The sequence below is a fragment of the Rhizobium giardinii bv. giardinii H152 genome (assembly GCF_000379605.1).
Classification (GTDB): Bacteria; Pseudomonadota; Alphaproteobacteria; order Rhizobiales; family Rhizobiaceae; genus Pararhizobium; species Pararhizobium giardinii.
Genome location: NZ_KB902578.1, coordinates 55,301 through 110,692, shown reverse-complemented (window position 1 = coordinate 110,692; position 55,392 = coordinate 55,301). Strand labels below are relative to the sequence as shown.

Below are 55,392 nucleotides of genomic sequence, written 5' to 3'. Positions count from 1 at the left end.
AGATTGAAAACGTCATTCTCGCCTCGCCGGATATCGACGTCGATGTCTTTGCCCGGCAATGGAGCGAAATGGGCGACAAGCGGCCGAACTTCACCATCTTCGTCTCGCAGGACGACCGGGCGCTCGCGCTGTCCCGCTACATATCCGGCGACGTCCAGCGGCTCGGCCAGATCAATCCGGCGGAGGAACCCTACACGACCAAGCTCGAAGCTGCCGGCATCACCGTCGTCGATCTGACCAAGGTGAAATCCACCGACCGGCTGAATCACGGCAAGTTCGCCGAAAGCCCGCAGATCGTGCAGCTGATCGGCCAGCGGCTGGTCACCGGCCAGACGCTGACGGATTCGGATGTCGGCCTTGGCGACGGCATCACGGCAGTGGTCGCTGGGACCGCCAGCAACATCGGCAAGATCACCGCCTCCACGGTCGCAACTCCGGTCCATCTTCTCTCCGGAAACCTCAGGCCGACCCCGAAAAAGAGGCCCGGCGATCTCGATGCGACGCTGCAAGGCGAAAACGCGCCTCTGAATTGACGGCAAGCGACCATCCATGCTCCCGAGGGAACGCGACGTGCCCTCGGAACCATCGGCCACCAAACTCGTTCTCCTCCCAATCAAGGAGGACCATTATGCCTAAGACAATTCCCCTTCCGCCGGACGAGACATTGCACGACCGGCAACCAGGCGTGCCGCACCCCTCGCAGGACGAGCCTGTGACACCGCCTGTCACCGACAAGGATGATCCGGAAAAGCCCGATCGGGTGCTCGATCCAGCCCTGCTGCCGATCGGCGATCCCGCCGGCATGGCCTGAGGAGTGTCGACCGATGACAGCAACGTGACGCCGGAACAGAAGAAGCCGCGGGACGTGCACAGGTCGCCCGGCCAGCCCTCCCATGCCGACGAGAAATCCAAGGCACCGCCCGCGGTGCAGCCCGCTGGCGCCAAGGACGACAGCGAAAAGCCGGTGGTAAACCCGGTTACCGGCGGCGCACTTTAAGAAAGGACAATCGCGATGCCGGTATCCGAAACACCAAGAAAATCCGTCCGCCGCGAATACCGGCAGCTGATGTTTCGCCAGTTTCTGATGTGGCTGTTTGGCGTCTCGCTGCCGGCCCTTTTGGCGGTTGCCTTTTGGGTCTATTGAACCGGGCGTTGGGTTTAGTGCGGTCGCACCTCCAGCCGGTTCTCCACCAGATGCACGCCGATGACCGAGGCGGCTGCCTCCTCGGCGCAGCCGAGTTCCGTTTCGCAGGAAACATAGCCGCTTAGAACGACGGTCCGGCCGATGGCCATGACCGAAAGGCCGGACGTATCGATCAGCGCGGAATACTGGATATAGCGCAGGACCTTTTCGGCAAGTTCGTCGCCCGTCAAATCCGGGTGATCGTCCTCATGGACGTAAATCTGCTTGTGCATGGCCACCTGCCCTTCCCAAGGGACAACGCAAGCCTTTCCCGAAGGTTCCCTCGTCTGGCGCGGCGGGAGGAAGGCATTCCCCGGATCGCGTGTGTCGCGGACGACGCGGCACTGCGGGAATCGCCGCGTTCGAGGACAGCCTGTTCCTGCCGCCGGGTTGCGGCATCGCGGCGAATGGGTCTATGGCGGAAGCTCAACTCGCCAAGAGGCAGCACCCGATGTCCGATGTCTTCCTGAATGTCGTGCCGATTTTCGTCCTCATCCTCCTCGGATGGCTGATCGTGCGGACGAACTATCTGAAGGCGACCGTCGGGGAAGCGCTTGGCGATTTCGTCTTCCGGGTGGCGGTGCCGGTTCTCTTGTTCCGCACCATTGCCGAGGCCGACTTCAAGGAAGGGTCGCCCTGGCCGCTCTGGGTCGCCTATTTCTCAGGCGTTGCGGTCACATGGACGCTCGGGCATCTCGCAGCCACTGTGTTTTTCAAGAAGGATGCGCGCGTCGGTGTGCTCTCGGGCGTTTCCTCCGCCTTTGCCAATACGGTCTTCATCGGCCTGCCGCTGGTCTCCCGCAACGTCGGCGAGGACGGGGTGGTGGCGCTGTCCATCCTTTTGTCGGTGCATCTGCCCGTCATGATGATTGCCGGCACGATCCTGATGGAGCGGGCCGAGCGCAAGACCAGCGGCAAGCCGGGCCAAAGCCCCTTGCGGCTGTTGAAGGGCATTCTGCGCAATCTGGTGCGCAATCCGCTGGTCATCGGCCTTGTCTGCGGTGCGCTCGTCCATCTCGTCGGCATGCCGCCTGGCGGACCGGTCAAGGTCGTCGTCGATCAGCTCGCCTCGGTCGCCGCCCCTGCGGCGCTCGTCTCGATCGGCATGGCGCTCGACAAATACGGCCTCGTCGGCAATACCGGGCTTGCCTCGATCACCAGTGTCCTGAAGCTGGTCGTTCTGCCGGCAGCCGTCTATGGGGCCTGCCATCTGCTCGGCCTCAACAGCAACTGGACGGCCGCCCTGGTCTTGACCTCATCGGTACCGACCGGCGTCAATGCCTGGCTCATTGCCAATCATTTCAACGTCGGCCACGGGCTCGCCTCCTCGACGATCACCATCACCACCGCACTTGGCGTCATCTCGGTTTCGGCCTGGGCCTATATACTGCTGTAGGGAGAGCGGACTGCAGATTGGCCCGGCAGACGCATTTGATTGCCCATGCGGTCACGAAAAAGCCCGGCACAGGGCCGGGCCTAAGGATGTAACTGGCTGAGAAGCAACGGCTTATTGCGCCGGCGCGGCTTCCGTCGCCGGCTTGGCTGCCTCGGCTTCGGCAGCCGGCTTCACGGCTTCGCCTTCGGCGGCAGGCGTCGCGGCAGCGGAAGCGTCGGGCAGTGCCACCGGCGCATCGGCCTGTTCGCGCAGCCAGGCAATCAGGTTGGCGCGCTCTTCCGGCTTCTTGACACCGGCAAAGCCCATCGCAGTGCCGGGAACGTGCTTCTTCGGCGCTTCGATGAAGAAGCTCAGATGGTCGTAGCTCCAGGTCTTGTTGGCTTCGGCGAAGGTCTTCATGCCGGCCGAATAGCTGAAGCCCTCATGCGAGGCGATCGGACGCTCGACAACGCCCCAGAGATTCGGGCCGACCTTGTTCGCGCCGCCCTTTTCGGTGGTGTGACAGCTCGCGCATTTCTTGAAGACGGTCGCGCCAGCCGCCGGATCGGCGGATGCGAGCAGCGGCTTGATATCGACTTCGGCTTCTGCCGCGCCACCGGCACCGGCTTCCGATCCACCTTCCTCGGCGATGATGGCGAAACCTTCCTTCTCGGGAGCTTCCGAATGGAAAATGCCTTCCGACGCGATCGATACGGACATCAAAACAAAGACCGTACCAAGAAAGGCACCCACGCCCATGTTCACATATGAGTTCATCTGCAAACGCTCCCCTTGCAACCGGCGCAAACAAAACGCCGGCCTATCTTGAAATCGCGCGGAACCTATGTCTTTTGGCTTTGCGTTGCAACAGACATTATAAGCCCCGGACTGAGACCTTTTGACACTTTTCCGGCGCGTTTTGAAGGCCCAGGCATGAACAGCGACAATTTGGACAAAACCCTCATTCTCATTCCTGCCCGCATGGCCTCGACGCGCCTTCCAGGCAAGCCGCTCGCCGACATTTGCGGCCTCCCGATGATTGTGCAGGTCGCCTTGCGGGCAAAGGATGCTCAAGCCGGGCGGATCGTTGTTGCCGTCGATCACCAGGACGTATTCGATGCGGTGACCGCCGCCGGCTTCGAGGCGGTGATGACCCGCGTGGATCACCAGTCCGGTTCCGACCGTATTCATGAGGCGCTTCTGAAGAGCGACCCCGAAGGCAAGGTCGAGATCGTGATCAATGTCCAGGGCGATTTGCCGACGATCGAGCCGGAGACCATCCGCGCAGCCCTCAGGCCACTCGAAAACCCGCAGGTCGACATCGCCACGCTGACGGTGGAAATCGAGGATGAGGAAGAAAAGCGCAATCCGAACGTGGTCAAGGTCGTCGGCGCGCCTCTGTCGGCGACGCGCCTGAAGGCGCTTTATTTTACCCGCGCCACCGCGCCGCATGGCCAAGGGCCGCTCTACCATCATATCGGCCTCTATGCCTATCGGCGGGCGGCGCTGGAGAAATTCGTGTCGCTGCCGCCCTCGACACTGGAAAAGCGCGAATCGCTGGAGCAGTTGCGCGCGCTCGAAGCCGGCATGCGCATCGACGTCGAGATCGTCAGATCCATACCGCTCGGCGTCGATACCCCGGCAGACCTTGAAAAGGCCCGGCGCCTTCTTTCCGCAAAAGCCTGATTGGAACCCCTGATGATCACCAAGACCAACCGCATCTCGTTCCAGGGCGACTACGGCGCCAACTCCGACATGGCCTGCCGCGACATGTTCCCGGACATGGAACCGCTACCCTGTCAGACCTTCGAGGACGCGTTCCTGGCGGTCGAGAACGGCGAGGCCGATCTTGCGATGATCCCGATCGAAAACACGATCGCCGGCCGCGTCGCCGACATTCATCACCTGCTGCCCGAATCACGACTGCATATCGTCGGCGAATATTTCATGCCCATCCGCTTCCAGCTGATGGTGCTGCCGGGCGTGTCGCGCGACGAAATCCGCACCGTGCACAGTCATATCCATGCGCTCGGTCAGTGCCGCATGATCGTCCGCGCCAACGGCTGGAAGCCGGTGGTGGCCGGCGATACCGCGGGCGCTGCCAAGCTGGTGGCGGAACGAGGCGACCGGTCGATGGCAGCCCTTGCGCCGCGGCTCGCCGCCGATCTCTACAAGCTGGAGATCATCGCGGAAAACGTCGAGGACACGGAAAACAACGTCACGCGATTCGTCGTCCTCTCGCGCGATGCAAAGGAGATCAATCGGCAGTCGGAAAAGGACGTCATCGTCACGACCTTCGTCTTCAACGTTCGCAACATTCCCGCTTCGCTCTACAAGGCGCTCGGCGGCTTTGCGACGAATGGCATCAACATGACCAAGCTCGAGAGCTACCAACTCGGCGGCAAGTTCATCGCCACCCAGTTCTACGCCGATATCGAAGGGCATCCGGACGACCCGCACGTGCGCCAGGCCCTGGATGAACTGCGATATTTTTCCGAGAAGGTCCGCATTCTCGGCTCCTATGCCGCCCACCCGATGCGACTCGTCCTTTAGGAACGCTTCGGCCGGATTTAAAGGGCCAAAACTGACGGCTATCCTTTGTGGCCGGAAGATGGTTATTTTGCGGAGGACCCTCAGCGGTTGGTTTGACGCAGAATGCTTGTATTGCTTCGCCGATGCGCCATCATCGTATCCGACACCACTTCATGCGCATGCCGCCCACACGGCATGCGCCACAAAGGTTAGCCTATGACACTCAAACTCCTCCTCCTCGGCTCGGCGGCTGCATTGACGGTCGTGACGGGCGCGCGCGCAGCAGACGCGATCGTTGCTGCAGAACCCGAACCCCTCGAATATGTACGCGTTTGCGATGCTTTCGGTGCTGGATTCTTCTATATCCCCGGCACGGAAACATGCCTGAAGATCAGCGGCTATGTGCGATCCGATTCGAGCTTCGGCGACGACCCGTATAGCGGCGAGGATCTCGGCTGGGACGGCTTTGCGCGCGGCACCATCCGGCTCGATGCCCGCAACGAAACGGAATACGGCACCCTGCGTTCCTTTATCGAGCTGCGTAGCCAGGCGTCCGCCGATGACGAGTCGACCTATATCAACAGCGCCTATATCGAGCTGGCCGGCTTTCGCGCAGGCTATGACGATTCGCGGTTCGACACCTGGCTGAACTCGGCCGGTAACATCATCAACGACGATGTCATCGACTATACCGGCGATCGCACCAACCAGGTGAGCTATGTCTATGAAGCCGGAAACGGCTTTTCCGCCCTGATCGGCCTCGAAGAGGGCTCCGGTGATTACGATACCGGCTTTGCTCCTGTCCCGACCGCTTCGTACAGCGGTGGTGACGCGCCACATATCATCGGCGGCGTGAAATACGAGCAGGAGTGGGGCGGCATCGCCGCCGTCGGTGGCTATGACACCTACGCCGATGCCTTCGGCGGCAAGATCCGCGTCGACGTCGAGTTCAACGATGCGTTCTCGGTCTTCGTCATGGGCGGCTATCAGTCGGATTGGGACAACGACAATGGCCCCGGCGGCAGCCGTCAGCTGAACTATTATGGCCCCTGGTATGGCGACTGGGCGGCCTGGGGCGGCTTCTCCGCGACGCTGAGCGACAAGGCATCCCTGAACGGCCAGCTCGCCTATGAGGAGGATGGAACCCTGGCGGCGGCGTTGAACGTCGAATACGCGGTGGTGCCGGGCCTCATGGTGCAGCCGGAACTCAACTACACCGATTTCGGCGGCGAGCGCGGCAGCGGCGAGGCCTTCGGCGGCATCCTGCGCGTTCAGCGCAACTTCTGAACGGGAAGCGGCCTGGGCGAGAAAACACGTCGGCGTCCGCCACCAGCGGGCGCCGATTGTCGTTATCGCAGCCAGTCCAGCCAGTCGCGCATCAGTTGATGGGCGATGGCGCCCTTCGGCGGCGGGCCGAGTTCGCCGTCAGCCAGCGCCACGCCGGTGTTGCGTGCCAGCATGGCAGCCGTTTCCTCGCGGCTGAACCAGCGGCAATCCTCGAGCTCCTGTTCGTCGCGATGGATATTGCGGGACTGGGCTTCGGCATAGCAGCCGATCATCAGCGTGTGCGGCATCGGCCAGGGCTGCGAGGCATGGTAGCGGACGCGGCCGACGCGGATGCCGGATTCCTCGTGGGTTTCGCGCCGCACCGCATTCTCGATCGTTTCGCCCGGTTCGACGAAGCCCGCCAGACAGGAATACATGCCTTCCGGAAAATGCGGGCTGCGGCCGAGCAGGCAGAGATCGCGCTCGACGTCGATGGTCAGCATGATGACGACCGGATCGGTGCGCGGGAAAGCCATGTGGCCGCAGGCGGTACAGACGCGGCGGTAACCGCCGGCCTTGCTTTCCATCGCCGAGCCGCACTTGCCGCAGAAACGGTTGGCCGCATTCCAGCTGATCAGGCTTGATGCCTGCGCGAACTGGCCGAGCAGCTCGTCGGGCAGCATCTGCTGGCGATAAAGCGTGCGGCCGTCGGCAAGCTTGAAGGGCTCCGGCAGCGTTTCCTCCGTCAGGCCGACCGGAACGGCAAGCCGCGGCTCGCCGTTGGCGAGGAAACCGAGCAGGATCGCGTCGTCGAGTTCGGGCTCGAGCCCCGCCAGTTCATAGGGCGCAAACAGCGGATCCATGATTTTCTCATCGTGCTTGACGACGAGCTTGCCGCCGGAAAAGGCGAAGGCATGCGCCCCCTCCCTGCGGAAGGCGGCCTCGACGCAATCGTCCGGTCGATGTTCGGATTGCCGGTCCAGGTGATTCTCGGCGAAGGCAACGAGCGTGCTCGGCTCGGGGTGCGGGCTGTGCAGTTCGAAGATCGATTTCGTCATGATCAGAGATTTTCCAGTATCCGTGCTGCAAATGCCTTGCGCTCGTCATCGCCCCAGGGTTCGGCCGTGCCGAAACCCCAGACCGGCCCCGGCCAGTTGGCATCGCCCTCGCTGCGGGCAATGACATGGACGTGGAGCTGGCGGACGATATTGCCAAGCGCGCCGACATTGATCTTCGTCGCGCCCGTTGCCTTTTTCAATGCCGAAGCGACCATGTTCGTCTCGAAAGTCAACATCGCCTGGTCAAGCGGCGTCAGGTCGAAGATTTCCGTCACGCCGTCGCGCTGCGGAACGAGCACCATCCAGGGCCACCGGCGGTCGTTGTTGATGCGAAGCTGGCAAAGACCGAGCGTGGCGATCAGCAAGCCGTCGCGTTCAAGGCGTTCATCGATATCGAAGGCAGGCAAGCGGATCTCCCGGATCAGTGATTTTCCTTTGTTTGCACAAAGATAGCAGTTTTTTGAAGGCGTGGCTTGCATTTGGTTTCGATATTGCCGATATGAGAGCCGGGAGGTTGGTGGTGGACGAGCCACTCGCCAACCGGGTCAGGTCCGGAAGGAAGCAGCCCCAACGAGCCACGGCACGGGTCATCGTGCCAGCCTCCCACCCTTTTTCTTCCGTCCTGTCTGGACAGACTTGTAGCCAAGCGGCAGGGGCGATGAGCGAAGATACGTTGATCCCGACATCTGAAAAGCCCGCCGCCTACCGGGTTCTCGCGCGCAAATACCGCCCCAAGGATTTCTCCGACCTGATGGTCGGCCAGGAACCGATGGTGCGCACCCTCACCAACGCCTTCGAGACCGGTCGCATCGCCCAGGCCTACATGCTGACCGGCGTTCGCGGCGTCGGCAAGACGACGACGGCCCGCATCCTGGCCCGCGCGCTGAACTACAAGACGAGCGAAATCGACAAGCCGACCATCGACCTGCGCATCCCCGGCGAACATTGCCAGGCGATCATGGAAGGCCGCCATGTCGACGTGATCGAGATGGACGCCGCCTCCCATACCGGCATCGACGACATCCGCGAGATCATCGAGCAAGTGCGCTACCGGCCGGTTTCGGCGCGCTACAAGGTCTATATCATCGACGAAGTGCACATGCTCTCGACCCAGGCCTTCAACGGCCTGTTGAAGACGCTCGAAGAGCCGCCGGAGCATGTGAAGTTCATTTTCGCCACCACCGAAATCCGCAAGGTGCCGATCACCGTCCTGTCGCGCTGCCAGCGCTTCGACCTGCGCCGCATAGGCGCGTCGGATCTCGTCGGCCTGTTCACCACCATTCTCGGCAAGGAAGGCATCTCGGCCGATCCGGATGCGCTGGCGATGATCGCCCGTGCGGCCGAAGGCTCGGCGCGCGACGGCCTGTCGCTGCTCGACCAGGCGATCGCCCATGGCGGCGGCGTGGTCAAGGTCGAGGCCGTGCGCTCGATGCTCGGGCTTGCCGACCGCGCCCGCATCGTCGACCTGTTCCAGCATATCGTCAAAGGCGATGTCGCGGCCGCGCTCGAGGAGTTCAACGGGCAGTACGAGGCCGGCGCCAGCCCGTCCGTGGTGCTGACCGACCTTGCCGACTTCACCCATCTCGTCACCCGGCTGAAATATGTGCCGGATGCCGCGAACGACCAGTCGCTGAGCGAGATCGAGCGCACCCGCGGCGCCGAATTCTCGTCAGGCATCGCCGTGACGACGCTGTCGCGCATCTGGCAGATGCTCTTGAAGGGCATTCCGGAAACGGAAAGCTCGTCGCGTCCGGCCGGTGCCGCCGAAATGGTGTTGATCCGCCTTGCCCACGCCGCCCACCTGCCTGCCCCGGAAGATGCGGCCCGGCGGCTGCTCGAACTGTCGGGCGGAGAAACCGCCCGCCCGCCCGCAGCGCCGAACGGCGGCAACGGCGGTGGTGCCCAGGCGTCCGCGGCTTCCGCCGTTCAGGTTGGCGGCAGCGACATGGTTCCCGCGCAACGGACGACCGGAAACGGCGCGACCATGCTGCGCGCCGTGCCGACCATCGCAGCGCAGCCGGACATGCCGGTCGGCAAGACGGAAGAGAAACCGGTCGAAGCCCCGGCGGCAAAAGCGGAACCGAAGGTCGCCGTCAAATCGGCGAGCGACATTGCCGATCTCTGCGCCACAAACCGCGACATCAGGCTGAAGACGCTGGTGCGCAATTTCGTCCGTCTGGTCAATCTGGAGCCCGGGCGGCTGGAGATCAACCTGCCGGACGATGCGCCGAAGACGCTGGTTGCCGAGCTGCAGAAAAAGCTGGAGGATTGGACGGGCATCCGCTGGATGGTGATCCTCAGCCGCGAGCCCGGCCAGCCGACGCTTGTGGAGGCCGAAGCGGCCACCAAGGAGCGCCAGTTCAACGACGCCCGGCAGGACCCTGACGTCGCCGCCATCATCGCACGGTTTCCAGGCGCAAAGATCGCCGACGTGCGGATAAAGGGGCCGGAACCGGAGGAAGAGCCGCAGGCCGTGGCCGCAGCCGAATCCGCGGAAGGCGATATCCTTCCCGGCGACGATATCGAGCACTAAGTCTTAACGATCACTGCGAGACAAGAAGAGGACATGGCGATGCGCGACATCATGGGCATGATGGGCAAGGTCAAGGAAATGCAGGCCAAGATGGAAAAGATGCAGGAAGAGATTTCTGCGCTCGAAGTCGACGGCTCCTCCGGCGGCGGTCTGGTCACCGTTCGCATGGACGGCAAGGGCAACCTGAAAGGCATCAAGATCGACCCGTCGTTGTTCAAGGAAGACGATGTCGAGATTCTCGAAGACCTGATCGTCGCCGCCCACAAGGACGGCAAGGACAAGGCCGAGGCGATCACCGCCGAAAAGACCCGCGCGCTCACCGCCGGCCTGCCGATCCCGCCCGGCATGAAACTGCCGTTCTGAGCCGCACGACGACACAGGCGAGTGGCCAGGCAAAAGCCGGTCGTAGGATTGCGGACGCTTATGCGCGGCTAAGCTCGGCACGCAGCTTGTGGTGGATCGGCGCGGCGAGATAGCGGTCGCGGTCCTTGCCGGAGACGGTCCTGCCGAAAGTTTCAAGCAGTTCCGGCATCAGGACTGGCAGCCCGGAATAGGCGCGAAGGGTGACGGCATCGCCGGCCTGAACCACACCATCCTTGAGCACGCGGCAATAGAAGCCCGGTCGCCCTGCAGCGAGAAAGCGCTTCGGGAAGCCCGGATCCTCCATCCGTGCCGCGAGCGTGGCGCAGGGAATGCGCGCCGAAGTGACCTCGAGCTCGATCCTGTCGGTCGAGAACCGGTCGCCGACCGATATCCTGCGGCTGTCTGCACCTTCGATCACCAGATTTTCGCCGAACGTGCCCGGCTCCAGCTTGCGTCCCAGTTCCTTCGACCACCAGTCGAGGTCGATCGAGCCGAGGGCATAGACCGCCTGATCGACACCGCCATGATGCTTGCGATTGCAGATCCGGTCGCCGATCAGCCCCTCGCGATCGACCATCACGCCGGCTTCGACCGGATGTTTGAAGATGCCCGTCCGGTAGGACTTTCCCGGCAGGATTTCGGCGCTGCCGGTACAGACGGCCAGGATTTTCATGGGCGATCCTCTCGTTTTAAGCGATTCCGTTCCCCCGAGATATGGAGTAGAACCGCCGCATGGCAAAGCGAGTCACCGGCCCCGAAATCGAAAAACTCATTCAGCTTCTGGCGAAGGTGCCCGGGCTCGGGCCGCGCTCGGCCCGGCGCGCAGCCCTTCATCTCGTCAAGAAGAAGGACCAGTTGCTCGGCCCGCTCGCCGCCGCGATGGGCGACGCCTACGCCAAGGTCCGGATCTGCTCGTGCTGCGGCAATGTCGACACCAGCGATCCCTGCAGCGTCTGCACCGACGACCGGCGCGACAATTCCGTCATCATCGTCGTCGAGGACGTCTCCGATCTCTGGGCGCTGGAGCGGGCAAGCGCGATGAACACCGCCTATCATGTGCTCGGCGGCACGCTCTCGCCACTCGACGGCGTCGGCCCCGACGACCTCAACATCAAGGGCCTGATCGAGCGCGTCTCGAAGGGCGGCGTGCGCGAGCTGATCATCGCGGTGAACGCCACCGTCGAGGGCCAGACGACGGCGCACTACATCACCGACCAACTCGACGGGCTTGACGTCAAGATCACCCGCCTCGCCCACGGCGTGCCCGTCGGCGGCGAACTGGACTATCTGGACGAAGGCACGCTGACGGCGGCATTGCGGGCGAGGACGGTAATTTGAGAATGCAACGGGCCCTCCTCGTGCCGAGAGCACCCACCTCCCTCCGTCACTCCGTGACATCTCTCCCTCGAGGGGGGAGACTGGCCGCAGAGCTCTTTCGCTTCAGCAATACGGTGAGCAGCCTGCTGAAAGGCCGGCAACGGACAAGAACAATCTCCCCCCTTGTGGGGGAGATGTCGGCGCAGCCGACAGAGAGGGGTAAGGCGCGGCAAACTCTGGCGATTGTGATCGCGACCATTGCATCGCTGATGCCGCTGCCCGCCCTCGCCGCTTCGAAGGCCCAGACGGAGGCGCAGTTCCGCCAGTGGCTGCAGACCGATCTCTGGCCGGAAGCGCAGAAGGCCGGCATTTCGGAAAAATCCTTCAATGCCGCCTTTGCCGGCGTCAAGCTCAACTGGGACCTGCCGGACCTCGTGCCGCCGGGCACCAAGCCGCCAAGCGAGCAGAAGCAGAGCCAGGCGGAATTCTCCTCGCCGGGCGCGTATTTCTCCGAGGAGCGGCTGCAGGGACTGGCCGCCACCGGCCGCAGCCTTGCCAAGTCCCATGCCGCAACGCTCAAGCGGATCGAGAAGACCTATGGCGTGCCGGGTCCGGTCGTGCTCGCCATCTGGGGCCGCGAATCCGGCTTCGGCCGGGCGAAGATCCCGCATCCGATCATCGACGTGCTGGCGACCAAGACCTTCATGTCGACGCGCGGCGATCTCTTCCGCCGCGAACTGATCGCCGCCCTGCATATCCTCGACAGCGGCGACGTGCGCGAGGCGGAGATGAAGGGCTCCTGGGCCGGCGCCATGGGCCAGCCGCAGTTCCTGCCGACGAGCTTCTTGAAATATGCCGTCGATTTCGACGGCGACGGACGCCGCGACATCTGGAATTCGGTGCCGGACGTGCTCGGCTCGATTGCCCATTATATGGCGGAAAAAGGCTGGCAGCGCGGCCGCGACTGGGGCTTCGAGGTCAGCATTCCCGCCAAGGTCTCCTGTGCGCAGGAAGGCCCCGACCTTGCCAAGCCGATATCTCAATGGGCTTCGACCGGCATCGAGCGCGTGTCCGGCAAGGCGTTTCCGGCCGGCGAAGCCAAGGCCAGCGGCATGATGCTGGTGCCGGCCGGACGCCACGGGCCGGAATTCATCGTCACGCCGAACTTCTACGTGATCAAGGAATACAACAACTCCGACCTCTACGCCCTGTTCATCGGCAACCTCGCCGACCGGATTTCATCGGGCGGCGGCGCCTTCAAGGGCCAATTCGGCGACGTCGGCAAGATGCTGCGCTCGGATGTCTTGAAGATGCAGAAGAACCTGCAGGCCCAGGGCTATGATATCGGCAAGGCGGACGGGCTGGCCGGCTACAAGACCCGCCGCTCGCTGGGCGACTGGCAGGCGAAGAATGGCCTGGCGCCCACATGCTTTCCGGATGCGGGGCTGAAGGCCAGGTTGCGCTAAGAAGCGGCAACACCATCACTCAGTGCATGTCCACCTGCTGCTTGTAGCGCTCGTAGTCATAGGGAAGGATGGTCTGGCGTTCGATCATCCGGTGCACGCGCGGCGGGGTCTCGCCGCGATGCAGATCCAGGAGCCGATCGCCGATTTCTGCGTCGGCCTGCGTCCGGCGCTGGTTGTGGCGGACATATTCCACCCAGGTCGGGACATGATATGTCTCGGTCCACACCGTCGGGTTTTCCAGGTCGCGCATCAGTCCCCATTGCCCGGCGCCATCACGGATGCGGATGCGGCGGCGTTCGGCCATGGCCGTCAGGAAGGCCGGCACGTCGTCATCGGCGATGTCGTAGTCGATCATCACCACGATCGGTCCGCTGCGCGGCTTGAGATCGAGCTTCAGGAGCGGCTCTGAAAAGCGGTTGAGCGGATCGAGGTTGAGCGACTGGAATTCCGGCAAGGGCAATCTCAGGCCGATGGCCGCGCCGACGACCATCAGCGCGGCCGAGGCGATCAGCGCAGTGGCCGGGCCATAGGTCTCGGCCGCCTGCCCCCACATCCAGCTGCCCGCGGCGATGCCGCCGAAAGTGGTGGTCTGGTAGAGCGACAAGGCCCGGCCGACCACCCAGCGCGGAGTGGAGAGTTGCACCGTCGTGTTGAACAGCGACAGGGCCAGCACCCAGCCGGCGCCGGAGAGAAGAAGCGCAAGGCTGGTCAGCCAGCCATGGGAGCTGGACGCGGTGACGAGCGCGCTGACGGCGAAACCGGCAAAGGCGATGCGCACGATCCACTCGCTCGACAGATGCTCGCGCAGCCGGGCGCTCAACAGCGCGCCGCCGATGGCGCCGAGGCCGAAGGCGCCGAGCATGATGCCGTAGGTGAGCGGCCCGCCGGCAACGAGATTGCGGGCGACCAGCGGCAGCAGCGCAAGGATGGCGCTGGCCGACAGGCCGAAGACGAAGCCGCGGAACAGCACCTTGCCGATATTGGGGGACATGGCGACATAGCGCAGGCCGGCGGAAATCGCCCGGCCCATCGATTCGCGCGGCAGCGTCGAGAGCGTCACTTCGCGGCGCCAGCGGATGAGCGTGAAGAGAAGCGCGAAATAGCTGAGCGTATTGGCCGCGAAGGCGGCGGCGGCGCCGGCCGCGGCGACGATGGCACCGCCGATCGCCGGGCCGACCGAGCGGGTGATGTTGAAGCCCATGCTGTTCAGCGCCACGGCGGCGGGAAGCACGTCGCGCGGCACCATGTCGCCGACCGACGCCTGCCAGGACGGGTTGTTCAGCGCCGTGCCGCAGCCGATCAGGAAGGTGAAAAGCAGAAGCAGCCAGGGCGTGACGAGGCCGAAATAGGTGCAGACCGTCAGAAGCGCCGAGACGGCCAGCATGAAACACTGGGCGATCAGCATGATGCGGCGCCGGTCGAAATTGTCGGCAAGCGCGCCGGAGACGAGCGAGAACAGCATGATCGGCAGCGAGGTCGAAGCCTGCACCAGCGCCACCATGTTCACCGAATCCGAGATCGACGTCATCATCCAGGCAGCACCGACGGCCTGGACGAGCCCGCCGAAGTTGGAGGCGAGGCTGGCCACCCAGATGACGCGAAACGTGTCGTGCCGGAAGGGCGCCAATGGCGATAGGCGATGCGGCAAGCGTTGTCCCCACCCTGTCAGTCTTTGATTGTCGTTATGATGGGCAATCTAGGCCAGATCATGCATCGGGCAAGCAAAAGTGCGGACACAGGCAGGATTTAGCCACTTGGGTCCCGCATCGCCCGGCAAGCCACGGCATATCTTGCATTTGCGGATGATCAAGCGTATATGACGCTCAAATTCTTGATCGGTTGATGAAGAGTGGGCCCGTCAGGACCCGCTCTTTTTTATTAGCCGATGGTTTGGGAGAGCATCGTTTGTCCGACACGACAGCGACAGAAAACACGCAGGAACCGCGGCTGATCACCGAAACCGGGATCGACCGTCGCATCGCCGACATCATCGAGCCGGTGCTCGTTCCGATGGGATACCAGCTGGTGCGAGTTCGTCTGACCTCGCAGAACGGCGCGACACTGCAGATCATGGCAGAGCGCACCGACGGCACGATGACGGTCCAGGATTGCGAAGCCATCTCGACGGCGATTTCGCCGGTTCTCGATGTGGAAGATCCGGTCGACAAGGCGTATCATCTGGAAGTGTCCTCGCCCGGCATCGACCGGCCGATGGTGCGCAAGTCGGATTTCAGCCGCTGGGCCGGCCATCTGATCAAATGCGAGACCTCGATCCTGGTCGACAATCGCAAGCGTTTTCGGGGCAAGATCGTTGCGGCCGATGATGAGGGTTTCACCATCGAGCGCGACCAGCCGGCTTATGGCGAAGAGCCGCGGGTTACCATTCCCTTCACCGCGCTGGCTGAAGGCAGGCTGATCCTGACGGATGACCTGATCCGCGATGCGCTGGCAGCAGACAAGAAGGCCAAGGCCGCACAGGCGGCGAACGAAAACTTCGAAGACGAAGATTCGCCGATCGAATGAGTTTATGGCGCGGGACGCTTCAGGACGAAGCCCCGGCAATCAGACGGAGACTTGAAAATGGCAGTGAGTGCTAACCGGCTCGAACTTCTGCAGATCGCGGATGCCGTCGCGCGCGAAAAGGTGATCGACCGCGAGATCGTTCTGGCCGCCATGGCCGACGCGATCCAGAAGGCGGCACGCTCGCGCTATGGTTCGGAAAGCAACATCCGCGCCGACATCAATTCCAAGACCGGGGAAATCCGCCTTCAGCGCCTGCTCGAAGTGGTCGAGGCTGCCGAGGACTATTCCACGCAGATCCCGCTCGAACTGGCGCGTGACCGCAACCCGGACGCCAAGCTCGGCGACTTCATCGCCGATCCGCTGCCGCCGATGGATTTCGGCCGCATCGCCGCCCAGTCGGCCAAGCAGGTCATCGTCCAGAAGGTGCGCGAAGCCGAGCGCGACCGCCAGTACGACGAATTCAAGGATCGCATCGGCGAAATCGTCAACGGCACGGTCAAGCGCGTCGAATATGGCAACGTCATCGTCGACCTCGGCCGTGGCGAAGGCATCATCCGTCGTGACGAAATGATCCCGCGCGAGAACATGCGTTATGGCGATCGCGTCCGCTCCTATGTCTATGACGTGCGTCGCGAACAGCGCGGCCCGCAGATCTTCCTGTCGCGTACCCATCCGCAGTTCATGGTGAAGCTGTTCACCATGGAAGTTCCGGAAATCTACGACGGCATCATCCAGATCCGCTCGGTTGCCCGCGACCCCGGCTCGCGCGCCAAGATCGCCGTGATCTCGAACGATAGTTCGATCGATCCGGTCGGCGCCTGCGTCGGTATGCGCGGTTCGCGCGTCCAGGCCGTCGTCGCCGAACTGCAGGGCGAAAAGATCGACATCATTCCGTGGTCCCAGGATCCGGCGTCGTTCATCGTCAACGCGCTGCAGCCGGCCGAAGTCGCCAAGGTCGTTCTCGACGAGGACGCCGAGCGCATCGAAGTCGTCGTGCCGGACGAGCAGCTGTCGCTCGCCATCGGCCGCCGCGGCCAGAACGTCCGCCTCGCCTCGCAGCTTACCGGCTGGGACATCGACATCATGACGGAAGCGGAAGAATCCGAACGCCGTCAGAAGGAATTCAACGAGCGCACTAACCTGTTCATGGAAGCGCTCGACGTCGACGAAATGGTCGGCCAGGTTCTGGCTTCGGAAGGCTTCGCCGCCGTCGAGGAACTGGCTTACGTTGAACTCGACGAAATCGCCTCGATCGACGGCTTCGATGAAGACACGGCAAACGAGCTGCAGACCCGCGCCCGCGAATATCTCGAGCGCCTGGAAGCGGAAATGGACGCCAAGCGCAAGGAACTCGGCGTGTCCGACGAACTGCGCTCGATCGACGGCATGACCGCCCAGATGCTGGTGGCGCTCGGCGAAGACGGCATCAAGTCGATGGAAGACTTTGCAGGCTGCGCCGCCGACGACCTCGTCGGCTGGTCCGAGCGCAAGGACGGCGAGACGAAGAAGTTCGAAGGCCTGTTCTCCAAGCTCGAAGTCTCGCGCATCGAAGCCGAGCGCATGGTGCTGCAGGCGCGTCTCGCGGCCGGCTGGATCACGCAGGAAGATCTGGCGCGCGAGGAAGAAGCGCTCGAAGTCGTGGAAGGCGCGGAACAGGACGCCTGAAAAGGCGTTGCTGATCGTGATCCGGGCCGCTGATGCTGCTTGAAGACAAAGATCCCGCCGGGGACATCGAAGGTGAAGCAGTGAACGGCCGCATGTGCATCGTGACACGCCAGAGCGGGACGCCGGAAACGCTGATCCGCTTTGTCGCCGCCCCTGACGGCCGGGTGGTGCCGGACCTGAAGAAGCAGTTGCCGGGTCGCGGCTGCTGGGTCAGCGCCGAACGGGCCGTGCTCGAAAAGGCAATCGCCAAAAAGCTGTTCGCCCGCGCCCTGAAGGCCGATGTGACAGCCGGGCCGGAACTCGCCGACGAGGTGGACCGGCTCTTGTCGATCCAGCTCGCCGGCATGATGAACATGGCGCGCAAGGCCGCACAGTTCATCAGTGGCGCCTCGAAGGTGGAGCAGGCGGTGCGCGCCATGGCAGCGCTCGCCACGTTCCACGCGGTCGATGCGGCCGCCGACGGGGTGCGCAAGATTGACCAGGCCCGCAAGGCGATGAGCTTTGTCGCCGACGACGGACAGGAAATACCCTCCTTCCGCTTCTTCACCGAGGCGGAAATGGAGGGGCTTTTGGGTCAGAATGCTTTTATCCACGCTTGCGCGCTTGCAGGGCAGGCGGGTGAGGGTGTAGTGAAGCGCGCAAACATGCTCGCAAGGTACCGGGGAACCGTCCCGGTCCGAGCCGTTGGCGCCGACACTGGCTTGCCGACACAATGACGCGGGTCACCGGCGAAGGCCGGCCAAACTGCGATTGTACATATCAAATCGAACGACGGGGTCTGGTGATACGCATCCGGCCCTGATCTTAGGAAACGGAACGGAATGACCGACAACAACGACGACAAGACTTTCGGCGGAGTGAAGAAGACGCTGACCCTGAAGCCCTCCGGGGTCAGTCAGGGAACTGTTCGGCAGGACATGGGTCGGGGCCGGACGAAGGCGGTCGTGGTCGAAACGCGCAAGCGGCGGCCGCATCGGCCGGAAGACGAAAAACCGGTTGTTCCAATCACCACCCCGGCCGCGCGCGCGCCGGAGCAACGGCCGACGCCCGTCCAGCAGCCATCGCGTCCTGCGCCGCAGGCCCAGCAGCCGCGCCAGGACAACCGCCAGCAGGACAGCAACCGGCCGCGCGTCGGCGTGGTGCTGAACCAGCTTTCGGCCGGAGAGATCGATGCGCGCCGTCGTGCGCTTGCAGAAGCGCAGGCCCGCGACGCCGAAGACGCCAAGCGCCGCGCTGCCGAAGAGGCGCGCCGCCAGGCCGAGGAAGCCGCCCGCCTGAAGCAGGAGCAGGAAGAAGCCGCCCGCCGCGCCGCGGAAGAGGCTGCCCGCTCGCCTGCCGAACGCGAAGCCGACAGGGTCGCAGCCGAAGCGGCAAAGGCCGCGGAAGCAGAAGCAGCCGCGGTCGAAGCCCGCAGGGCCGAAGACCGGGCACGCGCCCAGGCCGTCAAGCCCGCGACGACGCCGACGGTTACGCCGCCGGTTGGCCTGCGCGCCCGCAAGCCGGAAACCGAAGACGACGATGCCCGCCCGAACCGCGGTGGTGCCGCCCCCGTGCGCGGCAAGGTCGTTCGTCCGGAACCGGCCAAGGTCCCGGCCCGCCCGAAGACCGAGGAAGAGCGCCGCAAGGGCAAGCTGACGCTGACCGCCGCTCTCGACGAAGACGGCAATGCGCGCGGCCGCTCGATGGCCGCGATGCGCCGCCGGCAGGAGAAGTTCCGCCGCAGCCAGATGCAGGAAACCCGCGAAAAGGTGATGCGCGAAGTGATTTTGCCGGAAACCATCACCATTCAGGAACTGTCGCAGCGCATGTCCGAACGGGCTGTCGACGTGATCAAGTACCTGATGAAGGAAGGCCAGATGATGAAGCCGGGCGACGTCATTGACGCCGACCTTGCCGAACTCATCGCCGGCGAATTCGGCCATACCGTCAAGCGCGTTTCGGAATCCGACGTCGAGGAAGGCATCTTCGATGCGGCCGATACCGGCGAAATGCTGCCGCGTCCGCCGATCGTCACCATCATGGGCCACGTCGACCACGGCAAGACTTCGCTGCTCGACGCCATCCGCCATGCGAACGTCGTGTCCGGTGAAGCCGGCGGCATCACCCAGCATATCGGCGCCTACCAGGTGGAGCAGAACGGCAACAAGATCACCTTCATCGACACCCCCGGCCACGCCGCGTTCACCGCGATGCGTGCCCGTGGCGCGCAGGCGACCGACATTGCCGTGCTGGTCGTCGCGGCCGACGACAGCGTGATGCCGCAGACGATCGAATCGATCAACCACGCCAAGGCGGCCGGCGTGCCGATCATCGTGGCGATCAACAAGATCGACAAGCACGAGGCAAACCCGGACAAGGTGCGCCAGCAGCTGCTGCAGCACGAAGTCTTCGTCGAATCCATGGGCGGTGAAGTGCTCGACGTCGAGGTTTCGGCCAAGACGCACAAGAACCTCGACAAGCTGCTGGAAGCCATCCTGCTTCAGGCGGAAATTCTCGATCTTCGCGCCGATCCGGACCGGACTGCCGAAGGCACCGTCGTCGAAGCGCAGCTCGACCGTGGCCGCGGCTCGGTTGCCACCGTCCTCGTCCAGAAGGGCACGCTGACGCCCGGCCAGATCATCGTCGCCGGTGACCAGTGGGGTCGCGTGCGCGCGCTCGTCAACGACAAGGGCGAACACGTCAAGGAAGCCCCGCCGTCGATGCCGGTGGAAATCCTCGGCCTTTCCGGCACGCCGCAGGCGGGCGACAAGTTCGCCGTCGTCGAGAACGAGAGCCGCGCCCGCGAAATCTCCGAATATCGTCAGCGGCTCGCCCGCGACAAGGCTGTCGCGCGCGCCTCCGGCCAGCGCGGCTCGCTCGAGCAGATGATGATGACCATGCAGAATACCGGGCTCAAGGAGTTCCCGCTGGTCATCAAGGGCGACGTGCAGGGCTCGATCGAAGCCATTGCCGGCGCCCTCGAAAAGCTCGGCAACGACGAAGTGCGCGCCCGTATCGTCCATTCGGGCGCCGGCGCCATCACCGAGTCCGACATCTCGCTGGCGGAAGCCTCGAATGCCGCGATCATCGGCTTCAACGTCCGCGCCAATGCGCAGGCCCGCACGGCCGCCGAGCGCGCCGGCATCGAGATCCGCTACTACAACATCATCTACGACCTGACGGATGACGTGAAGGCGGCGATGTCGGGCCTGCTGTCGCCGGAGCGCCGCGAAACCTTCCTCGGCAATGCCGAGATCCTGGAGGTGTTCAACATCACCAAGGTCGGCAAGGTCGCCGGTTGCCGCGTCGTCGAAGGCAAGGTCGAGCGTGGCGCAGGCGTCCGCCTGGTGCGCGACAACGTCGTCATCCACGAAGGCAAGCTCAAGACGCTCAAGCGCTTCAAGGACGAAGTCTCCGAAGTGCCGATGGGCCAGGAATGCGGCATGGCCTTCGAAAACTACGAAGACATCCGCGCCGGAGACACGATCGAGTGCTTCCGCGTCGAGCATATCACCCGCACGCTGTAATGGCGTCCGGGCTGAAATGACACTCTTGAGAATGGCGGCCTCGGCCGCCATTTTGCTGTGCGGCTGTATCGGCGGCACAAAAAGGCCCGGAGAGCGGAAATACCGCCGTCCGGGCCGCAACTCAGTCTTGCAGCCTCGCGCGTCGAAGAGGACGCGCAAAGCAGCCGTCGAGGCCGATCAGATCTGCCGGCCGAGCTTCGCGTCCACCGACTGCGAATTCGAGCCGCGAACGGCGAAGAACAGGAAGATTGCCGCCCAGAGGATCGATTTCTCCGCGCCGGCAAGCCCCTCGCCCGTGACGACGCCGTGGAAATAGACGGTCACCAGCAGCACGATCATCGCCGCAAACGAGGCGGGCCGGGTGAACAGGCCGATCGCAACGAGAATGCCGCCGAAGAATTCGGTCGCCGACAGGAGCGGCGACCAGAAGACGCCCGGATAGAAGCCGAGGCCTTCGACCATGCCCACGGCGCCGAAGGGATTGATGATCTTGCCGTAGCCATGGGTAACGAGAAGCACGCCCGCGACGACGCGCAAAAGCGTTTCGGCCGTCGCATCGAATGGCAGGTAGAGCTTTTGCAGGGCAGGCAGCATGGCTGGCGGCCGGTTTGATGAAATGTCAGTCATGTCGACTCCTCGTGAATTTTCGCAACCCGACACTCTGTTGCTGCGGAAATTGCACCGATCAAGGGACGCCGGCCGGAAACCTGATAAATTTAGTTGACAATTTCGTGAGGCCTTCGTGTCCTCATGCGATTGCGGCTTCGGCCGGCGGCCGCTAAGTTGCCGCCTCTGAACGCATTTACGGACCCTGACATGAGCGAAAAGCCCCGTATCACCATCCTCTATTGCACCCAATGCAACTGGCTGCTGCGCGCCGCCTGGATGGCCCAGGAACTGCTCTCCACCTTCGGCGACAGCCTCGGCGAAGTGGCGCTCATTCCCGGCACCGGCGGCAATTTTGAAATTCACGCCGGTGAGACATTGATCTGGGAGCGCAAGCGCGACGGCGGCTTTCCGGGACCGAAGGAGTTGAAGCAGCGGGTGCGCGACGTGATCGAACCGGAGCGTGACCTCGGCCATACGGACCGGTCCTGACGTCTTGACGATAGGCCTGCTTTTCTCTGTCTTCGGTGCCGCCTTCCTTTCCGCGACGCTGCTGATGGGCGTGTCCGAGGCGGCGCTGGTCTTTGCGGCCGCGCAGCCGGACGCCCGGCTCTTCCAGCTCTTTCTTGCGGCGACAGCAGGCAATGTGCTCGGCGCTGCCGTCAACTTCGCGCTCGGGCGTTCACTGCTGCGCTTCGAGGATCGCCGATGGTTTCCCGTCAGCCCGGCGAACCGGCGGAAGGCCGAGGCGCTCTTCGACCGCTATGGGCGACCCGTGCTGCTGTTTTCCTGGCTGCCGGTGATCGGCGATCCGCTGACGCTCGCAGCCGGGCTCATGCGAATGCCCTTCGCCGTCTTTCTCGTCTATGTGACGATCGGCAAGGCGGCGCGCTATGCCGTGCTGCTTTGGCTGTGGGGCGCCTTCGTCGGCTAACCTTTAAAAAAAAGCGGCGGGGAGAGCCCCGCTGCCGATCTGACGAGGGTGCACTCAGCGATAGGGCGAGTAGCAGATCTTGTAGACGCCACCGTAGCTCAGGAACCGGTTGGTTGCCGGATCGTAGGAGCGATACCGCTGCAGGCACCAGTTCACATGGTCGCTATAACCACGGCGGACGTAGCGATCGCGGTAATAGGGCCGCGGGGTGACATAGACGTCGACATTGGGCCGGTAGTAAGGCCGGTACGGGCGGTAGTTGTAGGGCCGATAATAGCGGGGGTCGCCATAATAAGGCCGGTGGTCACGATAATATCCGCCATAGTTACGACGGTAATACTGCACTTCCGTCGGTGGATCGATCTTCACGTCCGCAACCGCAAGCGGAATCGCTTGCGCGCAAGCCAAAGGTGTCACGATGGACGCGACGCTCACCGCGCAGCCAATAACGAAATTCCGAAATCCCGCCATTTGTTTCCTCATTTCTCCCAAAAGGGTTTGCTTCGGTTGGTGTCCCTGTTTCATATAACGGGCATTGTCCTTATTTTATTCGTGTTTCGCCCATTGTCCGACTGTAAATTCAGCATCTGTTGGCATCGAACCCCTTCATGGTAGAATGCCCCAATATTCCCTGTAGGTCACTCGCGCCGTTATCAAATCCTGTCAACCCGACGGAGAATGGATTGAGCTTGAAATTCGGAACCAGCGGCCTGCGCGGCCTCTCCATCGATCTGAACGGCCCTCCCGCGGCCATCTACGCAACCGCGTTTGCGCGCTACCTTCTCTCGTCCGGCCAAGCCAAACCCGGCGATCCGATCCTTCTCGGCCGGGATTTTCGCGATTCGAGCCCGTCTATCTCCGCCATCTGCGCCGGTGCGCTTTCCCGCGCCGGTCTCACCGTGCTTGATTGCGGCACGGTGCCGACGCCAGCGCTGGCGCTGTACGGCCTTGAAAAGGGCGCCGCCGGGCTGATGATCACCGGCTCCCATATCCCCGCCGACCGCAACGGCATCAAATTCTACCGGCCGGACGGCGAGATCGACAAGGCCGATGAACAAGCGATCGGCGCCGAGGCAGCCAAAGTGCGGGCCTCCCCCGTCGATGCCACGCCGGGAAGCGCGGAAGACCATTCGCAGCAGGCGATAGATCTCTTTCTTGCCCGCAACGCCACCATCCTGCCTGCGGGCGCGCTACATGGCCTGAAGGTCGGCGTCTACCAGCACAGCACGGTCGCCCGCGACCTCTTTGTCGATATCCTTTCCCGGTACGGCGCCGACGTCGTGCCGCTCGGCCGTTCCGAGACCTTCATCCCGGTCGATACCGAAGCCGTCTCTCCCGCGACGATCGACCTCCTCAAGGCCTGGACTGCGCAGCATGGCCTCGATGCCATCGTTTCGGCCGACGGCGACGGTGACCGCCCGCTCGTCAGCGACGAAACCGGTCAGCCACTGCGCGGCGACCTCATCGGACTGATTGCCGCCCAGTTTGTCGGCGCAGCGGTCGCCGTCACGCCCGTCACCTCCAATTCGGGCCTCGAGCGTCAGCCGGGCATCTCCATCCTGCGGACCCGCGTCGGCTCCCCCTTCGTCATCGACGGCATGATGCAGGCCATTCGCCAGGGTCAGACGGGCGTCGCCGGCTTCGAGGCCAATGGCGGCACGCTGACCGCCACGGATTTCACGCTCAAAGGCACTGTGTTCAAGGCGCTGCCGACGCGCGACAGTTTCCTGCCGGCGCTGGCCGTGCTCTCCCGTGCCGCACATGCCGGCAAGACCCTCTCGGCGCTTGCCGCAACCTATGCCCTGCCGGTGGCGCTGAGCGACCGCATCGAGAATTTTCCGCTGGAGACGAGCGGCGCGCTGATGGCCTATCTGCGCGCCGGCGGAGACAATCTCGCGCAATTCCTCGAGCCGATCGGCACACCGGACAGCGTCAGCGACATCGACGGATTGCGGGTCACGCTGACCGATGGCCGGGTCATCCACTTCCGTCCGTCCGGCAATGCGCCGGAGATGCGCTGCTATGTCGAGGCGGAAACCGCCGAGCAGGCTGAGGCGCTGCTCGAACAGGGCCTCGAGCGCATCCGCGCTTTCGCCCGGCAGCAGGGGTGACCGGGCCATCGGCTTGGACATGCAAATTCAATTCGGGCGAAAATCCTTGTAATCCAAGCCTTTGTTCGACTTTTCAGCAGGGTTTTCAAGAAAACTTCAAAAACCCTGTTGACACCACAGCGCGCGCCCCTTACATGCCGGTCCGTCGCCCAGATGGCGGAATTGGTAGACGCGCCAGCTTCAGGTGCTGGTACTCGCAAGGGTGTGGAGGTTCGAGTCCTCTTCTGGGCACCAAATTCCAAAAAAGCTCTGCAATCCCAAAAGGATGCAGAGCTTTTTGCTTTTTTGGCCCGACCTTCCGTTGACGGGCTCCGAGCCCAACAGACTTCGCTTGGTCTGGCGATCACTCGCCCAGCGGCGCCAGAAGACCGCCGCAAAACCGGGCGCTCAGCTTCCCCTCTTCAGTCTCACACGCCGTACATTGCCTTTTTGCCTCTAGCTCTCAGGTTGCTTCCATCTGCGGTAAATTAGTTAAATTCATTCGATTGACTGAAATTCCGAGACAGCGTATATTTACGCCATGTCTAAACTCGAAAACGATCAAAACACCTCGCCCTCCCGCCGCGACGCGACGCGTGAAAAGCTGCTTGCCGCCGCGCTCGACGTATTCGGCCGCTATGGCTTCGACGGCGCCTCGACACGGCGGCTGGCCGATGCGGCGGGTGTCAACCTGCAGGCCATTCCCTATTATTTTTCGGGCAAGGAAGGCCTCTACATCGCCACCGCCGACTATCTGACGGAGCTGATCAGCAATCATGTCGGCGACATGCGGCAGCGCGTCGGCGCGCGCATCGTCGCGCTCGACACAGCGGGCGAACCGATGTCGCCGGCAGAGGCCCGCGCCTTCCTCACCGAGATCGCCCAGACGATGATCGCGCTCTTCGTCAGCAAGAAATCCGAGTCCTGGGCACGCTTCATCATCCGCGAGCAAATGGAGCCCACCGAGGCCTTCACCCGCGTCTACCAGGGCATCATGCGGCCGATGATCGAGATCGCCCGGCAGCTGATCGGCACGATCCTCGATGACGACCCGGCATCCGAGCATGTGCGGCTGCGCGCCTTTGCCTTCATCGGCAGCATCCTCGTTTTCCGCATGGCGCATGCCGCCGTGCTCGCGCAGATGGAGTGGGAGACGGCCGGGCCGCAGGAGGTCGCAACCCTGCGCCATCTGGCCGCCGAACTCGTCGCGGCGCTTGAGCCCTTCAAAGGAGGCGCGGCATGAAAAGGATCATCGTCATTCTGCTGCTCGCCGTCGCCGGGGCGTCCGCCTGGTGGTTCGAGCTGCCCGCGAAACTCGGATGGGAGGCGGCGGAACGCCAGGACTTCGTGCTCTACGGCAATGTCGATATCCGCCAGGTCTCGCTCGGCTTCCGCGTCAACGGCCGCTTGTCGGAGGTCGCGGTCGACGAGGGCGATGCCGTCAAGAGCGGTGCGGTCCTCGCCAGGCTCGATGCCCGGCCCTACGACTACGCGGTGCGCTCGGCAGAAGCCAATGCGGCTGCCCTGCGCGCCACGCTCGACAAGCTGAAGGCCGGCCCCCGCCCGACCGAGATCGCCCAGACACGCGCCAACTACAATGCCAGCGTCGCCGAGCTGCGAAATGCCGAGCTCGAGCTCACCCGCGCTGAGCAGCTTCGTCCGCGCGGCACGATCTCGCAGTCGGCCTTCGACCAGGCGACCGCGGCGAAAGCGATGGCGGCGGCGCGCGCGGAGGCCGCCAGGCAGGCGCTCAACCTGATCGAGGAAGGCACCCGCGCCGAAGACATCGCCACCGCCGCCGCGCAGTTGCAGGCCGCCGAAGCGGCACTGGCCTCCGCCCGCACATCGCTGGAGGATACCGAGCTTCGCGCGCCGAACGACGGCGTCATCCTCTCGCGGGTGCGCGAAAACGGCGCCATCGTCGCGCCGGCGGACAGCGTCTTCGTCCTGTCGCTGACCGAGCCGGTCTGGGTGCGCACCTACGTCGCGGAGCCGGACCTCGGCCGCATCCATCCCGGCATGAAGGTGAAGGTGACGTCGGATACCCGCCCGAACGACGCCTATGTCGGCACGATCGGCTTCATTTCGCCGGTCGCCGAATTCACCCCGAAATCGGTGGAAACGGCGGAGCTGCGCACCGACCTCGTCTACCGCCTGCGCATCGTCATCGACAAGCCGGGTGCGGACCTGCGCCAGGGCATGCCGGTCACCGTCCGCCTTCCCTTGGGCGAGGCAGCGGGACGATGACCGAGGCTGCGGACAGGGCCGAACTGGTCCGGCTAGCGGACGTGACGAAGCGGTTCGGTGATGCTTCGCCGGCGCTCGATGCCGTGTCCGGCTCAATCCTCGGCGGCGAGATCACCGGGCTTGTCGGCCCCGACGGCGCCGGCAAGACGACGCTCATCCGGCTGATGACCGGCCTGATGCTGCCGGACAGCGGCAGCGTCTCCGTGCTTGGCTTTACCACCGCCAGGGACCCGGCGGCCATCCAGGCCGCCATCGGCTACATGCCGCAGCGCTTCGGGCTCTACGAAGACCTGTCGGTGCAGGAAAACCTTGATCTCTACGCCGACCTGCGCGGCCTGCCGAAGCATGAGCGGGCGGCGACCTTCGATGAACTCCTGACCTTCACCGATCTCAAGCGCTTCACCGGCCGGCTGGCCGGCAAGCTCTCCGGCGGCATGAAGCAGAAGCTGGGGCTTGCCTGCGCGCTTTTGAAGAAACCCCGCCTGCTCTTGCTCGACGAGCCCGGCGTCGGCGTCGATCCGATCTCGCGCCGCGATCTCTGGACGATGGTCGAAGACCTGACGAAGGAAGGCATCGGCGTCGTCTGGTCGACCGCCTATCTCGACGAGGCCGAAGTCTGTGACGGCGTGCTGCTGCTCAACCAGGGAAAACTTATGTTTGCCGGCAAGCCGGCGGACATGACCGCACGTGTCGAGGGCCGGGTGTTCCGGGTCTCCGGCGTCTCCGGCCGCAAGCGGCAGGTGCTGGCGAAGCTTTTGGACGAAGAGGGCATCATCGACGGCGTCATCCAGGGCGAGGCGTTGCGGATTGTCGCCGGGCAAGGCACCGAGCCGGCATTCCGATCCGCCGGAGACGGCGCAAAGGCTGCCCCTGCCCCGCCGCGCTTCGAGGATGCCTTCGTCGACATGCTCGGCGGCGGGCCGGGCGGCCGCTCCAGACTCGCCGAAGCGCAGCAGCCGCTGGCCGGGAAAGATGATCGTCCCGTCATCGAGGCGAAGGGGCTGACCAAACGCTTCGGCGACTTCACTGCCGCCGACGGCATCACCTTCGATATCCAGCGCGGCGAGATTTTCGGACTGCTCGGCCCGAACGGCGCCGGCAAATCCACCACCTTCAAGATGCTCTGCGGCCTGTTGAAACCGACCGCCGGCGAAGGCCGTGTCGCCGGCTTCGACCTGCGCCGCGACGCCGCCTCCGCCCGCAACCAGCTCGGCTACATGGCGCAGAAATTCTCGCTCTATGGCGATCTCAGCATCGCCCAGAACCTCGATTTCTTCGCCGGTGTCTATGGCCTTTCCGGCCAGCGCAAACGCGAGCGCATCCACCTGATGAACGAGATCTTCGATTTCGGCCGCCATGCCGCCCAGTCGTCCAAGGACCTGCCGCTCGGCCTGAAGCAGCGGCTGGCGCTCGCCTGCGCCGTCATGCACGAGCCGCGGGCGCTGTTCCTCGACGAACCCACCTCCGGCGTCGACCCGATCACCCGGCGCGAGTTCTGGACGCATATCAACGCACTGGTCGAAAAGGGCGTGACGGTGCTCGTCACCACCCATTTCATGGAGGAGGCCGAATATTGCGACCGGATTTCACTGATCTATCGCGGCCGCTCGATCGCGCTCGGCTCGCCGGATGAGCTGAAGACGCGCGTCGTCACCGACGACCAGCCCGATCCGACCATGGAGGACGCCTTCATTGCGCTCATCCGCCAGTCCGAAGCCGAAACGAGGCAAGCGGCATGAGCACCTCCCCGACCTCGGACAGGATCAGGCGCTTTGCGGCTCTCGTGCGCAAGGAGAGCTACCAGGCCGTGCGCGACCCCAGCACCACGCTGATCGCCTTCGTGCTGCCCTTGATCCTGCTCTTCCTGTTCGGCTATGGCGTCTCGCTCGACACCACCCGCACCCGCGTCGGCCTTGTCATGGAGGAGACCACGCCGCTTACCCAGAGCCTCGCTGCAAGCTTCCAGGCCTCGCGCTATTTCGCCGTTGCCACCAACCGCGACCGGCGTGTTTTCGAGGAGGACCTGGTCAACGGCCGCATTCGCGGCATTCTCGTCATCCCCGCCAGCTTCACCACCGACTACGCCGCCGGCAACCACCCGCAGGTGCAGGTGATCGTCGACGGCTCCGAGCCGAACACCGCGAATTTCGTCCAGAACTATGCGCAGGGCGCCGTCGCCAATTGGGAGCGCCAGCGGCAGGCGCTGATGGCGGAGGGTGCCCCGGCGATCTCGATCGAACAGCGGTTCTGGTTCAATCCGGAGCTCACCAGCCGCTATTTCCTCGTCCCCGGCTCGATCGCCATCGTCATGACGCTGGTCGGCACGCTTCTGACCTCGCTGGTGGTCGCCCGCGAATGGGAGCGCGGCACGATGGAGGCGATGATGGCGACGCCGGTGACGGCGGTCGAACTCCTGATCGGCAAGATCTTTCCCTATTTCCTGCTCGGCCTTGCGGCGATGACGCTCTGCGTGCTGCTCGCCGTCTTCCTGTTCGGCGTGCCCTTCCGCGGCTCGGTCGTTGCGCTCTACGCGCTGTCGGCGACCTTCCTCGTTCCGGCCCTCGGCCAGGGGCTTTTGATCTCCGCGGCAACCAAGAACCAGTTCCTCGCCTCGCAACTGGCGCTGATCACCGCCTTCCTGCCCGCCTTCCTGCTCTCCGGCTTTCTGTTCGAGATCAATTCCATGCCCACCGTCATCCAGTGGATCACCTTCATCGTGCCGGCGCGCTACCTGATCCCGAGCCTGCAGACCGTGTTCCTTGCCGGCGATATCTGGCCGATGTTTCTGCATTCGATCGCCGTCATGCTGACGATCGGCGCGGTGTTCTTCCTGGCTGCCGCCCGCAGCACTAGAAAGAGGATCGGCTGATGTGGTGGACGCGGCTTCGAGCCCTGATCGTTAAGGAACTGCTGGCGGTGCTGCGCGACCCGAAGGGCCGCGCCATCCTGATCGGCCCGCCCCTGATCCAGCTCCTCGTCTTCTCCTATGCAGCGACGCTCGAGGTGCGCAATGTCGACGTGATGATCCTCAATCGCGACTCAGGCCATTGGGGACAGAAACTGGTCGAGCGCATCGACGGTTCGCCAACCTTCCGGAAGATCGTGATCGCGGCCAATCCGCAACAGGTCCGCGAGGCGATCGACGGCCAGGATGTCATTGCCGCCGTCGAGATCGGCCCGGATTTCTCCCGCGGCATCGAGGCGGGAACCCCGGTCGACCTGCAGATCATCCTCGACGGACGCCGCTCCAACGCCTCGCAGATCGTCTCCGGCTACCTGACCCAGATCGCCGGCGGACTCGCGGCCGAAACGCCGGCCGGCAAACGGTCGGCCGGCCGCTCGATCTCGACCATTCCCCGCAACTGGTTCAACCCGAACCTCACCTATCAGTGGTTCATGGTGCCGAACCTGATTGCCAGCATCGCGCTTCTGATCGGGCTGATCGTCACCGCTTTGTCGATCGCCCGCGAGCGCGAACTCGGCACGTTCGACCAGTTGATGGTGTCGCCGCTTAGGGTGCATGAGATTCTGATCGGCAAGCTCCTGCCGCCGATGATGATCGGTCTGTTTCACATCACCCTCTATATCCTGGCGGCGCTCTTCATCTTCGGCCTCCCGCTGCGCGGATCGCTGTTCCTGCTCTATGGCAGCGGCATCTTCTATCTTGCCTCGGTGGTCGGCATCGGGCTGTTCATCTCGGCGCTGTCGATGACGCAGCAGCAGGCGATCCTCGGCGCGTTCCTGTTCATGGTGCCGGCCATGCTGCTCTCCGGCTTTGCGACGCCGATCGAGAACATGCCGGACTGGCTGCAGCCGGTGACGCTGGTCAACCCGCTGCGCTACTTCCTGATCATCGTGAAGGGCGTCTTCCTCAAGGATATCGGCCTTGCCGAGGTCGTGCACCAGACCATCCCGCTCTGCCTGATCGCCGCCGTCACCTTGAGCGCCGCCGCCTGGCTTTTCCGCAGACGGCTGGAATAATGCTGCTTCTAAAGTTGTAAAATGAATATTACGAACTACTTGCGTAAGCCATTGTTTTTTCACTGCACTTCGATGCCTCTCCAGCGCATAACCGGCTTGTGGAGACCCGGTTATTGTTTTGGAAACCACAACCCATGATAAATACTGCCGCTCCCTTCTTTGTCGCCGCCCATACAGGTAACCGTATACATCGTGAGCGCATCGCTCGTTTTACGGGTATCTAATTTATGAAAATCGCATTTCAGGTCGTGACCGGCCTTTTGTTTCTTTTCATCGTTTCCGTCTGGCTGGGTGGATTGCGGGTCGCGGTCGTGCCTGCGTCTTCCCTGTTGATGTACCCGGCGACCGCTGTGGTCGCCGATGGATACGCCTATCGCATGATCGACAGCCCCCAGGCGATGTGCGGCAGGCAGACCTATCCCGCCACGGATTGCGAGCAGGTCGCCATCCGCAAACTGTCGAGGGACGCGCTCGTCAAGCTCCCCTTCAACCGCTGGCTCTACGAATTCACCGACCCGGAACGGCCGGCGAGAGGCAATCTGTTCGGCGAAGCGACCTTGAGAAAATCGATCTGAGCGGGCGACGCAGGAACCGCGATCGAAAGGCGTCGCACCCGGCGGGGCACGGCCAATTTTCCCGTCAATCCGCGATCCGGTAGGGAAGCGGGCCGCGCACCGTGTGATCGACGATGAGCTTGCGCTTCAGCGGCGGCACGGCGCGGCTGGTGCACTTCGTGCGTTCACAGATGCGGCAGGAAATGCCGATCGGATCGAATGCGGCGCGATTGCTCATGTCCAGCCCGTCGGCATAGATGAAACTGTGCGCATCGGAAATCTCGCAGCCGAGCGCGATCGCATAGCTCGGCCTCGGCGTGCCGAAACTGCCGCTGCCCTTCGTCACCTGCGTCGCCAGACAGAGGTAGCGCATGCCATCGGGCGTTTCCGCCAGCTGACGGATCATCCGCCCCGGTGTCTCGAAAGCCTGGTGCACGTTCCAGAGCGGGCAGGCGGCGCCGAAACGGGCGAACTGCAGCTTGGCAGCGCTGTGCCGCTTGGTGATGTTGCCGGCGCGGTCGATGCGGGCAAAGAAGATCGGGATGCCCTTTGCGCCCGGCCGCTGCAGCGTCGAGAGCCTGTGACAGACCTGTTCCAGCGAGGCGCCGAAACGCGCCGCCAGCAGTTCGAGGTCGTGGCGCAGGTCGCGCGCCGCGACGAGAAAGGACTGATAGGGCAGAAGCAATGCGCCGGCGAAATAGTTCTGCAGGCCGATGCGACAGATCTCGTAGGCTTCCTCGGTGCGGAAGCCGGCAGCGGCCGCCACCGCGTCGATCTCCTTGCCGGCATGCAACTGGGCGATCTGCAAGGCGATCTGGAAATCGCGCGTCGGCGCCGGAGCATAGGGGTTGAGCGTCAGGATGCGCGACTTCGGATCATAGCGGCGCAGCTCGTCGCTGTCGGGCGCGCCGCGCACGATCCGCACGCCATGCTGCCGCTCGATATAGGCCGACATCAGCCCGTGGCTGTCGCCTTCGCCGATCCCGAGCGCCTGCGCCAGCCGCTCTGCCCATACGTCGATGTCGTTTATGTAATTGTCGACGAAGTGGAAGAAATCCCGCACCTCCTCATAGGGCGTCGTCTCCGTCAGCGCCGCCCCGCGTGCATCGTCGAAGCTCGCAAGCTGCTCGCTGTTGCGGCGATAGGCCTGATGGACCGCGATCAGCGCGTGGGCGAGACCCGGCGCGTTCTGCGTCACCAGCTTCAGTTCCTGGAGGCTCGGCGTATAGGTCTCGAACAGCGGGTCCGAGAGCGCCTCCGAAAGCGCCGACAGCAGCCGGTCACCTTCACCGGAGGAAAGATCGCCGATGCTGATCTGGAACTTCTCTGCCAGCGCCAGCAGCACGGAAGCGGAAACCGGCCGCTGATTGTTCTCGATCTGGTTAAGATAGCTGGTCGAGATGCCGATGCGTTCGGCAAATTGCGCCTGGGTCGTGCGGCTCGCTTCGCGCAGCGCCCGCACCTTCCGGCCGATGAAAAGTTTTCCGATTGCCATTTTCGCAAATTCGCAATTTACAATTTTCAAATTTGTATATTCTGCATTTGCACATGATCCAAGGTTTTTTTTCGATGCTTTGCCGGCTATTGCGGGAGCAGGAAAACCGGTCAAAATAGCCGCGAACACGGCAGCCGGAGAAGCCGGGCACGAGGGGGAACACGCAATGCGCGCCATTCTTGCGGAAGTGGAGTCACGTCGCGCCGAGGCAAGGCTCGGTGGCGGCCAGAAGCGTATCGACGCGCAGCATGCCAAGGGCAAGCTGACGGCGCGTGAGCGCATCGAGGTGCTGCTCGACGAAGGCTCGTTCGAAGAATACGACATGTACGTCACCCACCGTGCCGTCGATTTCGGCATGGCCGAGCAGAAGGTTGCAGGCGACGGCGTCGTCACCGGCTGGGGCACGATCAACGGCCGCCAAGCTTACGTCTTCTCTCAAGATTTCACCGTGCTCGGCGGTTCGCTGTCGGAAACCCACGCGCAAAAAATCTGCAAGATCATGGATATGGCGGTCAGGAACGGCGCGCCGGTGATCGGCCTCAACGATTCGGGCGGCGCCCGCATCCAGGAGGGCGTCGCCTCGCTTGCCGGCTATGCCGAGGTCTTCCGCCGCAATGCCGAGGCCTCCGGCGTCATCCCGCAGATTTCCGTGATCATGGGGCCTTGCGCCGGCGGCGCCGTCTATTCGCCTGCCATGACCGACTTCATCTTCATGGTGCGCGATACATCCTACATGTTCGTCACCGGCCCCGACGTGGTGAAGACCGTCACCAACGAGATCGTCACGGCCGAAGAACTCGGCGGCGCCGGCACCCATACGAGAAAATCCTCCGTCGCCGATGCGGCCTACGAGAACGACATCGAGACGTTGGAGCAGGTGCGCCTGCTGTTCGATTTCCTGCCGCTCAACAACCGCGACAAGCCGCCGATGCGTCCGTTCCACGACGACCCGGCCCGCATCGAGAACCGTCTCGACACGCTGATCCCGGACTCATCCGCCAAGCCCTACGACATGAGCGAGGTGATCCATGCGATCGCCGACGAAGGCGATTTCTTCGAACTGCAGGAAGCCTTCGCCAAGAACATCATCACCGGCTTTATCCGGCTCGAGGGTGAGACCGTCGGCGTCGTCGCCAACCAGCCGATGGTGCTGGCCGGCTGCCTCGACATCGACTCCTCGCGCAAGGCCGCCCGTTTCGTCCGCTTCTGCGACGCCTTCTCGATCCCGATCCTGACGCTGGTCGACGTTCCCGGCTTCCTCCCCGGCGTGGCGCAGGAATATGGCGGCGTCATCAAGCACGGCGCCAAGCTGCTCTTTGCCTATTCGCAGGCGACCGTGCCGATGGTGACTCTGATCACCCGAAAAGCCTATGGCGGCGCCTATGACGTCATGGCCTCCAAGCACATCGGCGCCGACGTCAACTATGCCTGGCCGACCGCCGAGATCGCCGTGATGGGTGCGAAGGGCGCCACCGAGATCCTCTACCGCTCCGAACTCGACGACCCGCAAAAGATCGCCGCCCGCACCGCGGAATACGAGACCCGCTTCGCCAACCCCTTCGTCGCCGCCGAGCGCGGCTTCATCGACGAGGTGATCATGCCGCACTCGTCGCGCCGCCGCATCGCCCGCGCCTTCGCCTCGCTCAGGAACAAGCGCAAGGAGCAACTGTGGCGCAAGCACGACACGATCCCGTTGTAGCCCTTCACATGGACAAACCACAGTCGCCATCCTCGGGCTTGACCCGAGGATCCACAGCGCCAAACTCATTGCCCTGGGCATGGATCCCGGGGGCAAGCCCGAGGACGACGGAGAAACAAAATACGCCTCGGGGGAAAGTGACTGTCTGCACTGGCGAAATATTGCCCGCTTCCCATATGGGCTATGCGCCTCCTTGCGCGCATGTGTCACCAACAAGGACAGTTTCATGACGGAAAAATCCCCTGCCGATAACTTCCCCGCCGGCTACGAAGTCCCCAAGGTCTGGACCTGGGACAAAACCAATGGCGGCGAGTTCGCCAGTATCAACCGCCCCATCGCCGGCCCGACGCATGACAGGGAACTGCCGGTCGGCAAGCATCCGTTGCAGCTCTATTCGCTGGGGACGCCGAACGGCGTCAAGGTCACCATCATGCTGGAGGAGCTTCTGGCTCTCGGCCACAAGGGCGCGGAATACGACGCCTGGCTGATCAGGATCGGCGATGGCGACCAGTTCGGCTCCGGCTTCGTCGACGTCAACCCGAACTCGAAGATCCCGGCCCTGATGGACCGTTCGACGCCGGAGCCGACCCGCGTCTTCGAAAGTGGCTCGATCCTGCTTTATCTGGCCAACAAATTCGATGCCTTCCTGCCGAAGGACCACAAGGCCCGCACCGAGGCGTTGAACTGGCTGTTCTGGCAGATGGGATCGGCGCCCTATCTCGGTGGCGGCTTCGGTCATTTCTATGCCTATGCGCCGATGCAAATCCAATATGCGATCGATCGCTTTGCCATGGAAGTGAAGCGCCAGCTCGACGTGCTCGACCGGCACCTCGCCGACAACCGCTACATGGCGGGCTCGGAATACTCCATTGCCGACATCGCCATCTGGCCGTGGTACGGCAATCTGGCGCTGGGCAAGCAGTATGGCGATTCCGGCACCTTCCTCGACGTTCAGAGCTACAGGCACGTCCAGCGCTGGACCGCTGAAATCGCCAAGCGCCCCGCCGTGAAGCGCGGCCGCATGGTCAACCGCCTGTCCGGCGAGCCATCCGAGCAGCTGCACGAGCGCCACGACGCCTCCGACTTCGAGACGAAGACGCAGGACAAGATCGGCCAGGACCAGACGGTCAGGGCCTGAAGGAGACAAGCATGCCCAAACGGCCCGACATGACCAAGCATCGAGGCTTTCCCTCCGGCATGCCGGGCCACGGCCATCATTTCACCATCCGGCGGGCGAACGAGAAGGGGGTAACGCCGCTCAAGGCGTTGCAGCGCCTCGCTCGCCCGAACACGATCGAACACAAGGTGGATGCAGCCTTCCTGCATGCGCTCTGGCACCATTTCGGCGCCGAACCGTTCGAACGGGGCAATCTCGATGCCGGAAGGCTCAACCTCCTGTTCGGCCGCGAGGTGGTGCCGGCCGAGGAGCCCTTCGATCCGGCGTCCTACGAAGCGCTGCTGCGGATCGACGAGCGGGTTGCCCGCAGGAATTTCCCGGAAGCCTTTGACCACAGTGATGGAGGTGTGAAGCCGTGATACGGAAATTCGTTTTAAGCATCCTCGCCGCTCACCCCCCTCTGTCACTTGGTGACATCTCCCCCTCAAGCGGGGAGGTCATTCCTTTCCCCCACTCGCTCACGCCAAACAGACTGTTTGCCTTGGAGACACCAAGCGCGCTTGCTGCGATCTCCCACTGGGCAGAGGGGGGTATGCTGCCCGGCAAAAGCCTGCCGAGGGAAAAACGACACACCTGCGAAACGGCGGCCTGAATGTTCAAGAAAATCCTCATCGCCAACCGCGGCGAAATCGCCTGCCGGGTCATCAAATCAGCCAAAAAGCTCGGCATCGCCACCGTCGCCGTCTATTCGGACGCCGATGCCGACGCGCTGCATGTGCGACTGGCCGACGAGGCCGTGCATATCGGTCCGGCGCCATCCAGCCAGTCCTACATCGTCATCGACAGGATCCTCGAGGCGATCGGCAAGACCGGCGCCGATGCGGTGCATCCGGGTTACGGCTTCCTGTCGGAAAATGCCGCCTTCGCCGAGGCGCTGGAGAAGGCGGGTATCGCCTTCATCGGCCCGCCGGTCGGCGCGATTTCAGCGATGGGCGACAAGATCACCTCGAAGAAGCTGGCGGCGGAGGCCGGTGTTTCCACCGTGCCCGGCCATATGGGCCTGATCGAGGATGCCGACGAAGCGGTGAAGATCGCCAGCGGCATCGGCTATCCGGTGATGATCAAGGCCTCGGCCGGCGGCGGCGGCAAGGGCATGCGCATTGCCTGGAACGACGCGGAAGCCCGCGAGGGTTTCCAGGCCTCGAAGAACGAGGCAAAAAATTCCTTCGGCGACGATCGCATCTTCATCGAGAAATTCGTCACCCAGCCGCGCCATATCGAAATACAGGTGCTCGGCGACACGCACGGCACCGTGCTCTATCTCGGCGAACGCGAATGCTCGATCCAGCGGCGAAACCAGAAGGTCATCGAGGAAGCCCCCTCGCCTTTCCTTGACGAGGCCACCCGCCGCGCCATGGGCGAGCAGGCCGTCGCCCTTGCGAAAGCCGTCGGTTACCATTCGGCGGGCACCGTCGAGTTCATCGTCGACGGCGCGCGCAATTTCTACTTCCTCGAAATGAACACCCGCCTGCAGGTCGAGCATCCGGTGACCGAGCTGATTACCGGCATCGACCTGGTCGAGCAGATGATCCGCGTCGCCGCCGGCGAAAAGCTCGCCTTCTCCCAGAAGGACGTTCGTCTGAGCGGCTGGGCGATCGAAAGCCGGCTCTATGCCGAGGACCCCTACCGCAACTTCCTGCCCTCGATCGGTCGCCTGTCGCGCTACCGGCCGCCGCAGGAAGGTGTGCGGCCGGATGGCATTGTCATTCGCAACGATACCGGCGTCTTCGAAGGCGGCGAGATCTCGATGTATTACGACCCGATGGTCGCCAAGCTCTGCACCTGGGCGCCGGACCGCCTGGCGGCCATCGATGCGATGAGCGCCGCGCTCGATGATTTCGAGGTCGAGGGCATCGGCCATAACCTGCCGTTCCTGTCGGCCGTCATGCAGCACGACCGGTTTCGTTCCGGCCAGATCACCACCGCCTTCATCGCCGAGGAATTCCCGGACGGCTTCCACGGCGTCGAACCCGATCCGGCATCGGCCCGCAAGCTGGCGGCCGTCGCAACGCTGATCCATCAGGCCCTGCAGAACCGCGCGGCGCAGATCTCCGGCACGATCGGCAATCACCGCCGGGTGATCGGCAAGGACTGGGTCGTCAGCTTCGGCGGCCAGGAACATGCCGTGACGCTCGACGCCACCGCCGACGGCGCCTATGTGCAGATAGCTGATGGAGCGGCTTTCGCGATCGCCGGCGACTGGATGCCCGGCCGCAGCCATGCCACCTTCAATGTCGAGGGCACGGCGATGGGCGTGAAGATCGACCTGTCCGGCACCGCCATCCGCCTGCGCTGGCGCGGCATGGACGTCACCGCCCATGTGATGAGCCCACGCGTTGCCGAGCTTGCCCGGCTGATGCCGAAAAAGCTGCCGCCCGATACGTCGAAGATGCTGCTCTGCCCGATGCCCGGCGTCGTCACCGCGCTTGCCGTTGCCGCTGGCGACACGGTCGAGGCCGGCCAGGCGCTCGCCACCGTCGAAGCGATGAAGATGGAAAACACCCTGCGCGCCGAACGCCGCGGCGTGGTGAAACATGTCGCTGTTTCGGCCGGCACGAGCCTCGCGGTGGATGAACTGATCATGGAGTTCGAGTAGACGCCGAGAAATCCCCTCACCTGCAATTTCCAGCACTTGAGCGAAGCTAAGGTGTTGAAATTGCTTTCTCTCCCACAAGGGGAGAGGTAGGATGCGGACAGTGCAGCGCTCTACCTCTCCCCTTGTGGGAGAGGATACAAAATCAAGACCTTGGCTTCGCTCAGTCTTAGATTTTGTTGGTGAGGACGACGTTTCTACGCTCCCTGTGATAAAACAAGGACTTCAGAGAATTCGAATGGCTTTTTATCCCCGCCTGGAGCATCTGTGTCATCCTCTTTCCGTCCCGCCGTCGGATACACTGCCAGCCGTGGCAGCGAGCGGGACCGGCGCCGGGTTCGGGGAAAGGACGGAAGTCCTCGGAATCGGGGTTCGCGAGAAGGTTCCCCTCCGCAGGCCGATGCTGCTGCTGCGGGCGTGTAATCGCACAGAGGGCCGAAAGGCCGTAGCGGAACGAGTTTGCGGGCAAAAACCGCCGAACGGGGCGCCGGAAGGTGTCATCTATTCTACTCTCTCGAGGCAGCTTCCAGCGCCCCGTCCGAGTTTCATTGCAGCAAAACCACGGCGAGTGCTCGCGCGTGGCCGAAGGCCGTTGCGGCAGACTTTTACCTGCCCCTTGAGGGGGGAGGTCGCCGCAAAGCGGCGGGTGGGGGTGACCCGTTGTTTGACGCCATAAGTCACCCCACCCCGGCACTGCGTGCCGACCCTCCCCCTCAAGGGGAGGGTGGATGTTCGAGCAAAGCAAGGAGGCACTCCCATGTCCGATAAGAAAACCCTCAGCGACTGGGCCGCCCTCGCCGAACGCGAAGTGAAATCCTCGCTCGAGGCGCTCACCTGGCAGACGCCCGAAGGCATCGCCGTCAAGCCGCTCTATACCGAGGCCGACCTCGATGGCGCCGGTCATCTCGGCTCGCTGCCGGGCTTTGCGCCGTTTACCCGCGGCCCGCGCGCCACCATGTATGCCGGCCGGCCCTGGACGATCCGCCAATATGCCGGATTTTCCACGGCCGAGGCCTCGAATGCCTTCTACCGCAAGGCGCTTGCGGCCGGCCAGCAGGGCGTCTCCGTCGCCTTCGACCTCGCCACCCATCGCGGCTATGATTCGGATCATCCGCGCGTCGTCGGCGATGTCGGCAAGGCGGGCGTAGCGATCGATTCGGTCGAGGACATGAAGATCCTGTTCGACGGCATTCCGCTCGAAAAGATCTCGGTGTCTATGACCATGAACGGCGCCGTCATCCCGATCCTCGCCTCCTTCATCGTCGCCGGCGAGGAACAGGGCGTGCCGCGCGCCGCGCTTTCCGGCACCATCCAGAACGACATCCTCAAGGAGTTCATGGTCCGCAACACCTATATCTATCCGCCGGAACCCTCGATGCGGATCGTCGCCGACATCATCGACTATACGGCGCGCGAAATGCCGAAATTCAACTCAATCTCGATCTCCGGCTATCACATGCAGGAGGCCGGCGCGACGCTGGTGCAGGAGCTCGCCTTCACGCTCGCCGACGGCCGCGAATATGTCCGCGCCGCCCTCGCCAAGGGCCTGAATGTCGACGACTTCGCCGGCCGCCTCTCCTTCTTCTTCGCCATCGGCATGAACTTCTTCATGGAGGCCGCCAAGCTGCGCGCCGCCCGGCTGCTGTGGACGCGCATCATGGAGGGCTTCTCGCCGAAGAAACAGTCCTCGCTGATGCTGAGAACCCATTGCCAGACGTCCGGCGTCTCGCTGCAGGAGCAGGATCCCTACAACAACATCATCCGCACCGCGTTTGAGGCAATGTCGGCCGTGCTCGGCGGCACGCAGTCGCTGCACACCAACTCGTTCGACGAGGCAATCGCCCTGCCGACCGAATTCTCATCGCGCATCGCCCGCAACACCCAGCTCATCCTCCAGCACGAGACCGGTGTCACCAGGGTCGTCGATCCGCTCGCCGGCTCGTACTATGTCGAAAGCCTGACGGCCGAGCTGGCGAACAAGGCCTGGGCGCTGATGGAAGAGGTCGAGGCGCTCGGCGGCATGACCAAGGCGGTGGCCGACGGCCTGCCGAAACGGCTGATCGAGGAGGCAGCGACCCGCCGCCAGGCCGCGGTCGACAAGGGCGAGGAAGTCGTCGTCGGCGTCAACAAATACCGGCTGGAAACCGAGGATGATCACGACATCCTCGACATCGACAATGCCGCCGTGCGCACCGCCCAGATCAAGCGCATCGAGGAGACGAAGCGCCGCCGCGATACGGCAGAGGTCACTGCAGCGCTGAATGCCCTGACCGAGGTCGCCCGCAGCGGCAAGGGCAATATCCTCGGGGCCGCCGTGGCAGCTGCCCGTGCCCGTGCCACAGTCGGCGAAATCTCGGATGCCATGCGCGCCGTCTTCGGCGATCATTCCGCCGTTCCCGAGGTCGTCACCGACATCTATGGCGACGCCTACAAGGACGAACCGGAACTGGCGACGCTCTCCGCCCGGCTTTCCGCCGTCTCCCGGTCGATCGGCCGCAAGCCGAAGATCATGGTCGCCAAGCTCGGCCAGGATGGCCATGACCGCGGGGCCAAGATCATTGCGTCGGCCTTCGGCGATATCGGCTTCGACGTGCTCGCCGGTCCGCTGTTCCAGACACCGGAGGAAGCCGCGGACATGGCGCTTGCGGCAAACGTCCACGTCGTCGGCGTTTCGTCGCTCGCCGCCGGTCACAAGACGCTTCTGCCGCAACTGGTCGAGACATTGAAAGCACGCGGCGGCGGCGACGTCATCGTCGTCTGCGGCGGCGTCGTGCCGCGCCAGGACTACCAGTTCCTGATGGACCACGGGGTTGCCGCCGTCTTCGGGCCTGGAACCAACGTCATGGAGGCGGGCCGCGCCGTGCTCGACCTGCTGGAAGGCAGGCTGCGCAACGCCTGAAGCGACGGGACACCCCAAATAATCATCGCCGAAAAGTTGTGCTTTCGCTTTACGGGAAATGTCGCATCCTGTTCACGTGCTCAGATGATTCGCCTTATGTGCCTGCGTCCAGGCCGGATTGGGAGCGGGGGCGGCAACGCTAAATGATTTAGCTGGGGGCAAGCGCAATGCGGAAGCGCGACGACGTCGAAAACTGGGCAGTTTACCGGGCGCAACAAATTCTGATGCGCGAGGGCATGGACCTCGCGCTCTCGGCTCGCGACCTGGACAGCAAGGCAATCCGGGCCAAGGGCAAGCTCCTGGCGATGGCAATCGCCGCGTCGCTGCTCGAGGCATCCGCCGTCGCGGAATGACCTGAAAGGCTGCCCGGCCTTTCACCCCGGCTCGTGGTTCGATTGCCAGGCCGCAACCCCTTAAATTTGGGAATTGCCACCGCATTGAATGGCTCTACACTGTCGATCCAAACCGGGTGTGTTCCGAAGGGGGGAAAGCAGTGTCGTTTCTGTCGGACATGGCCTTGAACCAGAATGAAATCGAAGTCGTCTGCGGCGCGCTCGAAGAATGGTGCAGAGAAACGCGCACGACGCTCGACAGCGACGATGGCCGCGACGCCGCCACCGTCATTCTCGGCCTCTACAAGACCGGCCACGCCACCAAGGGTTCCATTCTCGAAGCGATGCGCCGGGTCGCCGGCGTGTGCGCCTGAGTTTTCGGCACTCCTCGCTTTGCCCCTCACCCTGGCCCTCTCCCCGCAAGCGGGGAGAGGGGACGACGGAGGTCGCCGCTTGTCCCTTCTCCCCGTTCACGGGGAGAAGGTGGCCGGCAGGCCGGATGAGGGGCCAATCGGCGGTCAGCCAAGCACTGCCGCATTTATCATCGCATGCCCGCCTCCTTGCCCGCTCAATTTCCTCGCCTTACCCACCTGCGGTAAACTCGTCCTTCGCAACGACGCCGGATGCCGTCTGTTCTTTGAAAGTCTGGATGAGTTCCGTAACCAGCCGCTGCCGCCGGCCGCCGACATCAGTTGACGGTGACAGGTTTGGAGCGCATGCGCGACACCGTCTCGCGCTCCGCCCGCTTGCACCGCATCGGCGGCAGGTCGCGGTCCATCAGGTCCATGTCTTCCAGCACCATATCGCCCATTTTCTTGAAGGCACTGTCGAGCGCGCCGGCCCGGTGGGCGGAACGCAGGAAGCCCTTGAGGTTTCGAACGGGATGGTCGAGCGGTAGAGGCTCGTCCGGAAAGACATCGCTTGCCGCAACGATATGGCCGCTTGCCACCGCCGCCATCAGCGCACCGAAATCCACCACATTGGCACGGCTGAGCAGGATGAAGGCGGCGCCGGGCCGCATGCCGGCAAAGGCGTCGGCACCGAGGAAATGCTGGTTCTCGCTGGTGGCGGCCGCAACGACGAAAATGAAATCGCTTTCGCTCAGTACCTCCTCGAGGCTCGACGGCTGGACGCCGTGGTCGATCAGGATCGAGGCCGGCATCCACGGATCGTAGACGCGGGTCTTGGTGCGGAAGCCGCTAAGGACCCGGTTCAGCGCCTTGCCGAGATCGCCGAAGCCGATGATGCCGACGTCGGCACCGGAGAGAAGCCGTGCCTTGGCGTTGCCCTCGCCGCCCCAGCGCTCCCTGCCCTCGCGGAAATCGACATCCGCGTCGACGATGCCGCGGGCGATGTTGAGTGCCATGGCAAGGCCGAGTTCCGCAACCGGCTCGGCAAAGACCTGGCCGGTCGTCACCACATATATCCCGCGGGCAAACAGCACCTCATAGGGCATGTTGTTGATCAGGTTGCTTTCGACGTTGAGGATGCAGCGCAGCGCAGTGAGGCGCGCAAGTGTTTCGGCGCTGAGCGGCGGCTGGCCGATGATGTAGCGGCATTCGCCGAGCACATCGTCGCCCAGACCGGCGATGTTCTCCGGATCGGCCTCGACGATCCGGTATGTCGCCTTGAGCCGTGCCAGAGCCTGCGGCGTGAAGATCAGGTCGAGCGTGCGCGGCTCCGGCGCGCAGATGACCAGGGGTCGGTGCGTTTCAGCCATGATGTCGTCTCCCAGGCCGCCGGAAAAGCCGGCAGGCCCGATGCGGCAAGTTGTATTGACGCCCCGGCAATTTGCAAGCGGCCCGACGGTCAGTAGGTGAAGCCGCGCAACTGTCGTATGATCGACGGCGGCAGCCGGCCGGACTGGAAGACCGGTCCATTGCCGCGCCGGCAGAAATTGGCGGTCGCATAGCCTGAGTTGAGGCCGGGGCTGCGCCGTATGCGCACCTGCTGGCATCTCACCGCGTTTTCCTGCTCCACGGCCTCAGGCGACTTGACCCCCGGGAGATCCGTATAGGCCTGCACCGGCTGCCAGAACGGATCAGCCGACACGGTCGCACCGAACGGGATCGAAGCTGCCCACAGCACGAGGGAAAAGGTGACGGTTCGAAGCGCTTTCATGAGATGATCACATTTGCGCCGGGCAACGGCAATCCGACTGTCACGGCAGAAGGAGACGGTATCGCTTTCAGAGAAGTTGCGCTATAGGCCAACGACTTGAACGACGCGCGACACCCTGTCCGGCTGATGTGGGGATTGAAATGGCAAATACAATACGGCTTCACGCAGGTGACATCTCGGCCGAAGACGCGGCCCGCTACAAGGGCGCGATCGCCATCGATACCGAAACGCTCGGCCTCATTCCGCGCCGCGACCGGCTGTGCGTCGTGCAGCTTTCGCCGGGCGACGGCACCGCCGACGTGATCCAGATCGCCAGGGGCCAGCGAGAGGCGCCAAACCTCGTGGCCATGCTGGAAGACCCGGCCCGCCAGAAGATCTTCCATTTCGGCCGTTTCGACATCGCCGTGCTGTTCCACACCTTTGGCGTCACGACGACACCGGTGTTCTGCACCAAGATCGCCTCCCGCCTGACGCGGACCTATACCGACCGCCACGGCCTGAAAGACAATCTCAAGGAACTGCTCGAGGTCGACATCTCCAAGCAGCAGCAGTCCTCCGACTGGGCGGCCGAGACGCTGACGCCGGCGCAGCTGGAATATGCCGCCTCCGACGTGCTGCACCTGCATGCGCTGCGCGACAAGCTGACGGCACGGCTGATCCGCGATGGCCGGATGGACCATGCCGACGCCTGCTTCGCCTTCCTGCCGACGCGCGCCAAGCTCGACCTCCTCGGCTGGGACGAAACCGACATTTTCGCGCATAGCTGATGCCGCCGATCGAAGACCACGCCACCGGGCCGGTTCTCGAACCGCTGCGGCTTGCAATCCGGCGGCAGCTTAAACGCTTGCCACAGGGCATCGCCGAATTCGTCCTCTTCGGCCTGAAGCAGGCATGGTCATGTCTTTTGGGCGCGCTGGTTCTGTTTTTGATTGTCGCGACGAAGCTCGTCTGGAGCCCTGAGTGGGTCTTGAACCGGTATGATGCACTCTTTCTCATGGCGCTGGCGATACAGATCCTCTTTCTCCGGCTGAGAATGGAAAGCTGGGACGAGGCGAAGGTCATTTTGATCTACCATGTCACCGGCACCTGCATGGAGATCTTCAAGGTGAAAATGGGGTCGTGGGCCTATCCGGAGAACGCAATCTTCCAGATATCCGGCGTGCCGCTTTTCTCCGGCTTCATGTATGCTTCCGTCGGCAGCTATATGGCCCGCGCCATCCGCATTTTCGACATGCGTTTCACGCACTATCCGCCGTTTGCGCTCACGGCCCTTCTGGCGGCTGCGATCTACATCAACTTCTACAGCCATCATTATATCGCCGACCTGCGCATCGGGCTTTTTGTCGCCATCCTTCTCCTTTTCGGCCGGGTACGCGTCTATTTTACCGTAGAACGCAAGGCCCGCTGGATGCCGCTGGTGCTGGCCGCATTTCTCACCAGCATCTTCCTCTGGATTGCCGAAAACATCGGAACGGCAACGGGCATCTGGCTTTATCCAGGGCAACGCGAATGGCACCTGGTATCGCTGCAAAAGATGGGGTCGTGGTACCTGCTGCTCTATGTGAGCTTCGTGCTGGTCACGATCGTCTGCAAACCGACGTTGCCGGATGGCTGGGAGGGCCGCCGCAAAGTCGCGGTCGCCTGAGGCTGCCCGCCACACGCATTTCGTACGGTTAAGGCCGGGTCCGCGCTGACGAGCGCACGCGCCTGTCTGCCCTCCAGCGTTGCTGAGGTGGAAGCCAAGAGCGGCCTTCGGGATCTGGGCATCACTGCGCAGGAAATGATCGAGGCGATCAACCGGCACAGATCAGAGTGCCGACGCGAGTGCGATCCAGACCATTCAGGTCCTGGCCGCCGACGCCGAGATCGCCAAAACGCAGGCGTCGATCGAGAGCGTTCAATCGAAGGAGACATCGGCGTGGCAGGATAGTGCAGACATTTCCGAAGATCTAAGCGAAGCACCGAGCGACGAGGAACAGGCGATCATACTCGCCCGCGCCGGCCAGGCCAGCGACGAACAGCGCGAAGAGGTGGCCAGCAGGACATTCTTGCGGTCACGGTCGATGAGGACGGTATTTACGAGCTGCTGGCGAAGGAGGGGGCCGCCTGATCAGAGCTTGCGGATGATCCCGAGTCGCGCCATGACTTCCTTCGGGATGCCGTATCGCTGGACCGCATCGCGGTTCGAGCGCAGACCGCAGATCTCGCGCTGGATGAAGAAGGCCCACACGGCGTCGGCAGCATCGTTCAGCAACTGCTCTCGCCTGTCCGGCGTCGTTGCCGCATCCTCAAGCACGCTGAGAGCCGCGATCGCCTTTTCCACCTTCAGGCCGTGCCGCCCGAGCGCATCGGCCCGTTCGGACATCAGCTCGTATTCCAGGAGATTGAGGCCGGAATCTCGCGTGAAGGACGGCGACAGGGATTGGGGCGGACGGACCGTCATCTCAAGGCTCCCGTATAAATCGGCGCAAGGATGGGACGAGAACGCCGATGCTGCAAGCGCCTATTTGGCGCGCTCGCGAATTTCCGCAAAGCTCCAGTCCCTCAGAAGCTCGCCATCCTTCCAGACCGGCTGCAGATGGTTGCGTTCCTTGAGTTCATCGAGGCGCGCCGCTTCCAGACCGCCCAGACCGCCAACCACCGCCTGGCGGCCGGCCTTGGAGGCCTTGACGTTCATGGTCGCCGGACGCTTGAAGACATCGTGCCATTTGCCGGCATCGTCCAGCCGCGCATTGGTCTTCATGGCGAAGGAATAGGTGTCGCGGTTGACCTTCTGCAGCAGCCCGCCGCCCATGCCGAAGGCGATGTTTTCAGCCGAGAAGCCGAAGGCTTCCAGCCGCCCGAGGATCTGACCGATATCGGCATTGGAAACACCGTCGCCCTGGATCACGCGCACGGACTTGTCGAGGACCTTGTAGCCCTTGGCGTTCAGCGTCGAACCAAAATGATAGTCCAGTTGCTTGATGACATGGACCGGCGTTTCGATGGGGTCGCCACTGTCGGGCCGGATGACCAGAGTGCCGCCGCTGGCCCTGACCTTCTCGCGCAGCTGCTCGCCCCAGATTTCAGAGACCGCGTAGTTGATGTCGTAGCTGTCGGAGACAACCGCGAACATGCCACCACCGGCGAAGCGGTCGATCATGTTGGCATAGGCATCCGCCTCGCGCTCGACGCCCCAGGCGGTCATGGTCGAGTGCTCGGAGGCCGGAATGGAGAAACCGGCCATCTCGGCGCCGTAGTACCGCCGGGCATAGAGCACGCCGGTCACCGTATCGGTGCCCATGAAGTTGACGAGGTGGGCTGCGCCGCCGATGCCCGCCTGCTCGAAAGCGCCGACGCCGCGGGCGCCAAAATCATGCAGCCGGAACGGCAACACGGCTTCCGGATCGTCGCAGGTCTTTTCGAGCATCGGGCGGATGATCTGCTTGACCTTGCGGGCATTGCTGGCGACGGAGGACGGATACCAGACAGCGCGCAACAGCGCGGTCTCGATGTAGGAGGTCAGCCAGAAGGCGTGCGGATCGGTATTGACCACCTGCACCATCGGCACGCCGCGGCGAACGAGCGTCCCTTCCGGCAGGGCCTGGATCTCGAGCGGCAGGTAACCGCCGAACTGTTCGACGATACGCGTCCAGCCGGCGCGATGGAACGGCAGGCCGTGGGCCGTGACGATCGCCTCGGCTTCGTCGATATCGGCGCGCGTCACCGGCTTGCCGAGATATTCCTTCAAGAACATTTGCAGGCCGAAGAACAGGACATCGGGCTGATCCTGATGGCCGCGCGTTTCGATATAGGCTGAGATGGCGCTTGTGCCGGGCGGGTATTGCAGGAAATGGCTGAACTTGTAGCTGTCGGTATTGAGGATCAGATTGGCCGGATTCATCGCATTCCCCCCGAAAGCAAGTCCAAGTCCGCAGCCCCACCGACGGCGGGCGGCGGCAAAGATGTACGCGACCGCACAAAACGCAGCAAGAGCAAAGCAAGCCGCCTGCTCCGGCTAAATTCTCCTCGCGCCGCGCAGTATGGTTAATATTCTGTCAATCATTCTGCCCTAATATTGAACCTGAAATGCTCGGCCATTCGTGGTTCCGCAGCAGCCGCCGCAGTCTGGTATGGCCGTGAACGAGCCGTCGGGCATGCGCATGAAGCGCCCTTCCCCCTCGCCACCCGCTTGGGACTTATCCGGCTCGATGGCCGGTGTGCCACCAACAGACACGATGGTTTTGACCTCAACCCGAACCTGACGGAGATTGCGATGCTGACGCCCATTCTCACAGTCAAGACATCCGCCGCATCCACGCCGGCAGCCGCCGTGGTGGAGACCGCTACGCCGAAAGAGCGCACGCATGTCGAACCGGTGAGGATTTCGGGAAGCCAGTCGGAAGCCGTCCTCAAGATCGTGGAGACGCTGAACCGCCACGTTGTCGACAGCGAACGGCTGCCAAAGGAAGCATTGATCCGGTTGCTGGACACGCTGGCAAAAGTCCTGAATTTTCCGCCGCTGCCGCAGGAAACCCTGCGTGACTTCACCAGGCGGCTGGCGGTTTTTCTCGATACGCTGCCGCCGGCCGCGCGGCTGGCGCTGGAAAAGCAGCTCGGGCAGCGCAATCTCGCCATATCGATCCGGATCCTCGCGGAAGCCCTGAAGGGCCCTTCGATCATCGACGCGCCGCGTCTGCTGCAGGAATTTTTCACACCGGCAGCGCGGTCGGCAACGAGCCAGCCAGGGGGCAGGCCGGCGGGGACAGGGACCGTGCCGCAGGAGACCGTGCAAAGTCGCCCGACAGCGCTGCCGGTGATGCAGCCGCAGTTTGCCGCACCGGCGGCAGGTGTCGATCCAGGCCTGCTGCAGGCAGCCCTGAAGAAAGCCTTCGGCGACGAAGACGAGGCCGCGGTACCGGCCGTTGGGGCGGAGACAAGTGAGAGCGAGGAACAAGCGGCGAAATCGCCAACACGGCGCAAGGATCCAACTTCCGCAGGCACACAGCCCCAGGCCAAGGCAAATTCCGAGACGATCCCCTTGCTCCGGGCTGCCGCTGCCTTTCTCGCCGCGGATCCGGAAGCGCTGTCGCTGGTGGCTGCCATTGCCACGGGCGACATCGATAGCCAGACAAAGGCCGATCTGGAGCAGGAACTGGGATTTGATCTTTCGCAGCAAACAGGTCCGATCGAAATACCGGAAGAGCCGACCCAGGCTGGATCCTACGCTGCAGAGGGCGAGCGGGAGACCGCGGCGGAACCGGCAGCAGGCGAGAACTCCGGGTCTTCCGAAGCCGGTTCCGTTCCACGGCAGACCGCTTCGGCGGCAGCCGATCCCCTGCCTGCGACCGTCGCTGAACCGGAGGTCCGGGCGGAAACCGCCGGACCCGGCGACATGCTGCCGCATCGCGGCGAGGTCGAGGGTTTCAAAGGCCACGACCTCGGTGAATGGGAGCTGCATGCAGAACCGGCGCCACGATCCTTTGCGCCCGCAGCCGAGGGGCAATCCTCGGAATTCGAATTCGAGACATCGCAGTCGGAAAAGACGCTGGTCGAGACACTGAAGACGCTGGTCGATGCCAGCCTGTGGTCGCCGGAAGGATCGGCAGGCACGCCGCCGGACACGCTTTTTACCACGCTGGCAAGCGAGACGGCCGATATGGGTGCCGAGGCGCTGTTCGCAGAGCTTCAGACACAGGACGATGTAGAATTGCCGCCGGCTACCGCGCCGACCACCGGTGGCTTGGCCGAGCAGCCCGAACCGCCCGGACTTGAAGCCGACACCTGGAGTGCGCTGCTCGATGCGGCGGAGGAGAAGGCGGCGCGCCGTCCGGCCCATGCATCCGGCCCCCATGAAGGCGCGCAGGAGGCCCAGATGCCCCGACAGCCGGAAACGGCCATTGCGCGAGACGCCATCCCCTTCGCCATGATTCCCTATCTGCCGGCAAAGACCGCCGAGACGCGGAGCCTCGAGGCGGCAGAGGAGCGGCCATCCCTCGCCGATGACGAACAGCGGGACGAGCGCGGAGAAAGCGACGACCAGGCGCCCGAAGACGAGGGGCCCGAAGACGAGGAGGCCGCCGGCGACGAGGACGAGACGGAAACCGCCGATGCCTACGATCTCTACCAGCGCATGGGCGGTCTGGGCTAGCCGAAGCAGCCGGCGCCGCAGGGCAAGGACACGAAAAAGCCCGCGGAAATCGCTTCCCGCGGGCTTCTTTATACGTAACGCCTAAGGCTTATTCGCCCGAGCGGTTCTTCAGAGCCGCACCGAGGATGTCGCCGAGCGAAGCGCCGGAGTCGGACGAACCGAACTGTGCGACGGCTTCCTTCTCTTCAGCGATTTCAAGCGCCTTGATCGACAGCATGACCTTGCGATCCTTCTTGGAGAAGTTGGTGACGCGGGCGTCGACAACCTGACCAACGGAGAAACGCTCCGGACGCTGCTCGTCGCGGTCACGCGACAGATCGGCACGGCGGATGAACGAGGTGAGGTCTTCGTGGTTGACGAGCTTCACTTCGATGCCACCGTCGTTGATGGCGATGACTTCGCACGAGACGACGGCGTTCTTGCGCAGATCGCCGGAAGCAGCGGCGTCGCCGACCGCATCCTTGCCGAGCTGCTTGATGCCGAGCGAGATGCGCTCCTTTTCGACGTCCACATCGAGAACGACAGCCTTGACGACGTCGCCCTTGTTGTATTCCTCGATGACCTGCTCGCCCGGACGGTTCCAGTCGAGGTCGGACAGGTGCACCATGCCGTCGACGTCGCCGTCGAGACCGATGAACAGGCCGAATTCGGTCTTGTTCTTGACTTCGCCTTCAACTTCGGTGCCAGCCGGATGGCTGTGCGCGAAGGCCTGCCACGGGTTCTCGAGCGTCTGCTTGAGGCCGAGCGAGATGCGGCGCTTGGTCGGGTCGACTTCGAGAACGACAACGTCGACTTCCTGCGTCGTGGACAGGATCTTGCCGGGATGTACGTTCTTCTTGGTCCAGGACATTTCGGAGATGTGGATCAGGCCTTCGATGCCCGGCTCCAGCTCTACGAATGCACCGTAGTCGGTGATGTTGGTGACGGTACCGGAGATCTTCTTGCCGACCGGGTACTTGGCACCGATGCCATCCCACGGATCCGACTCGAGCTGCTTCATGCCGAGCGAGATGCGGTGGGTTTCCTGGTTGATGCGGATGATCTGAACCTTGACCTGCTGGCCGATGTTCAGGATTTCCGACGGATGGTTGACGCGGCGCCATGCCATGTCGGTGACGTGCAGCAGGCCGTCGATGCCGCCGAGGTCAACGAACGCACCGTAATCGGTGATGTTCTTGACGACGCCGTCGACAACCTGGCCTTCTTCGAGGTTCTGGACGATTTCCGAACGCTGCTCGGCGCGCGATTCTTCAAGAACCGTGCGGCGCGATACGACGATGTTGCCGCGGCGCTTGTCCATCTTGAGGATTTCGAAGGGCTGCGGGTTGTGCATCAGCGGCGTGACGTCGCGGATCGGACGGATGTCGACCTGGGAGCGCGGCAGGAAGGCAACGGCACCATCCAGATCGACGGTGAAACCACCCTTGACCTGGTTGAAGATGACGCCTTCGACGCGTTCGCCGGCTTCGAACTTGACTTCGAGGCGGACCCAGCTTTCTTCGCGGCGAGCCTTCTCGCGCGACAGAACAGCTTCGCCCAGCGCGTTTTCGATGCGCTCGACGTAAACTTCGACTTCATCGCCGACCTTCAGCGTGCCGTCCTTGGCCTTGGCGCCGAATTCCTTGAGTGCGATGCGGCCTTCGACCTTCAGACCGACGTCGACGATCGCGACGTCCTTCTCGATGGCCGTGACAATACCCTTGGTGACGTAGCCTTCGGCAAGATCCTGCGTGGCAAAGGATTCCTGCAGCAGCGCGGCAAAATCGTCGCGGGTGGGGTTAGCTTGGGACATGAATACTCCTGATGTGCCTTGGTGAGGCACAGGCGCCGGGGGTTAGCGTTGACATGTCCGAAAACCATCCGCTCCATTCAGATGAGGAGCAAATCCGGCGCGGGGATGGTGTCTCGGACTATTTCTTCAATGCGGCATCGATGATGCTCTTCGCCGCCAAGAATGCGGCCTCTATACTCATTTCAGACGTATCTAGCAAGTGCGCGTCTTCGGCCGGTCGAAGCGGGCTGTCGGCGCGGCCCATGTCGCGCTCGTCACGCTTGACGATATCGGCCAGGATCTCCAGATAATCGGCCGGAATGCCGTTCGCCACGATCTCGTCGAAGCGGCGGCGCGCCCTGACTTCAGGGGACGCCGTGACATAGAGCTTCACCTGCGCATCCGGGCAGACAACCGTGCCGATGTCGCGGCCGTCGAGCACCGCGCCCGGCGCGCGCTTCGAGAAGGCACGCTGCGCCTCGACCAGCGCCTGGCGCACGAGCGGCATCACCGCGATCTTCGACGCCGCCTCGCCGATCGAATGGGCCGAGAGGACGGCACGATCCAGCCCGGCAAGCTCGATCTGGCGCGCCATCTCCTCAGCCAGCAGTTCGTCGTCGAGCGGCAGGCCCGCATCGATGAGGGCCTTGGCCGTGGCGCGATAGGTCAGTCCGGTATCGAGATGGTGAAAGCCATAGTCCTCGGCAATCCGGCGCGACAGCGTTCCCTTGCCGGCGGCAGCCGGTCCGTCGATGGCGATGATCATGAAAACGTCCTTGCAATGCGGTTGTCGTCGTGCGCCTTGTTAGCGGAAAGCCGAGGAGAATGCCAAGCGCGGGCGCGAGTTCCCCTCGATGTTCCCGTGCCATTGGAAACGGCAGCCTTGTTTCGGGCGTTTATGCAGACACCATGGCGTTTTGCCCCGGTCGGGCATCGGCTCCGCAACATCCGGAAAGTTAGGCTTTGACAGATCATGCCAAGACGATTATGGGGACCGGCTAATTCATTTCACGTTCAACGCCGGTATTCCGGCAAATGCCGGTAACCCCGGCCATTCAAGAGGCTTTGACTGTGGCAAAAGCGGAACTTGGAACAAAGCGCATCGATCCGGAAACAGGCCGTAAGTTCTACGACCTGAACAAGGATCCGATCGTTTCTCCCTACACCGGCAAATCCTATCCCCTCTCCTTCTTCGAGGAAACCTCCGTCGCCAAGGTGCTGGAAAAGGCTGCCGAGGAGGACGAGATCCAGGAAGTCGATACCGAGAACACCGAAGTCGAGCTCGTGTCGCTCGAGGATGCCGACGGCGAAGCAGCCGGCGGCGACGATCTGCCGGATCTCGGCGACGATGATGTCGAGATCGAAGGTGACGACGACGACACCTTCCTCGAGCAGGACGACGAAGACGAAGACGGCCTGTCCGACCTGATCGGCGTCTCGGACGACGACGACGAGGTCTAAACCTCTCATAATACACGCAAATGGCGTTCGCGCGGTGTTTTCAACAGGCCATGCGGACGCATTTTCCGGGTTCAGCGGAAAAAACTTGCCCGGTTGTCTTTTTCGGCTTGCCATCTGCAGAAAGCAGAAGTATGAAGCCGCCACCCGACCGGACGAACTGTCCGGACGGACTTCCCGGAACCGGCATCGCCGGACCCAAAATGGGGCTATAGCTCAGCTGGGAGAGCGCTTGCATGGCATGCAAGAGGTCAGCGGTTCGATCCCGCTTAGCTCCACCAAATCTTTCCTTCGTTTGTAATTTTCCATCCCCTAAGGTGCGCTTTGTCGCCGGCCAATCAGCTGGAATTCTATTGATCCACTCGTGACCTCCTGGCCATCGTAGGCCGCAGGGTCGGAAGGCCGGTCGCTGGCGTGAGGCGATTGCAAACGGTCATGGGCCGGCTGCGCGCCGGATGCTCGCGACAGCGGCACTCGATGCCAAGGCCGGCCACGGCCCCTCGATCACGTGAAAGGACAGGACATGACGGAATTGAAGACACGATCCCGACCGACCGGTGCAACGGCGGTTCTGGGCCGCACTGGATTTCCGCACATTACGTCAGCAACCGGGGGCGAACTCGGCATCGTCACCGGCCCGTCGCAGCCAGGCTTCAATCCGCTCGACCTGCTTTACGCTTCGCTCTCCGCCTGTCTGGCGATGAGTGCCCGCATCGCGGCAAGCCGGATGGGAGTCCTCGACAGAGTGACGGAAATCAGCGCCGAGGTGTCCGGCGAGAAGGCGCCGGAAGGCCTTTCGCGGGTTCAGACATTCCGAATCCTCCTCACGATCAAGGGCGACATTGACGACGAGACGCGCAACGCCATCGCACGGGCGGCGGAAGAGGAAATCTGCACGGTCAGCAACACGATCCGCGGCAATGCCGAATTTTCGACGATTGTCTCCAGCTAGTCTCCAAGCATCCGCCCATTGGCAAGGCGCGCGTGTTTGACTATGGATGCGCCTGAGCAATTCTGGAGTATGTCATGAAAATCACGATGATCGGCGCCGGTTATGTCGGGCTTGTCTCCGGTGTCTGTTTTGCGGATTTCGGCCATGAGGTGGTCTGCATCGACAAGGACGCGAGCAAGATCCAGGCGCTCACCGCCGGCCGCATTCCGATCTTCGAGCCGGGCCTGGAACAGCTGGTTGCCGACAACGTCAAGGACGGGCGCCTCAGTTTCAGCACCGATCTGGCAGCAAGCGTCTCGCAGAGCGACGTGATCTTCATTGCGGTCGGCACGCCTTCGCGTCGCGGCGACGGCCATGCCGACCTCTCCTATGTCTACGATGCCGCCCGCGAGATCGCCGCGCATGTGACCGGCTTCACCGTCATCGTCACCAAGTCGACCGTTCCGGTCGGTACCGGCGACGAGGTCGAGCGGATCATGCGCGAGACCAATCCGGATGCCGACATCGCGGTCGTCTCCAATCCGGAATTCCTGCGCGAAGGTGCCGCGATCGACGACTTCAAGCGACCTGACCGCATCGTCATCGGTCTCAACGACGAGCGCGCACGCGGCGTCATGACCGGCGTCTACCGGCCGCTCTACCTCAACCAGGCACCGCTGCTCTTTACCTCGCGACGCACATCCGAACTGATAAAATATGCCGGCAACGCCTTCCTGGCCATGAAGATCACCTTCATCAACGAGATGGCCGACCTGTGCGAAAAGGTCGGCGCCAATGTCCAGGAGGTTGCCCGCGGCATTGGCCTTGATGGCCGCATCGGCGCGAAGTTCCTGCATGCAGGCCCCGGCTATGGCGGCTCCTGCTTCCCCAAGGACACCCTGGCGCTGGTCAAGACGGCGCAGGACCACGACAGCCCGGTCCGGCTGATCGAAACCACCGTCGCCGTTAACGACAACCGCAAGCGCGCCATGGGCCGCAAGGTGATCGCCGCTGCCGGCGGCGAGGTGCGCGGCAAGAAGATCGCCGTGCTCGGTCTTACCTTCAAGCCCAACACCGACGACATGCGCGACAGCCCGGCGATCGCCATCATCCAGGCGCTGACCGACGGCGGCGCCATCGTCACCGGCTATGATCCGGAGGGGATGGAGAATGCGAAGCATGTCATCGACGGCATTGCCTATGCCGACAGCCCCTACGAGGCCGCCGAAAACGCCGATGCGCTCGTGATCGTCACCGAATGGAACGAGTTCCGGGCGCTCAACCTCGACCGGCTGAAGTCGTCGATGAAAAACCCCGTGCTTGTCGATCTCAGGAACATCTACCACCCCGACGAAGTCACCAAGCACGGATTCAGCTATACGAGCGTCGGCCGGCCGGAATAAGGGCGGCATCTCGATCGATTGCAGGGAAGGCAAAGGAGCGGCATGCGCTATCTGATCACGGGAACGGCAGGTTTCATCGGGTTTCACCTGGCCAAGCGGCTGCTCGACGAGGGCCATTTCGTCACCGGCTTCGACGGCATGACGCCCTATTACGACGTCCGCCTGAAGGAACGGCGCCACGCCA

Annotated in this window: 55 protein-coding genes, 2 tRNA genes and 1 other RNA gene (2 of these 58 only partly in view); 43 read left to right on the top strand and 15 right to left on the bottom strand. The window is 63.3% G+C overall.

All coding sequences use genetic code 11. The annotated features are described in order from the left end of the window. From A3AY_RS0100570 to A3AY_RS41005, 4 genes are all read left to right on the top strand, one after another. On the top strand, positions 1-533 hold the 3' portion of the coding sequence (locus A3AY_RS0100570; protein WP_420830234.1) for an alpha/beta hydrolase. It extends 742 nt beyond the left edge of the window; only the last 533 of its 1,275 coding nucleotides appear in the window; its start codon lies off the left edge, out of view; it ends in the stop codon at positions 531-533. A gap of 95 nt (positions 534-628) precedes the next feature. After that, positions 629-811, top strand: a complete 183-nt coding sequence (locus A3AY_RS0100565; protein ID WP_018323718.1) for a hypothetical protein — start codon at positions 629-631, stop codon at positions 809-811. A 3-nt stretch (positions 812-814) separates the two neighbouring features. Further along, positions 815-997, top strand: coding sequence for a hypothetical protein (locus A3AY_RS0100560; protein ID WP_018323717.1), 183 nt, complete (start codon positions 815-817; stop codon positions 995-997). 15 nt (positions 998-1,012) lie between these two features. Further along, positions 1,013-1,144, top strand: coding sequence for a hypothetical protein (locus A3AY_RS41005; protein ID WP_018323716.1), 132 nt, complete (start codon positions 1,013-1,015; stop codon positions 1,142-1,144). 14 nt (positions 1,145-1,158) lie between these two features. On the opposite strand, the gene A3AY_RS0100550 is transcribed toward A3AY_RS41005, so the two are convergent. Then, positions 1,159-1,416 (bottom strand): BON domain-containing protein, encoded by a 258-nt coding sequence (locus A3AY_RS0100550; RefSeq protein WP_018323715.1) that lies wholly within the window; start codon positions 1,414-1,416, stop codon positions 1,159-1,161. A gap of 218 nt (positions 1,417-1,634) precedes the next feature. Here A3AY_RS0100550 and A3AY_RS0100545 point away from each other — a divergent pair, with 218 nt between their 5' ends. After that, positions 1,635-2,579, top strand: a complete 945-nt coding sequence (locus tag A3AY_RS0100545) for an AEC family transporter (protein ID WP_026202970.1) — start codon at positions 1,635-1,637, stop codon at positions 2,577-2,579. Positions 2,580-2,690: 111 nt separating this feature from the next. On the opposite strand, the gene A3AY_RS0100540 is transcribed toward A3AY_RS0100545, so the two are convergent. After that, complete coding sequence (locus A3AY_RS0100540; protein ID WP_018323713.1) at positions 2,691-3,335, bottom strand: c-type cytochrome; 645 nt, start codon at positions 3,333-3,335, stop codon at positions 2,691-2,693. A gap of 156 nt (positions 3,336-3,491) precedes the next feature. On the opposite strand from A3AY_RS0100540, the gene A3AY_RS0100535 reads away from it, so the two are divergent. From A3AY_RS0100535 to A3AY_RS0100525, 3 genes are all read left to right on the top strand, one after another. Beyond that, complete coding sequence (locus A3AY_RS0100535) at positions 3,492-4,244, top strand: 3-deoxy-manno-octulosonate cytidylyltransferase (RefSeq protein ID WP_018323712.1); 753 nt, start codon at positions 3,492-3,494, stop codon at positions 4,242-4,244. A 12-nt stretch (positions 4,245-4,256) separates the two neighbouring features. Then, complete coding sequence (locus tag A3AY_RS0100530; protein ID WP_026202969.1) at positions 4,257-5,111, top strand: prephenate dehydratase; 855 nt, start codon at positions 4,257-4,259, stop codon at positions 5,109-5,111. 195 nt (positions 5,112-5,306) lie between these two features. Continuing rightward, positions 5,307-6,377 (top strand): porin, encoded by a 1,071-nt coding sequence (locus A3AY_RS0100525; RefSeq protein WP_018323710.1) that lies wholly within the window; start codon positions 5,307-5,309, stop codon positions 6,375-6,377. A 62-nt stretch (positions 6,378-6,439) separates the two neighbouring features. Here the strand turns inward: A3AY_RS0100525 and nudC are convergent, their stop codons facing one another. Then, entirely contained in the window at positions 6,440-7,414 is a 975-nt protein-coding gene (nudC, locus tag A3AY_RS0100520; protein WP_018323709.1) for an NAD(+) diphosphatase, read from the bottom strand. Between the two features lie 2 nt (positions 7,415-7,416). Next, on the bottom strand, positions 7,417-7,821 hold the full coding sequence (locus A3AY_RS0100515) for an HIT domain-containing protein (RefSeq protein ID WP_051108264.1): 405 nt from the start codon (positions 7,819-7,821) through the stop codon (positions 7,417-7,419). A gap of 102 nt (positions 7,822-7,923) precedes the next feature. Here A3AY_RS0100515 and ffs point away from each other — a divergent pair. The 3 genes from ffs to A3AY_RS0100505 all read left to right on the top strand — a co-directional run bounded on the left by ffs (position 7,924) and on the right by A3AY_RS0100505 (position 10,310). After that, an RNA gene (gene ffs / locus A3AY_RS37290) (signal recognition particle sRNA small type) lies at positions 7,924-8,021 on the top strand. A gap of 51 nt (positions 8,022-8,072) precedes the next feature. Then, a complete protein-coding gene (locus tag A3AY_RS0100510) occupies positions 8,073-9,947 on the top strand; it encodes a DNA polymerase III subunit gamma/tau (RefSeq protein WP_018323707.1) in 1,875 nt (624 codons plus the stop codon). Positions 9,948-9,986: 39 nt separating this feature from the next. Then, entirely contained in the window at positions 9,987-10,310 is a 324-nt protein-coding gene (locus A3AY_RS0100505; RefSeq protein WP_026202966.1) for a YbaB/EbfC family nucleoid-associated protein, read from the top strand. A 58-nt stretch (positions 10,311-10,368) separates the two neighbouring features. Here A3AY_RS0100505 and A3AY_RS0100500 read toward each other — a convergent pair whose 3' ends face one another. After that, entirely contained in the window at positions 10,369-10,983 is a 615-nt protein-coding gene (locus A3AY_RS0100500; RefSeq protein WP_018323705.1) for an MOSC domain-containing protein, read from the bottom strand. 59 nt (positions 10,984-11,042) lie between these two features. Between A3AY_RS0100500 and recR the strand changes: the two genes are divergently transcribed. Both recR and A3AY_RS0100490 read left to right on the top strand, forming a co-directional pair. Next, a complete protein-coding gene (recR, locus tag A3AY_RS0100495; RefSeq protein ID WP_018323704.1) occupies positions 11,043-11,648 on the top strand; it encodes a recombination mediator RecR in 606 nt (201 codons plus the stop codon). Positions 11,649-11,896: 248 nt separating this feature from the next. Continuing rightward, the gene (locus tag A3AY_RS0100490) at positions 11,897-13,093 is read left to right on the top strand and encodes a lytic murein transglycosylase (protein ID WP_210312403.1); all 1,197 of its coding nucleotides are present in this window, start codon (positions 11,897-11,899) and stop codon (positions 13,091-13,093) included. A gap of 19 nt (positions 13,094-13,112) precedes the next feature. On the opposite strand, the gene A3AY_RS0100485 is transcribed toward A3AY_RS0100490, so the two are convergent. Then, on the bottom strand, positions 13,113-14,741 hold the full coding sequence (locus A3AY_RS0100485; RefSeq protein ID WP_026202965.1) for an MFS transporter: 1,629 nt from the start codon (positions 14,739-14,741) through the stop codon (positions 13,113-13,115). Positions 14,742-14,998: 257 nt separating this feature from the next. On the opposite strand from A3AY_RS0100485, the gene rimP reads away from it, so the two are divergent. The 4 genes from rimP to infB all read left to right on the top strand — a co-directional run bounded on the left by rimP (position 14,999) and on the right by infB (position 20,787). Beyond that, positions 14,999-15,616 (top strand): ribosome maturation factor RimP, encoded by a 618-nt coding sequence (rimP, locus tag A3AY_RS0100480; protein ID WP_018323701.1) that lies wholly within the window; start codon positions 14,999-15,001, stop codon positions 15,614-15,616. 57 nt (positions 15,617-15,673) lie between these two features. Continuing rightward, entirely contained in the window at positions 15,674-17,281 is a 1,608-nt protein-coding gene (gene nusA, locus A3AY_RS0100475) for a transcription termination factor NusA (RefSeq protein WP_018323700.1), read from the top strand. Positions 17,282-17,313: 32 nt separating this feature from the next. Then, entirely contained in the window at positions 17,314-17,997 is a 684-nt protein-coding gene (locus tag A3AY_RS0100470; RefSeq protein WP_018323699.1) for an RNA-binding protein, read from the top strand. 105 nt (positions 17,998-18,102) lie between these two features. Next, positions 18,103-20,787, top strand: coding sequence for a translation initiation factor IF-2 (gene infB, locus A3AY_RS0100465; RefSeq protein ID WP_018323698.1), 2,685 nt, complete (start codon positions 18,103-18,105; stop codon positions 20,785-20,787). Between the two features lie 177 nt (positions 20,788-20,964). On the opposite strand, the gene A3AY_RS0100460 is transcribed toward infB, so the two are convergent. Then, on the bottom strand, positions 20,965-21,414 hold the full coding sequence (locus A3AY_RS0100460; protein ID WP_018323697.1) for a DoxX family protein: 450 nt from the start codon (positions 21,412-21,414) through the stop codon (positions 20,965-20,967). Positions 21,415-21,603: 189 nt separating this feature from the next. Between A3AY_RS0100460 and A3AY_RS0100455 the strand changes: the two genes are divergently transcribed. Both A3AY_RS0100455 and A3AY_RS0100450 read left to right on the top strand, forming a co-directional pair. After that, entirely contained in the window at positions 21,604-21,885 is a 282-nt protein-coding gene (locus tag A3AY_RS0100455) for an Rdx family protein (protein ID WP_018323696.1), read from the top strand. Beyond that, positions 21,857-22,327, top strand: coding sequence for a YqaA family protein (locus A3AY_RS0100450; RefSeq protein ID WP_245275868.1), 471 nt, complete (start codon positions 21,857-21,859; stop codon positions 22,325-22,327). Before A3AY_RS0100455 ends, A3AY_RS0100450 begins: the two co-directional genes overlap by 29 nt. Before the next feature lie 54 nt (positions 22,328-22,381). On the opposite strand, the gene A3AY_RS0100445 is transcribed toward A3AY_RS0100450, so the two are convergent. Next, a complete protein-coding gene (locus tag A3AY_RS0100445; protein WP_018323694.1) occupies positions 22,382-22,798 on the bottom strand; it encodes a BA14K family protein in 417 nt (138 codons plus the stop codon). Between the two features lie 212 nt (positions 22,799-23,010). On the opposite strand from A3AY_RS0100445, the gene A3AY_RS0100440 reads away from it, so the two are divergent. From A3AY_RS0100440 to A3AY_RS0100405, 8 genes are all read left to right on the top strand, one after another. Then, positions 23,011-24,438, top strand: coding sequence for a phosphomannomutase (locus A3AY_RS0100440; protein WP_018323693.1), 1,428 nt, complete (start codon positions 23,011-23,013; stop codon positions 24,436-24,438). Between the two features lie 147 nt (positions 24,439-24,585). Next, positions 24,586-24,672: transfer RNA gene (locus tag A3AY_RS0100435), tRNA-Leu, on the top strand. 286 nt (positions 24,673-24,958) lie between these two features. Then, positions 24,959-25,660, top strand: a complete 702-nt coding sequence (locus tag A3AY_RS0100430; RefSeq protein ID WP_018323692.1) for a CerR family C-terminal domain-containing protein — start codon at positions 24,959-24,961, stop codon at positions 25,658-25,660. Further along, positions 25,657-26,664 carry a secretion protein HlyD gene (gene hlyD / locus A3AY_RS0100425; protein ID WP_018323691.1) on the top strand — a complete coding sequence of 336 codons (1,008 nt, stop codon included), beginning with the start codon at positions 25,657-25,659 and terminating at the stop codon, positions 26,662-26,664. The genes A3AY_RS0100430 and hlyD overlap by 4 nt, the downstream gene beginning before the upstream one ends. After that, the gene (locus A3AY_RS0100420; RefSeq protein ID WP_018323690.1) at positions 26,661-28,403 is read left to right on the top strand and encodes an ATP-binding cassette domain-containing protein; all 1,743 of its coding nucleotides are present in this window, start codon (positions 26,661-26,663) and stop codon (positions 28,401-28,403) included. The genes hlyD and A3AY_RS0100420 overlap by 4 nt, the downstream gene beginning before the upstream one ends. Beyond that, positions 28,400-29,533 carry an ABC transporter permease gene (locus tag A3AY_RS0100415; protein WP_018323689.1) on the top strand — a complete coding sequence of 378 codons (1,134 nt, stop codon included), beginning with the start codon at positions 28,400-28,402 and terminating at the stop codon, positions 29,531-29,533. Before A3AY_RS0100420 ends, A3AY_RS0100415 begins: the two co-directional genes overlap by 4 nt. Then, complete coding sequence (locus A3AY_RS0100410) at positions 29,533-30,645, top strand: ABC transporter permease (RefSeq protein WP_018323688.1); 1,113 nt, start codon at positions 29,533-29,535, stop codon at positions 30,643-30,645. Before A3AY_RS0100415 ends, A3AY_RS0100410 begins: the two co-directional genes overlap by 1 nt. A gap of 227 nt (positions 30,646-30,872) precedes the next feature. Continuing rightward, entirely contained in the window at positions 30,873-31,220 is a 348-nt protein-coding gene (locus tag A3AY_RS0100405; protein WP_018323687.1) for a hypothetical protein, read from the top strand. A 64-nt stretch (positions 31,221-31,284) separates the two neighbouring features. Here the strand turns inward: A3AY_RS0100405 and A3AY_RS0100400 are convergent, their stop codons facing one another. Then, on the bottom strand, positions 31,285-32,694 hold the full coding sequence (locus tag A3AY_RS0100400; protein WP_018323686.1) for a helix-turn-helix domain-containing protein: 1,410 nt from the start codon (positions 32,692-32,694) through the stop codon (positions 31,285-31,287). Positions 32,695-32,860: 166 nt separating this feature from the next. Here A3AY_RS0100400 and A3AY_RS0100395 point away from each other — a divergent pair, with 166 nt between their 5' ends. The 8 genes from A3AY_RS0100395 to A3AY_RS38830 all read left to right on the top strand — a co-directional run bounded on the left by A3AY_RS0100395 (position 32,861) and on the right by A3AY_RS38830 (position 42,090). After that, positions 32,861-34,393, top strand: coding sequence for an acyl-CoA carboxylase subunit beta (locus A3AY_RS0100395; RefSeq protein WP_018323685.1), 1,533 nt, complete (start codon positions 32,861-32,863; stop codon positions 34,391-34,393). Between the two features lie 226 nt (positions 34,394-34,619). Then, a complete protein-coding gene (gene yghU / locus A3AY_RS0100390) occupies positions 34,620-35,531 on the top strand; it encodes a glutathione-dependent disulfide-bond oxidoreductase (protein WP_040668013.1) in 912 nt (303 codons plus the stop codon). Positions 35,532-35,542: 11 nt separating this feature from the next. Next, the gene (locus A3AY_RS0100385) at positions 35,543-35,929 is read left to right on the top strand and encodes a hypothetical protein (protein ID WP_018323683.1); all 387 of its coding nucleotides are present in this window, start codon (positions 35,543-35,545) and stop codon (positions 35,927-35,929) included. Between the two features lie 233 nt (positions 35,930-36,162). Continuing rightward, positions 36,163-38,166: an acetyl-CoA carboxylase biotin carboxylase subunit gene (locus A3AY_RS0100380; protein ID WP_018323682.1), complete on the top strand. Its 2,004-nt coding sequence runs from the start codon at positions 36,163-36,165 to the stop codon at positions 38,164-38,166. Between the two features lie 754 nt (positions 38,167-38,920). Further along, positions 38,921-41,062: a methylmalonyl-CoA mutase gene (gene scpA / locus A3AY_RS0100370; RefSeq protein ID WP_018323680.1), complete on the top strand. Its 2,142-nt coding sequence runs from the start codon at positions 38,921-38,923 to the stop codon at positions 41,060-41,062. 167 nt (positions 41,063-41,229) lie between these two features. Further along, entirely contained in the window at positions 41,230-41,415 is a 186-nt protein-coding gene (locus A3AY_RS0100365; RefSeq protein WP_018323679.1) for a hypothetical protein, read from the top strand. Between the two features lie 164 nt (positions 41,416-41,579). Then, the gene (locus tag A3AY_RS0100360; protein ID WP_154663232.1) at positions 41,580-41,768 is read left to right on the top strand and encodes a hypothetical protein; all 189 of its coding nucleotides are present in this window, start codon (positions 41,580-41,582) and stop codon (positions 41,766-41,768) included. 79 nt (positions 41,769-41,847) lie between these two features. Continuing rightward, a complete protein-coding gene (locus A3AY_RS38830) occupies positions 41,848-42,090 on the top strand; it encodes a hypothetical protein (RefSeq protein ID WP_162700026.1) in 243 nt (80 codons plus the stop codon). Here the strand turns inward: A3AY_RS38830 and A3AY_RS0100355 are convergent. Next, positions 42,083-43,114 carry a hydroxyacid dehydrogenase gene (locus A3AY_RS0100355; protein WP_018323677.1) on the bottom strand — a complete coding sequence of 344 codons (1,032 nt, stop codon included), beginning with the start codon at positions 43,112-43,114 and terminating at the stop codon, positions 42,083-42,085. The genes A3AY_RS38830 and A3AY_RS0100355 overlap by 8 nt on opposite strands. Before the next feature lie 89 nt (positions 43,115-43,203). After that, positions 43,204-43,515: a hypothetical protein gene (locus A3AY_RS38825; RefSeq protein ID WP_018323676.1), complete on the bottom strand. Its 312-nt coding sequence runs from the start codon at positions 43,513-43,515 to the stop codon at positions 43,204-43,206. Between the two features lie 140 nt (positions 43,516-43,655). Between A3AY_RS38825 and A3AY_RS0100345 the strand changes: the two genes are divergently transcribed. After that, positions 43,656-44,282 (top strand): ribonuclease D, encoded by a 627-nt coding sequence (locus A3AY_RS0100345; RefSeq protein WP_018323675.1) that lies wholly within the window; start codon positions 43,656-43,658, stop codon positions 44,280-44,282. Next, positions 44,282-45,160, top strand: coding sequence for a DUF817 domain-containing protein (locus tag A3AY_RS0100340; RefSeq protein ID WP_018323674.1), 879 nt, complete (start codon positions 44,282-44,284; stop codon positions 45,158-45,160). The genes A3AY_RS0100345 and A3AY_RS0100340 overlap by 1 nt, the downstream gene beginning before the upstream one ends. A gap of 465 nt (positions 45,161-45,625) precedes the next feature. Here A3AY_RS0100340 and A3AY_RS0100335 read toward each other — a convergent pair whose 3' ends face one another. Together A3AY_RS0100335 and A3AY_RS0100330 are read right to left on the bottom strand one after the other, a co-directional pair. Further along, positions 45,626-45,958 (bottom strand): DUF6665 family protein, encoded by a 333-nt coding sequence (locus tag A3AY_RS0100335; protein WP_018323673.1) that lies wholly within the window; start codon positions 45,956-45,958, stop codon positions 45,626-45,628. Positions 45,959-46,018: 60 nt separating this feature from the next. Then, a complete protein-coding gene (locus A3AY_RS0100330) occupies positions 46,019-47,398 on the bottom strand; it encodes a nicotinate phosphoribosyltransferase (protein ID WP_018323672.1) in 1,380 nt (459 codons plus the stop codon). A 372-nt stretch (positions 47,399-47,770) separates the two neighbouring features. Between A3AY_RS0100330 and A3AY_RS0100325 the strand changes: the two genes are divergently transcribed. Beyond that, positions 47,771-49,645 carry a hypothetical protein gene (locus A3AY_RS0100325; protein ID WP_018323671.1) on the top strand — a complete coding sequence of 625 codons (1,875 nt, stop codon included), beginning with the start codon at positions 47,771-47,773 and terminating at the stop codon, positions 49,643-49,645. Between the two features lie 88 nt (positions 49,646-49,733). Here the strand turns inward: A3AY_RS0100325 and rpsA are convergent, their stop codons facing one another. Further along, positions 49,734-51,437, bottom strand: a complete 1,704-nt coding sequence (gene rpsA, locus A3AY_RS0100320) for a 30S ribosomal protein S1 (RefSeq protein ID WP_018323670.1) — start codon at positions 51,435-51,437, stop codon at positions 49,734-49,736. Positions 51,438-51,555: 118 nt separating this feature from the next. Next, the gene (cmk, locus tag A3AY_RS0100315; RefSeq protein WP_018323669.1) at positions 51,556-52,182 is read right to left on the bottom strand and encodes a (d)CMP kinase; all 627 of its coding nucleotides are present in this window, start codon (positions 52,180-52,182) and stop codon (positions 51,556-51,558) included. Between the two features lie 305 nt (positions 52,183-52,487). On the opposite strand from cmk, the gene A3AY_RS0100310 reads away from it, so the two are divergent. The 5 genes from A3AY_RS0100310 to A3AY_RS0100290 all read left to right on the top strand — a co-directional run. Continuing rightward, positions 52,488-52,877, top strand: coding sequence for a TIGR02300 family protein (locus A3AY_RS0100310; protein ID WP_026202964.1), 390 nt, complete (start codon positions 52,488-52,490; stop codon positions 52,875-52,877). 202 nt (positions 52,878-53,079) lie between these two features. Further along, positions 53,080-53,155 (top strand) — tRNA-Ala (locus A3AY_RS0100305). Between the two features lie 242 nt (positions 53,156-53,397). Continuing rightward, a complete protein-coding gene (locus tag A3AY_RS0100300) occupies positions 53,398-53,826 on the top strand; it encodes an OsmC family protein (protein ID WP_018323667.1) in 429 nt (142 codons plus the stop codon). A gap of 74 nt (positions 53,827-53,900) precedes the next feature. Continuing rightward, entirely contained in the window at positions 53,901-55,208 is a 1,308-nt protein-coding gene (locus tag A3AY_RS0100295; protein ID WP_018323666.1) for a UDP-glucose dehydrogenase family protein, read from the top strand. Between the two features lie 42 nt (positions 55,209-55,250). Further along, positions 55,251-55,392 carry the 5' portion of an NAD-dependent epimerase gene (locus tag A3AY_RS0100290; RefSeq protein ID WP_018323665.1) on the top strand. It continues 863 nt past the right edge of the window, so 142 of the gene's 1,005 nt are visible here — the first part of the coding sequence; its start codon is at positions 55,251-55,253; its stop codon lies off the right edge, out of view.

What these genes read in the sequence shown, in the direction of transcription:
- A3AY_RS0100490 (WP_210312403.1), top strand. Translation starts at nt 11,897, where the DNA reads ATGCCGCTGCCCGCCCTCGCCGCTTCGAAGGCCCAGACGGAGGCGCAG.
- A3AY_RS0100550 (WP_018323715.1), bottom strand. Translation starts at nt 1,416, where the DNA reads ATGCACAAGCAGATTTACGTCCATGAGGACGATCACCCGGATTTGACG.
- A3AY_RS0100510 (WP_018323707.1), top strand. Translation starts at nt 8,073, where the DNA reads ATGAGCGAAGATACGTTGATCCCGACATCTGAAAAGCCCGCCGCCTAC.
- A3AY_RS0100385 (WP_018323683.1), top strand. Translation starts at nt 35,543, where the DNA reads ATGCCCAAACGGCCCGACATGACCAAGCATCGAGGCTTTCCCTCCGGC.
- A3AY_RS0100535 (WP_018323712.1), top strand. Translation starts at nt 3,492, where the DNA reads ATGAACAGCGACAATTTGGACAAAACCCTCATTCTCATTCCTGCCCGC.
- A3AY_RS0100460 (WP_018323697.1), bottom strand. Translation starts at nt 21,414, where the DNA reads ATGACTGACATTTCATCAAACCGGCCGCCAGCCATGCTGCCTGCCCTG.
- nusA (WP_018323700.1), top strand. Translation starts at nt 15,674, where the DNA reads ATGGCAGTGAGTGCTAACCGGCTCGAACTTCTGCAGATCGCGGATGCC.
- infB (WP_018323698.1), top strand. Translation starts at nt 18,103, where the DNA reads ATGACCGACAACAACGACGACAAGACTTTCGGCGGAGTGAAGAAGACG.
- A3AY_RS0100400 (WP_018323686.1), bottom strand. Translation starts at nt 32,694, where the DNA reads ATGGCAATCGGAAAACTTTTCATCGGCCGGAAGGTGCGGGCGCTGCGC.
- A3AY_RS0100325 (WP_018323671.1), top strand. Translation starts at nt 47,771, where the DNA reads ATGCTGACGCCCATTCTCACAGTCAAGACATCCGCCGCATCCACGCCG.
- A3AY_RS0100415 (WP_018323689.1), top strand. Translation starts at nt 28,400, where the DNA reads ATGAGCACCTCCCCGACCTCGGACAGGATCAGGCGCTTTGCGGCTCTC.
- yghU (WP_040668013.1), top strand. Translation starts at nt 34,620, where the DNA reads ATGACGGAAAAATCCCCTGCCGATAACTTCCCCGCCGGCTACGAAGTC.
- A3AY_RS0100300 (WP_018323667.1), top strand. Translation starts at nt 53,398, where the DNA reads ATGACGGAATTGAAGACACGATCCCGACCGACCGGTGCAACGGCGGTT.
- A3AY_RS0100545 (WP_026202970.1), top strand. Translation starts at nt 1,635, where the DNA reads ATGTCCGATGTCTTCCTGAATGTCGTGCCGATTTTCGTCCTCATCCTC.
- hlyD (WP_018323691.1), top strand. Translation starts at nt 25,657, where the DNA reads ATGAAAAGGATCATCGTCATTCTGCTGCTCGCCGTCGCCGGGGCGTCC.
- A3AY_RS0100430 (WP_018323692.1), top strand. Translation starts at nt 24,959, where the DNA reads ATGTCTAAACTCGAAAACGATCAAAACACCTCGCCCTCCCGCCGCGAC.
- nudC (WP_018323709.1), bottom strand. Translation starts at nt 7,414, where the DNA reads ATGACGAAATCGATCTTCGAACTGCACAGCCCGCACCCCGAGCCGAGC.
- A3AY_RS0100540 (WP_018323713.1), bottom strand. Translation starts at nt 3,335, where the DNA reads ATGAACTCATATGTGAACATGGGCGTGGGTGCCTTTCTTGGTACGGTC.
- A3AY_RS0100455 (WP_018323696.1), top strand. Translation starts at nt 21,604, where the DNA reads ATGAGCGAAAAGCCCCGTATCACCATCCTCTATTGCACCCAATGCAAC.
- A3AY_RS0100405 (WP_018323687.1), top strand. Translation starts at nt 30,873, where the DNA reads ATGAAAATCGCATTTCAGGTCGTGACCGGCCTTTTGTTTCTTTTCATC.
- A3AY_RS0100365 (WP_018323679.1), top strand. Translation starts at nt 41,230, where the DNA reads ATGCGGAAGCGCGACGACGTCGAAAACTGGGCAGTTTACCGGGCGCAA.
- A3AY_RS0100505 (WP_026202966.1), top strand. Translation starts at nt 9,987, where the DNA reads ATGCGCGACATCATGGGCATGATGGGCAAGGTCAAGGAAATGCAGGCC.
- A3AY_RS0100345 (WP_018323675.1), top strand. Translation starts at nt 43,656, where the DNA reads ATGGCAAATACAATACGGCTTCACGCAGGTGACATCTCGGCCGAAGAC.
- A3AY_RS41005 (WP_018323716.1), top strand. Translation starts at nt 1,013, where the DNA reads ATGCCGGTATCCGAAACACCAAGAAAATCCGTCCGCCGCGAATACCGG.
- scpA (WP_018323680.1), top strand. Translation starts at nt 38,921, where the DNA reads ATGTCCGATAAGAAAACCCTCAGCGACTGGGCCGCCCTCGCCGAACGC.
- A3AY_RS0100530 (WP_026202969.1), top strand. Translation starts at nt 4,257, where the DNA reads ATGATCACCAAGACCAACCGCATCTCGTTCCAGGGCGACTACGGCGCC.
- A3AY_RS0100330 (WP_018323672.1), bottom strand. Translation starts at nt 47,398, where the DNA reads ATGAATCCGGCCAATCTGATCCTCAATACCGACAGCTACAAGTTCAGC.
- A3AY_RS0100335 (WP_018323673.1), bottom strand. Translation starts at nt 45,958, where the DNA reads ATGACGGTCCGTCCGCCCCAATCCCTGTCGCCGTCCTTCACGCGAGAT.
- A3AY_RS0100445 (WP_018323694.1), bottom strand. Translation starts at nt 22,798, where the DNA reads ATGGCGGGATTTCGGAATTTCGTTATTGGCTGCGCGGTGAGCGTCGCG.
- A3AY_RS0100500 (WP_018323705.1), bottom strand. Translation starts at nt 10,983, where the DNA reads ATGAAAATCCTGGCCGTCTGTACCGGCAGCGCCGAAATCCTGCCGGGA.
- A3AY_RS0100395 (WP_018323685.1), top strand. Translation starts at nt 32,861, where the DNA reads ATGCGCGCCATTCTTGCGGAAGTGGAGTCACGTCGCGCCGAGGCAAGG.
- cmk (WP_018323669.1), bottom strand. Translation starts at nt 52,182, where the DNA reads ATGATCATCGCCATCGACGGACCGGCTGCCGCCGGCAAGGGAACGCTG.
- A3AY_RS0100380 (WP_018323682.1), top strand. Translation starts at nt 36,163, where the DNA reads ATGTTCAAGAAAATCCTCATCGCCAACCGCGGCGAAATCGCCTGCCGG.
- rpsA (WP_018323670.1), bottom strand. Translation starts at nt 51,437, where the DNA reads ATGTCCCAAGCTAACCCCACCCGCGACGATTTTGCCGCGCTGCTGCAG.
- recR (WP_018323704.1), top strand. Translation starts at nt 11,043, where the DNA reads ATGGCAAAGCGAGTCACCGGCCCCGAAATCGAAAAACTCATTCAGCTT.
- A3AY_RS0100340 (WP_018323674.1), top strand. Translation starts at nt 44,282, where the DNA reads ATGCCGCCGATCGAAGACCACGCCACCGGGCCGGTTCTCGAACCGCTG.
- A3AY_RS0100525 (WP_018323710.1), top strand. Translation starts at nt 5,307, where the DNA reads ATGACACTCAAACTCCTCCTCCTCGGCTCGGCGGCTGCATTGACGGTC.
- A3AY_RS0100420 (WP_018323690.1), top strand. Translation starts at nt 26,661, where the DNA reads ATGACCGAGGCTGCGGACAGGGCCGAACTGGTCCGGCTAGCGGACGTG.
- A3AY_RS0100410 (WP_018323688.1), top strand. Translation starts at nt 29,533, where the DNA reads ATGTGGTGGACGCGGCTTCGAGCCCTGATCGTTAAGGAACTGCTGGCG.
- A3AY_RS38825 (WP_018323676.1), bottom strand. Translation starts at nt 43,515, where the DNA reads ATGAAAGCGCTTCGAACCGTCACCTTTTCCCTCGTGCTGTGGGCAGCT.
- A3AY_RS0100295 (WP_018323666.1), top strand. Translation starts at nt 53,901, where the DNA reads ATGAAAATCACGATGATCGGCGCCGGTTATGTCGGGCTTGTCTCCGGT.
- A3AY_RS0100355 (WP_018323677.1), bottom strand. Translation starts at nt 43,114, where the DNA reads ATGGCTGAAACGCACCGACCCCTGGTCATCTGCGCGCCGGAGCCGCGC.
- A3AY_RS0100565 (WP_018323718.1), top strand. Translation starts at nt 629, where the DNA reads ATGCCTAAGACAATTCCCCTTCCGCCGGACGAGACATTGCACGACCGG.
- A3AY_RS0100470 (WP_018323699.1), top strand. Translation starts at nt 17,314, where the DNA reads ATGCTGCTTGAAGACAAAGATCCCGCCGGGGACATCGAAGGTGAAGCA.